41 protein-coding genes and 3 pseudogenes are annotated in these 40,544 nt (G+C 68.1%); 19 read left to right on the top strand and 25 right to left on the bottom strand.

Translation table 11 applies throughout. The annotated features are described in order from the left end of the window. Positions 1–228: pseudogene (locus QM569_RS05270) on the top strand (urease accessory protein UreD); the annotation flags it as partial. A gap of 4 nt (positions 229–232) precedes the next feature. On the opposite strand, the gene QM569_RS05275 reads toward QM569_RS05270, so the two are convergent. The 6 genes from QM569_RS05275 to urtA all read right to left on the bottom strand — a co-directional run bounded on the left by QM569_RS05275 (position 233) and on the right by urtA (position 7,145). After that, entirely contained in the window at positions 233–1,444 is a 1,212-nt protein-coding gene (locus tag QM569_RS05275) for an MFS transporter (protein ID WP_414986181.1), read from the bottom strand. A gap of 83 nt (positions 1,445–1,527) precedes the next feature. Next, a complete protein-coding gene (urtE, locus tag QM569_RS05280; protein WP_414986182.1) occupies positions 1,528–2,217 on the bottom strand; it encodes an urea ABC transporter ATP-binding subunit UrtE in 690 nt (229 codons plus the stop codon). 54 nt (positions 2,218–2,271) lie between these two features. Beyond that, a complete protein-coding gene (gene urtD, locus QM569_RS05285) occupies positions 2,272–3,144 on the bottom strand; it encodes an urea ABC transporter ATP-binding protein UrtD (RefSeq protein WP_414986183.1) in 873 nt (290 codons plus the stop codon). Next, positions 3,141–4,256 carry an urea ABC transporter permease subunit UrtC gene (urtC, locus tag QM569_RS05290; RefSeq protein WP_414986184.1) on the bottom strand — a complete coding sequence of 372 codons (1,116 nt, stop codon included), beginning with the start codon at positions 4,254–4,256 and terminating at the stop codon, positions 3,141–3,143. Before urtC ends, urtD begins: the two co-directional genes overlap by 4 nt. Before the next feature lie 7 nt (positions 4,257–4,263). Next, on the bottom strand, positions 4,264–5,832 hold the full coding sequence (gene urtB, locus QM569_RS05295) for an urea ABC transporter permease subunit UrtB (RefSeq protein ID WP_414986185.1): 1,569 nt from the start codon (positions 5,830–5,832) through the stop codon (positions 4,264–4,266). Positions 5,833–5,882: 50 nt separating this feature from the next. Further along, positions 5,883–7,145, bottom strand: coding sequence for an urea ABC transporter substrate-binding protein (gene urtA, locus QM569_RS05300; protein ID WP_414986186.1), 1,263 nt, complete (start codon positions 7,143–7,145; stop codon positions 5,883–5,885). Between the two features lie 261 nt (positions 7,146–7,406). Here urtA and rpoH point away from each other — a divergent pair, with 261 nt between their 5' ends. Both rpoH and QM569_RS05310 read left to right on the top strand, forming a co-directional pair. Next, the gene (gene rpoH / locus QM569_RS05305) at positions 7,407–8,342 is read left to right on the top strand and encodes an RNA polymerase sigma factor RpoH (RefSeq protein WP_414986187.1); all 936 of its coding nucleotides are present in this window, start codon (positions 7,407–7,409) and stop codon (positions 8,340–8,342) included. Positions 8,343–8,414: 72 nt separating this feature from the next. Next, a complete protein-coding gene (locus QM569_RS05310) occupies positions 8,415–9,398 on the top strand; it encodes a Bug family tripartite tricarboxylate transporter substrate binding protein (protein ID WP_414986188.1) in 984 nt (327 codons plus the stop codon). A gap of 69 nt (positions 9,399–9,467) precedes the next feature. On the opposite strand, the gene QM569_RS05315 is transcribed toward QM569_RS05310, so the two are convergent. Further along, entirely contained in the window at positions 9,468–10,406 is a 939-nt protein-coding gene (locus QM569_RS05315; protein ID WP_414986189.1) for a DUF2279 domain-containing protein, read from the bottom strand. Positions 10,407–10,543: 137 nt separating this feature from the next. Here QM569_RS05315 and QM569_RS05320 point away from each other — a divergent pair. Then, positions 10,544–10,654: pseudogene (locus QM569_RS05320) on the top strand (tripartite tricarboxylate transporter substrate binding protein); the annotation flags it as partial. A gap of 7 nt (positions 10,655–10,661) precedes the next feature. Here QM569_RS05320 and QM569_RS05325 read toward each other — a convergent pair. The 5 genes from QM569_RS05325 to QM569_RS05345 are packed head-to-tail and all read right to left on the bottom strand — an operon-like array spanning position 10,662 to position 14,790. Next, positions 10,662–11,276: an SCO family protein gene (locus QM569_RS05325; RefSeq protein WP_414986190.1), complete on the bottom strand. Its 615-nt coding sequence runs from the start codon at positions 11,274–11,276 to the stop codon at positions 10,662–10,664. Positions 11,277–11,278: 2 nt separating this feature from the next. Then, a complete protein-coding gene (cyoE, locus tag QM569_RS05330; protein ID WP_414986191.1) occupies positions 11,279–12,172 on the bottom strand; it encodes a heme o synthase in 894 nt (297 codons plus the stop codon). After that, positions 12,169–13,317, bottom strand: a complete 1,149-nt coding sequence (locus tag QM569_RS05335) for a COX15/CtaA family protein (protein WP_414986192.1) — start codon at positions 13,315–13,317, stop codon at positions 12,169–12,171. The genes cyoE and QM569_RS05335 overlap by 4 nt, the downstream gene beginning before the upstream one ends. A 2-nt stretch (positions 13,318–13,319) precedes the next feature. Next, the gene (locus tag QM569_RS05340) at positions 13,320–14,075 is read right to left on the bottom strand and encodes a hypothetical protein (protein ID WP_414986193.1); all 756 of its coding nucleotides are present in this window, start codon (positions 14,073–14,075) and stop codon (positions 13,320–13,322) included. Next, complete coding sequence (locus QM569_RS05345; protein WP_414986194.1) at positions 14,017–14,790, bottom strand: SURF1 family protein; 774 nt, start codon at positions 14,788–14,790, stop codon at positions 14,017–14,019. The genes QM569_RS05340 and QM569_RS05345 overlap by 59 nt, the downstream gene beginning before the upstream one ends. Before the next feature lie 15 nt (positions 14,791–14,805). On the opposite strand from QM569_RS05345, the gene QM569_RS05350 reads away from it, so the two are divergent. Next, entirely contained in the window at positions 14,806–15,030 is a 225-nt protein-coding gene (locus QM569_RS05350; RefSeq protein ID WP_414986195.1) for a twin transmembrane helix small protein, read from the top strand. A gap of 60 nt (positions 15,031–15,090) precedes the next feature. Here the strand turns inward: QM569_RS05350 and QM569_RS05355 are convergent, their stop codons facing one another. From QM569_RS05355 to QM569_RS05385, 7 genes are all read right to left on the bottom strand, one after another. Beyond that, positions 15,091–15,972 (bottom strand): cytochrome c oxidase subunit 3, encoded by an 882-nt coding sequence (locus tag QM569_RS05355; RefSeq protein ID WP_414986196.1) that lies wholly within the window; start codon positions 15,970–15,972, stop codon positions 15,091–15,093. A gap of 57 nt (positions 15,973–16,029) precedes the next feature. Continuing rightward, positions 16,030–16,227, bottom strand: a complete 198-nt coding sequence (locus QM569_RS05360) for a DUF2970 domain-containing protein (protein ID WP_414986197.1) — start codon at positions 16,225–16,227, stop codon at positions 16,030–16,032. Beyond that, positions 16,224–16,823: a cytochrome c oxidase assembly protein gene (locus QM569_RS05365; RefSeq protein ID WP_414986198.1), complete on the bottom strand. Its 600-nt coding sequence runs from the start codon at positions 16,821–16,823 to the stop codon at positions 16,224–16,226. The genes QM569_RS05360 and QM569_RS05365 overlap by 4 nt, the downstream gene beginning before the upstream one ends. 14 nt (positions 16,824–16,837) lie before the next feature. Then, a complete protein-coding gene (locus tag QM569_RS05370; protein WP_414986220.1) occupies positions 16,838–16,948 on the bottom strand; it encodes a cytochrome oxidase small assembly protein in 111 nt (36 codons plus the stop codon). An 11-nt stretch (positions 16,949–16,959) separates the two neighbouring features. Then, complete coding sequence (gene ctaD, locus QM569_RS05375) at positions 16,960–18,603, bottom strand: cytochrome c oxidase subunit I (protein WP_414986199.1); 1,644 nt, start codon at positions 18,601–18,603, stop codon at positions 16,960–16,962. Positions 18,604–18,637: 34 nt separating this feature from the next. After that, on the bottom strand, positions 18,638–19,807 hold the full coding sequence (coxB, locus tag QM569_RS05380) for a cytochrome c oxidase subunit II (RefSeq protein WP_414986200.1): 1,170 nt from the start codon (positions 19,805–19,807) through the stop codon (positions 18,638–18,640). 222 nt (positions 19,808–20,029) lie between these two features. Next, positions 20,030–20,920 carry a class I SAM-dependent methyltransferase gene (locus QM569_RS05385; protein WP_414986201.1) on the bottom strand — a complete coding sequence of 297 codons (891 nt, stop codon included), beginning with the start codon at positions 20,918–20,920 and terminating at the stop codon, positions 20,030–20,032. Positions 20,921–20,943: 23 nt separating this feature from the next. Between QM569_RS05385 and QM569_RS05390 the strand changes: the two genes are divergently transcribed. Together QM569_RS05390 and QM569_RS05395 are read left to right on the top strand one after the other, a co-directional pair. Next, positions 20,944–21,669, top strand: coding sequence for a ComF family protein (locus QM569_RS05390; protein WP_414986202.1), 726 nt, complete (start codon positions 20,944–20,946; stop codon positions 21,667–21,669). A gap of 55 nt (positions 21,670–21,724) precedes the next feature. Beyond that, complete coding sequence (locus QM569_RS05395; RefSeq protein ID WP_414986203.1) at positions 21,725–22,255, top strand: tRNA (cytidine(34)-2'-O)-methyltransferase; 531 nt, start codon at positions 21,725–21,727, stop codon at positions 22,253–22,255. On the opposite strand, the gene QM569_RS05400 is transcribed toward QM569_RS05395, so the two are convergent. The 3 genes from QM569_RS05400 to QM569_RS05410 all read right to left on the bottom strand — a co-directional run bounded on the left by QM569_RS05400 (position 22,248) and on the right by QM569_RS05410 (position 24,353). Then, positions 22,248–23,186, bottom strand: a complete 939-nt coding sequence (locus tag QM569_RS05400) for a LysR family transcriptional regulator (protein ID WP_414986204.1) — start codon at positions 23,184–23,186, stop codon at positions 22,248–22,250. The two genes, QM569_RS05395 and QM569_RS05400, sit on opposite strands and share 8 nt — an antisense overlap. A gap of 20 nt (positions 23,187–23,206) precedes the next feature. Then, entirely contained in the window at positions 23,207–23,671 is a 465-nt protein-coding gene (locus QM569_RS05405) for a MaoC family dehydratase (RefSeq protein ID WP_414986221.1), read from the bottom strand. 64 nt (positions 23,672–23,735) lie between these two features. Further along, the gene (locus tag QM569_RS05410) at positions 23,736–24,353 is read right to left on the bottom strand and encodes an AAA family ATPase (RefSeq protein ID WP_414986205.1); all 618 of its coding nucleotides are present in this window, start codon (positions 24,351–24,353) and stop codon (positions 23,736–23,738) included. A 238-nt stretch (positions 24,354–24,591) separates the two neighbouring features. Here QM569_RS05410 and QM569_RS05415 point away from each other — a divergent pair, with 238 nt between their 5' ends. The 5 genes from QM569_RS05415 to QM569_RS05435 all read left to right on the top strand — a co-directional run bounded on the left by QM569_RS05415 (position 24,592) and on the right by QM569_RS05435 (position 29,452). After that, a complete protein-coding gene (locus QM569_RS05415; RefSeq protein ID WP_414986206.1) occupies positions 24,592–25,137 on the top strand; it encodes a sigma-70 family RNA polymerase sigma factor in 546 nt (181 codons plus the stop codon). Continuing rightward, positions 25,134–26,120: a FecR domain-containing protein gene (locus tag QM569_RS05420; RefSeq protein ID WP_414986207.1), complete on the top strand. Its 987-nt coding sequence runs from the start codon at positions 25,134–25,136 to the stop codon at positions 26,118–26,120. The genes QM569_RS05415 and QM569_RS05420 overlap by 4 nt, the downstream gene beginning before the upstream one ends. Positions 26,121–26,177: 57 nt before the next feature. Next, positions 26,178–26,390: an AbrB/MazE/SpoVT family DNA-binding domain-containing protein gene (locus QM569_RS05425; RefSeq protein ID WP_414986208.1), complete on the top strand. Its 213-nt coding sequence runs from the start codon at positions 26,178–26,180 to the stop codon at positions 26,388–26,390. Beyond that, the gene (locus QM569_RS05430; protein WP_414986209.1) at positions 26,390–26,788 is read left to right on the top strand and encodes a type II toxin-antitoxin system VapC family toxin; all 399 of its coding nucleotides are present in this window, start codon (positions 26,390–26,392) and stop codon (positions 26,786–26,788) included. The genes QM569_RS05425 and QM569_RS05430 overlap by 1 nt, the downstream gene beginning before the upstream one ends. A 159-nt stretch (positions 26,789–26,947) precedes the next feature. After that, entirely contained in the window at positions 26,948–29,452 is a 2,505-nt protein-coding gene (locus tag QM569_RS05435; protein ID WP_414986210.1) for a TonB-dependent siderophore receptor, read from the top strand. Between the two features lie 525 nt (positions 29,453–29,977). On the opposite strand, the gene QM569_RS05440 is transcribed toward QM569_RS05435, so the two are convergent. Next, positions 29,978–30,181, bottom strand: coding sequence for an addiction module protein (locus QM569_RS05440; RefSeq protein WP_414986211.1), 204 nt, complete (start codon positions 30,179–30,181; stop codon positions 29,978–29,980). Positions 30,182–30,283: 102 nt separating this feature from the next. On the opposite strand from QM569_RS05440, the gene QM569_RS05445 reads away from it, so the two are divergent. After that, on the top strand, positions 30,284–30,592 hold the full coding sequence (locus QM569_RS05445; protein WP_414986212.1) for a hypothetical protein: 309 nt from the start codon (positions 30,284–30,286) through the stop codon (positions 30,590–30,592). On the opposite strand, the gene pcaF is transcribed toward QM569_RS05445, so the two are convergent. Then, entirely contained in the window at positions 30,526–31,737 is a 1,212-nt protein-coding gene (gene pcaF / locus QM569_RS05450) for a 3-oxoadipyl-CoA thiolase (RefSeq protein WP_414986213.1), read from the bottom strand. The genes QM569_RS05445 and pcaF overlap by 67 nt on opposite strands. Positions 31,738–31,833: 96 nt before the next feature. On the opposite strand from pcaF, the gene QM569_RS05455 reads away from it, so the two are divergent. After that, positions 31,834–32,268, top strand: a complete 435-nt coding sequence (locus QM569_RS05455; protein WP_414986214.1) for a DUF1841 family protein — start codon at positions 31,834–31,836, stop codon at positions 32,266–32,268. A gap of 52 nt (positions 32,269–32,320) precedes the next feature. On the opposite strand, the gene QM569_RS05460 is transcribed toward QM569_RS05455, so the two are convergent. Beyond that, the gene (locus QM569_RS05460; protein ID WP_414986215.1) at positions 32,321–32,995 is read right to left on the bottom strand and encodes a c-type cytochrome; all 675 of its coding nucleotides are present in this window, start codon (positions 32,993–32,995) and stop codon (positions 32,321–32,323) included. Positions 32,996–33,102: 107 nt separating this feature from the next. Between QM569_RS05460 and QM569_RS05465 the strand changes: the two genes are divergently transcribed. The 5 genes and pseudogenes from QM569_RS05465 to QM569_RS05485 all read left to right on the top strand — a co-directional run. Continuing rightward, positions 33,103–33,957: an AAA family ATPase gene (locus QM569_RS05465; protein WP_414986216.1), complete on the top strand. Its 855-nt coding sequence runs from the start codon at positions 33,103–33,105 to the stop codon at positions 33,955–33,957. A gap of 1 nt (position 33,958) precedes the next feature. Further along, positions 33,959–34,561: a GNAT family N-acetyltransferase gene (locus tag QM569_RS05470; protein ID WP_414986217.1), complete on the top strand. Its 603-nt coding sequence runs from the start codon at positions 33,959–33,961 to the stop codon at positions 34,559–34,561. 18 nt (positions 34,562–34,579) lie between these two features. Then, positions 34,580–35,767: a vWA domain-containing protein gene (locus tag QM569_RS05475; RefSeq protein ID WP_414986218.1), complete on the top strand. Its 1,188-nt coding sequence runs from the start codon at positions 34,580–34,582 to the stop codon at positions 35,765–35,767. Between the two features lie 168 nt (positions 35,768–35,935). Beyond that, on the top strand, positions 35,936–37,822 hold the full coding sequence (locus QM569_RS05480; protein ID WP_414986219.1) for an autotransporter assembly complex protein TamA: 1,887 nt from the start codon (positions 35,936–35,938) through the stop codon (positions 37,820–37,822). Next, positions 37,822–40,544 (top strand): annotated as a pseudogene (locus QM569_RS05485) (DUF490 domain-containing protein); the annotation flags it as partial. The gene QM569_RS05480 and the pseudogene QM569_RS05485, both read left to right, overlap by 1 nt.

The raw sequence follows: 40,544 nt of genomic DNA on the forward strand, positions 1-40,544 counted from the left end.
CACCGCGCGCGGCGCGACGCCGCGCTGGACGCCGCCCGCGCCCTGCTGGACGCACACGCGCTGCGGCCCACCGCAGGCGCCACCAGCCCCAACGCCCAGGTGGTGGTGGTGCGCGTGCTGTCGGCCCAGGTGGAGCCCGCCATGCAGCTGCTGCGGCAGGTGTGGGCCGCGTGGCGCGCCAGCCTGTGGCAGATGCGGGCCGAGCCACCGCGCATCTGGGCCATGTAGCCGTTCAGGTCGGGCGTTGGTTGGCCCGCTCGCTCGCCAGCGCCCAGGCGAAGATGGCGACGCCGCCCAGCCCCAGCACCGCGCCCACCCAGCCGGTGGAGGTCCAGCCCCAGCCCGCCGCGATGGCCGCGCCGCCCAGCCACGCGCCCAGCGCGTTGGCCGCGTTGAACGCGGAATGGTTGAGCGCGGCGGCCAGCGTCTGCGCGTCGCCCGCCACGTCCATCAAGCGGATCTGCAGCGCCGGGCCGATGGCGACCAGCGTGCCCAGCACGAAGGTGGCCACAGCGGCCGAGACGGGGTGGCGCGCGGCGGGCACGAACAGCACCATCACCGCGATGGACCACAGCAGCACCTTGCCCACCGTGGGCATCAGCGCCCGGTCGGCCATGCGCGAGCCAACCACGTTGCCCGCCACCATGCCCAGGCCGAACAGCGACAGCACGAAGGGCACCAGCGCGGACGGCAGGCCCGCCACCTCGGTCAACGTGGGCTTGATGTAGCTGAACACCGCGAACATGCCGCCGAAGCCGATGGCGCCGATGCCCAGCGTGAACCACACCTGCTTGCGCGCGAGCGCCCCCAGCTCGCGCAGCGGGCTGGCGCCCTGGGGCGCGGGCATGTCGGGCACCCACTGGCGCACCAGGGCCACGGCCGCCACCGCGATCAGGCCCACGAAGACGAAGGCCGCGCGCCAGCCGAAGTGCGCGCCCAGGGCGGCGGCAATGGGTACGCCCACCAGCGTGGCGCTGGTCAGCCCCAGCATCACCCAGCCCACGGCGCGCGCGCGGCGCCCCGGCGGCGCCAGCGCAGCCGCCACCAGCGCCGCCACGCCGAAGTAGGTGCCGTGCGGCAGCCCGGTACACAGCCGCATGGCGGCGAGCGAGGCATAGCCCGGCGCCAGCGCCGAGGCGAAGTTGCCCAGCGCATAGACGGCCATCAGTGCCATGAGCAGCGCGCGCCGCCCCCAGTGGGCGCACAGCACGGCCAGCACCGGCGCGCCCACCACCACGCCCAGGGCGTAGGCGCTGATCACGTGGCCCGCCTGCGGAATGCTCACGCCGATGTCGCGCGCCACCTCGGGCAGCAGGCCCATGATGACGAACTCGCCCGTGCCGATGGAAAAGCCGCCCAGGCCCAGCGCGAGCACGGCGCGCACCAGCGTGCGGTCGTCGGTGGGGGCGGCAGGGGTGGAAGCAGAGGACAGGGGCGCGGTCATGGAAAAAAAGACAGGGGCGTGAAACGCCCCGGCGCAGCGAACATAGCACGGCCCGCCAGTGATCGGGCAAGCGCAAGCAGCTATCAAATGGCGACCAGCTGGCGGATGCCCTTGGCCTGCATCTCGCTGCCCGGGCCGCGCGCGATGACCTCGCCGCGCTCCATCACCAGGTACTCGTCGGCCAGTTCCTCGGCGAAGTCGTAATACTGCTCGCACAGCAGCACGGCCATGCCGCCGTCGGCCAGTTGGCGGATCACGCGGCCTATGTCCTTGATGATGCTGGGCTGTATGCCTTCGGTGGGCTCGTCGAGCACCAGCAGGCGCGGGCCGGGCGCCAGGGCGCGGGCGATGGCAAGCTGCTGCTGCTGCCCGCCCGAGAGGTCGCCGCCGCGCCGGTGCAGCATTTGCTTCAAGACCGGGAACAGCTCGTACAGGTGCGGCGGCACGGGCGTGGAGCCGCTTCGGTAGGCCAGGCCCATGCGCAGGTTCTCCTGCACCGTGAGGCGACCGAAGATCTCGCGCCCCTGCGGCACGAAGCCGATGCCCGCACGGGCCCGGTCGTAGGGTGCGGCCTTGTCGATGGACTGGCCGTCCAACGTGATGGTGCCGCTGCGTATGGGCACCAGGCCCATCAGGCTCTTGAGCAGCGTGGTCTTGCCCACGCCGTTGCGGCCCAGCAGCACGGTGACCTGGCCGGGCGCGGCGGTCAGGCTCACGTCGCGCAGGATGTGGGAGCCGCCGTAGTACTGGTTGATGTTCTGGACTTTGAGCATTTTTGGCCTCTAGCGCTTGCTGGACAAGCGCCAGCAGCTATCAAATTTATAGTTTCAGCGCCCCAGATAAACCTCGATCACGCACTCGTCGGCCTGCACCTGGTCGAGTGTGCCCTCGGCCAGCACGGCGCCGTCGCACAGCACCGTCACCTTCTCGCTGATGGTGCGGATGAAGGACATGTCGTGCTCCACCACCATCAGCGAGTGCTTGCCTTTCAGGGTGAGGAACAGCTCGGCCGTGCGCGCCGTCTCCTCGTCGGTCATGCCCGCCACGGGCTCGTCGAGCAGCAGCAGCTTCGGCTGCTGCATGAGCAGCATGCCGATCTCCAGCCACTGCTTCTGCCCATGGCTCAGGTTGCCCGCCTGGCGTGTCACGCCGTCGGCCAGGTGGATGGTGTGCAGCACCTCGGCCAGGCGGTCGGACTGCGCGGAGTCGAGGCGAAAGAACATGCTGGACTTCACGCCCTTGTGGGTCTTGAGCGCGAGTTCGAGGTTCTCGAACACGGTGAGCTGCTCGAACACCGTGGGCTTCTGGAACTTGCGGCCTATGCCCAGACTGGCGATCTCGGGCTCGTTGTGGCGCAGCAGGTCGATGGTGGAGCCGAAATAGACCGTGCCTGTGTCGGGCCGCGTCTTGCCGGTGATGATGTCCATCATCGTCGTCTTGCCCGCGCCGTTGGGGCCGATGATGCAGCGCAGCTCGCCGGGCGCGATGTCCAGGTTCAGGCCGTTGATGGCCTTGAAGCCGTCGAAGCTCACGTGTACGTCTTCCAGGTACAGGATGCGGCCATGCGTCACGTCCACCGCGCCGGGCGTGGCGATGCGCGCAAAGCCCGCCGCCCGGCCGCCCGATTCCGTCTGGCCCGTCACGGGCGCCTGCACGCGGGCGATGCGCTGCGCGCCTTCTTCCATCAGGTCGGGCGTCATTGCGCGGCCCCCTTCTTCATGAGCTTCTTCACCAGCCCGACCACGCCGTCCGGCAGGAACAGCGTGACGGCGATGAACAGCGCGCCCAGGAAGTACAGCCAGAACTCCGGCGCGGTGACCGTGAGCCAGCTCTTGGCGCCGTTGACGATGAACGCGCCAGCGATGGGCCCGACGAGCGTGGCGCGCCCACCCACGGCCGCCCACACTGCTATCTCGATGGAGTTGGCCGGGCTCATCTCGCCGGGGTTGATGATGCCGACCTGCGGCACGTACAGCGCGCCCGCCACGCCGCACATCATGGCGCTGATGGTCCAGATGGTGAGCTTGTAGGGCAGCGGCGCGTAGCCCGAGAACATGACGCGGCTTTCCGCATCGCGCACGGCCTGCAGCACGCGGCCGAATTTGCTGCGCACCAGCCAGCGCGCGAGCAGAAAGAACGCGAGCAACGTACACCCGGTGAGCACGAACAGCAGCATGCGCATGTTTTGCGTGGCGATCGGCGTGCCCAGGATGCGCTTGAAGTCGGTGAACCCGTTGTTGCCGCCAAACCCCGTCTCGTTGCGGAAGAACAGCAGCATGGCCGCATACGTCATGGCCTGCGTGATGATGGAGAAATAGACGCCCTTGATGCGCGAGCGGAACGCGAACCAGCCGAACACGAAGGCCACCAGTCCCGGCACGGCCACGATGAGGATCAGCGTGGCGGCAAAGCTGTCGGACAGCGCCCAATGCCAGGGCAGCTCCTTCCAGTCCAGGAAGACCATGAAGTCCGGCAGGTCGCTCTGGTAGTTGCCGTCGCGCCCGATCTGGCGCATGAGGTACATGCCCATCACGTAGCCGCCCAGGGCGAAGAAAAGGCCGTGGCCCAGGCTCAGGATGCCGGTGTAGCCCCAGATCAGGTCCATGGCGAGCGCGCAGATGGCGTAGCACATGATCTTGCCGAGCAAGGCCACGGCGTAGTCGGACAGGTGGAAGGCGCTGCCCGGCGGCACCCACAGGTTGAGCACGGGCGCGATGGCGCACACCACGATGAGCGCGACGAAGAAGGCGGACCAGCCGCCGCGCGTGAGCAGCGGCGCGGGTGCGGGAAGTTGAATGGCAGAGGTGGTCATAGCGGTTTCAATCTGCCGTGCGGCCTTTCACCGCGAAGATGCCCTGGGGACGCTTCTGGATGAAGATGATGATGAACACCAGCACGGCGATCTTGGCGAGCACCGCGCCCGCCCAGCCCTCGATGAATTTGTTGAGCACGCCCAGTCCCAGCGCCGCATACACGGTGCCCGCGAGCTGCCCCACGCCGCCGAGCACCACGACCATGAAGGCATCGACGATGTAGCTCTGGCCCAGGTCGGGCCCCACGTTGCCCACCTGGCTCAGGGCGCAGCCCGCCAGCCCGGCGATGCCACTGCCCAAAGCGAAGGCCAGGGTGTCGGTGCGCGCGGTATTCACGCCCATGCAGGACGCAATGGGCCGGTTCTGCGTGACGCCGCGCACGAACAGGCCCAGCCGCGTGCGGCCAATCAGGTAGCCCATGCCCAGCAGCACGGCAGCGGCAAAGCCGATGATGACGAGGCGGTTGTACGGCAGCGTGAGGTTGGAGAGCACCTGCACGCCGCCGCTCATCCACGCGGGGTTTTCCACGCCCACGTTCTGCGCGCCGAACACGCTGCGCACCAGTTGCTGCAGCACCAGGCTGATGCCCCAGGTGGCGAGCAGTGTCTCCAGCGGGCGGCCATACAGAAAGCGCAGCACGCCGCGCTCCAGCACTGCACCCACGGCGGCGGACGCGCCAAAGGCCAGCGGCACGGCCGCCACCAGGTACCAGTCGAACGCGCCGGGCAGGTATTTCTGGAACAGGCCCTGCACCACGTAGGTGGCGTAGGCGCCGATCATCATCAGCTCGCCGTGGGCCATGTTGATGACCCCCATCAGCCCGTAGGTGATGGCCAGGCCCAGCGCCACGAGCAGCAGGATGGAGCCCAGGCTGATGCCCGTAAAGGCCGCGCCCAGGCGCTCGCCCCAGGCCAGGCTGTCGTCCACCTGGGCCAGCGAGCGCTGCAGTTGCGCCTTGACGCCCGTATCCTCCTCCGTCGCAATGCGTTCGTTGAGCAGCAGGCGCGTGTCGGGCGTGGGGTGGTGCGCCAGCGCCTCGGCGGCGCGCTTGCGCGCGTCGGCTTCGTCGCTGCCGAGCTGCGTGGCGGCCAGCGCCAGGGCGATCTGGTCCTTGACGCGGCGGCTGGACTCTTGCGCCAGCGCCTTTTCCAGCAGGGGCAGGCGGGCGGGGTCGGGCTCCTTCATCAGCGCCTGCGCGGCGGCCAGGCGCTGCGGCTCGTCGCCGCCCAGAAGCTGCATGGCGGCCAGGGCGGTGTCGATCTCGCCGCGCATGCGGTTGTTGTTGATGATGTCCTCGGCGTCCTCCGGCACGTGTACGCTCGCGCCCGTTACGGGATCGCTGCCCTGGCCGTTGCGCACGATGACGGCGCGGCCCGCCGCCACCTTGACTTCATCGTCCAGCAGGGCCTTGAGGAAATCCGCCGTGCGCTCGCCCGGCTCCATGGCCGCCTGCCGCACGGCGGCCACGCGGTCGTCGGTGTCGCCCGCGGCCATCGCCAGGGCCTGCGCGGCGGTGAGGGCGTGCGCGGCACCGAGCCACAGGGTCAGGCACAGGGCCAGAAAACATCGCAACATAAGTCAAACAGTTCAGTCAAAAAAAGGGAGGGCTGGCCCTCCCTGTTCGATCACTTCTTTTCAGGCTCGTCCTTCTTCTTGTCGTTGCCCTCGATGTAGGGCGACCACGGCTTGGCCTTGACGGGGCCGGGCGTCTTCCACACCACGTTGAACTGCCCGTCGGCCTTGATCTCGCCGATGAACACGCTCTTGTGCAGGTGGTGGTTCTTCTCGTCCATCTTGCTCACGATGCCGCTGGGCGCCTTGAAGGTCTGGCCCGCCATGGCGGCGATCACCTTGTCCACGTCGGTGCTCTTGGCCTTCTCGACCGCCTGCTTCCACATGTTGATGCCGATGTAGGTGGCTTCCATGGGGTCGTTGGTGAGCGGCTTGTCCTTGTGGCTCGCGATGTTCTTGGCCTTGGCGTAGTCGCTCCACTTCTTGATGAAGGCGGTGTTCTCGGGGCTCTTGATGGATTGGAAGTAGTTCCACGCCGCCAGGTGGCCGACCAGGGGCTTGGTGTCCACGCCGCGCAGCTCTTCCTCGCCGACCGAGAAGGCGACCACGGGCACGTCCTTGGCCTTCAGGCCGGCGTTGCCCAGCTCCTTGTAGAAGGGCACGTTGGAGTCGCCGTTGATGGTGGAGACCACGGCCGTCTTGCCGCCCTGGCTGAACTTCTTGATGTCCGCCACGATGGTCTGGTAGTCCGAATGGCCGAAGGGCGTGTACTTCTCGTCGATGTCGGCATCCTTCACGCCCTTGCTCTTGAGGTAGGCGCGCAGGATCTTGTTGGTGGTGCGGGGGTACACGTAGTCCGTGCCCAGCAGCACCCAGCGCTTGGCGCCGCCACCGTCCTTGCTCATGAGGTAGTCCACGGCGGGAATGGCCTGCTGGTTGGGCGCGGCGCCGGTGTAGAACACGTTCTTGGACAGTTCCTCGCCCTCGTACTGCACGGGGTAGAACAAGAGGCCGTTCAGCTCCTCGACCACGGGCAGCACCGACTTGCGCGACACGCTGGTCCAGCAGCCGAAGATGACGGCCACCTTGTCCTGCGTGAGCAGTTGCTTGGTCTTTTCGGCGAACAGCGGCCAGTTGGACGCCGGGTCCACCACCACGGGTTCGAGCTTCTTGCCCAGCACGCCACCCTTGGCGTTGATCTCGTCAATCGCCATGAGCACGGTGTCTTTGAGCACCGTCTCGGAAATGGCCATGGTGCCGGACAGGCTGTGCAGGATGCCGACCTTGATCGTGTCCTGCGCATGCGCGGGCAGCGCGGAAAGACCGGCGAGCGCGGCGGCTGCGGCAAGGGCTTTGAGGGAATGGCGACGTTGCATTTGGGCTTCTCCAGGGGTTGGGGTTGAGGCCGATTCTGGAGAGCCGGGGGTGCGCTGGATATACGCCGGGTGGCGTACGGCGGTGGTTGTTTTGCTACTTAATCAATAGCTGCTTGTGCTTTCAGGATAAGCGCTAGAGTCCAATTTGACCCATAAAACCGACTCTCCATGAAAATGGGAACAGCCGCACGGGAACTCCGGCTTTAGCACTCGATCACACCGAGTGCTAATATTCACGCCTTAGAGGAAAGGATTCCCGGAATGAACCTTCAATCTGGAACCGCGACCACGACGCTGGCCCCCGCCAGCCCCTGGGCGCTCGTGCCTCCCCTGGGCAACCTCGACGCCTACATCTCGGCGGTCAATCGCCTGCCCCTGCTCACCCCCGACGAGGAGCAGACCTACGCCCGCCAGCTGCGCGACCACAACGACGTGGACGCCGCTGGGCGCCTGGTGATGTCGCACCTGCGCCTGGTGGTGTCCATCGCGCGCCAGTACCTGGGCTACGGCCTGCCGCACGGCGACCTGATCCAGGAAGGCAACGTGGGCCTGATGAAGGCCGTCAAGCGCTTCGACCCCGACCAGGGCGTGCGCCTGGTGAGCTACGCCATGCACTGGATCAAGGCCGAGATCCACGAATACATCCTGAAGAACTGGCGCATGGTGAAGGTGGCCACCACCAAGGCCCAGCGCAAGCTGTTCTTCAACCTGCGGTCGATTAAGCAGGGTTTCAAGGCCGATGCGCTGGACGCCGACACGCACCGCGAGACGCTGTCCGACCGCGAGATCGACGCCGTGGCGGCGCAGCTCAACGTCAAGCGCGAGGAAGTCATCGAGATGGAAACGCGCATGGCGGGCGGCGACGTGCTGCTGGACCCCGCGCCCGCGCATGACGACGACCAGGCGTTCGGCCCCATCGCCTACCTGGCCGACGCCTCGCACGAGCCCACGGCCATGATCGAGTCGCGCCAGCGCGACGCCCTGGCCACCGACGGCATCGCCGCCGCGCTGGAGAGCCTGGACGAGCGCAGCCGCCGCATCGTGGAGGAGCGCTGGCTCAAGGTCAACGACGACGGCTCGGGCGGCATGACGCTGCACGAGCTGGCCGCAGAGTACGGCGTGAGCGCCGAGCGCATCCGCCAGATCGAGGTGGCCGCGATGAAGAAGATGAAGAAGGCGCTGGCGGAGTACGCTTAATATCCGACCTGCTGACCCACGAACAAGGCCCCGCAACGGGGCCTTGTTGCATTCACCCCCCAAGGAGACTCCATGCACGCTCTTTCCCGCCGCGCCGCGCTGCTGGCCGCACTGGCCGCCACCGCCTCGCCCTGGGTTGCCGCCCAGCCCTGGCCCACCAAGCCCCTGAAAATCATCGTGGGCTTCCCGCCCGGCTCTTCGCCGGACATCACGGCCCGTACCTTCTCGGAGCCCTTGTCCAAGGCCCTGGGCCAGCCGGTGATCGTGGAGAACAAGGTGGGCGCGGGCGGCAACATCGGCGCGGACGCGGTCGCCAAGGCCACGGACGACCACACCATCGGCCTGATGATCAACGGCAACATGACCATCGCCAAGTTGCTGAACCCGACCGTGCCGTTCGACCCGCTCAAGGACTTTGCGCCGCTCAGTCTCGTCGGCACCTCGCCGCTGGTGCTGACGGCCCCCGTGAGCCAGCCGGACGTACCCGCCACCGCCAGTGCCAAGGAGTTCTTCGAGGCCGCGCGCAAGGCGGGCGACAAGTGGAGCTACGGCACGCCCGGCGTGGGCACGGTGGGCCACATCGGCACCGAGCTGCTCAAGGCGCGCAGCCACATCAACCCCGTACACGTGCCCTACCCCGGCTACCCCCAGGTGGCCACGGCCATGCTGGGCGGCCAGTTGCAGATGGCGATGATTCCCCCCGCGCTGGCGCAGGCCCAGGCACGCGCGGGCAAGCTGCGCATGATCGGCGTGACCTCGTCGGGCCGCAGCTCGCTGGCGCCCGACGTGCCCAGCCTGGCCGAAGCGGGCATCCAGGACTTCAGCCTGGAGATCTGGAACGCCTTCGCCGCCCCCGCCAGCATGCCCGCCGCCATCCAGGCCAGGCTGTCGGCGCTGATCAGCGACATCACGCGCAGCGAGGAAGTGCGCGGCAAGCTGTTCCAGCAGGGCTGGAATACCGTGGGCTCGTCCGCCGAGGGCCTCGCCAACCGCATCAAGGCCGACACCCGCGCCTTGGGCCGGGTGATTGCCGAGCGTGGGATCAAGGTGGAATAAGCGCCTGTTTGCGGCTATTTCATGGTGTAGCTGGTGGGCGTCTTGGTCAGGACGGCTGCGGCGCCCAACTCAGCGGTGATGGCTCTCGATAGCCCGATAGCTGGTGTAAGGTAGCTGCACGTGCTCCAGGAAGGCCCGTCCGAGGTGATCCATCGAATACAAATCCCTAGAGGCGGGGCGCCCGCCGAAGATCAATTCGCCCAGGTTGACCCCTACACCCAGGAAGGTGGTGCGCTCCCGCTGGCTGCGGTCCGCAGACTTGAAGCCACGCGCGTAATAGCCGCCCTGCAGTTCCACATAGCGCAGCGGGCCTGTGCGGAAGGCGTCGAACCCGCTCAATTTCAGGCTGAACACGTAGCGCTGCCCCATGTAGTCCGAGAGCGGACGAAAGTCGGAGTTGGAGGACTTCTGGTACTCCAGCCTGAAGTCAAGCTTGTCCCTCAACCCGGGCACCACGCTGCGCAGGTAGGAAAGCCCGATGCCGGAGAGGTTCATCACCATGTCTTCTTTCGAAAATCCATGGTCCACCGAATAGCCGTCGAAGAGTTCGACGTAACTCATCAGGCCGAACGAAATCATGGCGGCTGCGAGAGCCGCGTCTTCCCGACTGCCGCCGCGGAAGTACATCGCATCGGTCAACAGGTTGCTGATCGAATAGCTGCTGAACGCATGCCCGAGCTTGTCCGCACCGCCGCTGCCGGTCCCACGCCCGAACCAGCCCTCGGAGTTGAACTTGAACGAGTGGCTGCTCCCCCAGTTCCAGCTCTTCGCGCCGAGCAGCGTGATGCCTGCCAGCAGGGCGGCGGTCTCGTACTTCGCACGTGAGGCGTTCTCGAGGAAGCTGAAGTCCCCCTCCCGGGGCACTCTTTCCGGAAAATAGGGCGTGTTGCCGGACAGGCCCGAGCCGACTGACTCCGTCCCGTTAGCGGGGCCGACCTGGGCGTGGGCCATCTTCTGCCCTGAAAATGCTCCTGCAGCCAGCAGTATGAACACGACAGCACTTTTCATGTGACCTCTTTTTAGAGCGTGTTAATGATCTTTTCATGGTACCCGCTAAGCAGCGTTTGCGGCGCTGCCATCTTGGTACAAGGCTATCGAGTCCGCCCTGAACAATGCCGTTCTCAGCCGCAGGCAGGTCGGCGGTCATCACGCGCAGCGAGGAAGTGCGCGGCAAGCTGTTCCAGCAAGGCTGGAACGCCGTGGGCTCGTCCGCCGAGGGCCGGGTGATTGCCGAGCGCGGGATCAGGGTCGAGTAACCAGCAATCAACCCGCTTCGTTCAGCAGCGCGCGCACGTCCTGGGCCAGGGCTTGCGCGCCGCTGCCATAGCGGGTGTAGATGCGCAGGCGGCCCGCCGGGTCATAGACGTAGCTGCCTGCGGAGTGGTCCATGGTGTAGCTGGTGGGCGTCTTGCCGTCCACCTTCTTGTAATAGACCTTGAAGTCACGGGCGACTGTCGCCAGTTGCTCGGGCGTGCCGCGCAGGGCCAGGAAGCCGGGGTCGAAGTTCTGCATGTACGCCTTGAGCACCTCGGGCGTGTCGCGCTCCGGGTCCACGGTGATGAAGATGCCCTGCAGGCGGTCGCCATCCTTGCCCAGCAGGGCCTTGGCCTCGGCCAATTCCTGCATCGAGGTGGGGCACACGTCCGGGCACTGCGTGTAGCCGAAGAACACGACCACCACCTTGCCCGCGAAGTCCTGGATGTGGCGCGGCTGGCCGTTGTGGTCGGTCAGCGGGAAGTCGCGCGCATAGTCCGCGCCCGTCACGTCGATGCCGCGGAACTCTGTCTTCTTCTTGTCGGAACATGCACCAAAAAGGCTCGCAGCGCTTATGGGATAAGCACAAGCAGCTATCACTTTAAGAGCATGTCGTTTGTTCATGGTCACAACACGTAGTGGTCCACCAGCAGGGCGGCGAACAGCGCGCTCAGGTGGATAAGGGAGAAACGGAAGGTCTTGCGCGCAAGCTGGTCCGAATAGCTGCGCCACAGCGCGAAGCCATAGCCGCAGAAGCCCACGCTCAACACCACGGCGGCAGCCAGGTAGATCCACGAGCTCATGCCATAGATGAAGGGCATGAGGCAGCCCGCGAACAGGATCAGCGTGTACAGGAACACCTGCAGCCGCGTGAACTCGTTGCCGTGCGTGACGGGCAGCATGGGCAGGCCGGACTTGCGGTAGTCCTCGACGCGGTACAGCGCCAGCGCCCAGAAGTGCGGCGGCGTCCACAGGAAGATGATGAGGAACAGGATCAGCGCCTCGGGGCCCACGTCGCCCGTCATCGCGGCCCAGCCCAGCACCGGGGGCATGGCGCCCGAGGCGCCGCCGATCACGATGTTCTGCGGCGTGAGCGGCTTCAGGATGACGGTGTAGATGACCGCATAGCCCACGAAGGTGGCGAAGGTGAGCCACATGGTCAGCGGGTTCACCCAGAAGTACAGCAGGGCCGAGCCCACGGTACACAGCACGGCGGAGAACAGCAGCGTCTCGCGGTTGGACAGCTCGCCCTTGGCCGTGGGGCGCCAGGCGGTGCGCTTCATCTTGGCGTCGATGCCCTGCTCCACGATGCAGTTGAAGGCGGCAGCGGCCCCCGCCACCAGCCACACGCCCAGGCAGGCCAGCGCCATCTGCCCGCACTGCGCGGCCGAGGGGAGCCCGGGCACGGCCAGCACCATGCCGATGAGCGCGCAGAACACGATGAGCTGCACCACGCGCGGCTTGGTCAGCGCGTAGAACTGCGCCAGGCGCGATGGCGGGGGAACGAGGGCAGCGGTCATGCAAAGACTCGAGAGGCGAATGGATGGGGAACAGGGGCCGCGCGGCTGGACGCCAGCGCCCAGGTCAGCACCACCACCAGCGCCGCGGCGCCGCCGGTGTGCAGCACGGCGGCCAGCAGCGGCCAGCCCAGCACCACGTTGGACAGGCCGGTGGCGAACTGCAGCAGCGCCAGCCAGCCCAGCCAGCGCGCCTGCGCGGGCAATGCGGGCCGCAGCCGCCAGGCGAGCACGGCCAGCGCCAGCAGCACGGCATAGGCCGCGAGGCGATGGACGTAGTGGATGGCGGTCAGAGCCGCAAAGCTGACGTGGCTGCCGTCCTGCAGCAAGCCCAGGGGCCGCCAGACCTGGAAGCCCTGGGCAAAGTCCATCGCGGGCCACCAGCTGCCCTGGCAAGTGGGGAAGGTGGTGCAGGCCAGCACCGCGTAGTTGGTACTGACCCAGCCGCCCAGCACCACCTGCAGGGCGAGCAGGATGGCGGTGGCGACGAGGCCCCTGCGCAGCCCGCGCGTCAGGGCTGTGGGCGCCACGCCCTGCGCGCCGTGGGTGTGCCGCACCGCCTGCACGCACAGCAGCGCCAGCAGCACCAGCCCACCGATGAGGTGCAGCGTGACGATGGCGGGGAACAGTTTCATGGTCACGGTCAGCGCCCCGAACGCCCCCTGCAGGCACACCCAGAACAGCGTGAAAGTGGGCCACCAGGGGCTGAGCGGAGACCGCTGCGCGCCGCCCCGGCGCTGCTGCACCCAGGCCGCGACGGTGAGCACGATGATGAGCACGCCCACACTGGTGGCGAGGTAGCGGTGGATCATCTCCACCCACGCCTTGCCATGGGTGACGGGGCCGGTGGGCATGGCCTGCTGGGCGGCGGCGATCTCGCCGTGCGCGCCCACGGGGCTGGCGTTGCCGTAGCAGCCGGGCCAGTCTGGGCAGCCCAGGCCGGAATCCGTGAGGCGCGTGAAGGCCCCGAACAGCACCAGGTCGAAGGTCAGGAACAGCGTGAGCACCGTCAGCGCCTGCAGGCGGCGCAGCGGGGTGCTGCCCCGGTTGCGCAGCGCCACCCAGGCCAATGGGCCGAGAGCGATCACCACGCCCAGCAGCATGAGCCGGGCCAGGGGCGCGAGGTCGTACAGGGGCTGCGCGTCCATGCTCATGGCTTGGCGGGGCGGCCCGCTTCGTCCCAGGAGGACGAGGCGCGCAGCAGGCGATCGAGGTCGCGCTTGGCCTTGGCGGCGCCCGCCGTGTCCATGGCGGCGGGGAAGCGCATCATCCAGTTGCCCATGGGGTCCACCACGTACAGGTGCTCGGCCACCGTGTGGCCCAGCGCGGGGGCGAGCCAGGCGTGCAGCGCGGCGCCGTCCACGCGCAGCACTGTGGCCTTCTGCAAGGCGGGCACCAGTTCCGCCGGGACCGGGGCGGCATCGTCCACCAGCCACACCCAGTCCATGCGGTCTTTTTCTTTGCCCAGGCTTTCGCGCAGTTGCCGCTGCAGGTACAGGTGCTTCTGGCAGCCCGCATCGCAGCCGCCGCCGGAGACGCTGACGAGCAGCCATTGCCCTTTCAGGGACGCGAGCGGCACCGCCGTGCCATCAAGCGCTGTACCTGTCAGCTCGGGCACGGTGCGCTGCGGGTCGATCAGCTCGCCGTAGTTGCGCCGCCCTTCGGGGCGGATCACGTAGTAGGTGAAATACGAGGCGACGACCGGGGCCGCGCAGATCAGCAGCACGCCCAGCATCTTCCAGCGCCCATGGCGCGTCCGCTGCGCCAGGGCCACGGCCTCGCCCGCCTTGGGGAGCGTGTGTACGGTGAGGCCCAGAGGCGAACCCGGGGGCTGGCCTGCGGAGCGCTCAGGCGGCAGGCTGGCGGCGCGGGCGAATGAACCGTCGGACGATTTGGAACCAGACATAGAGAAGTGCAATCAGGCCGCAGAGCCCGAACCATTGAAATGCGTAACCGTAGTGCTTTTCGACACCCGTGGCGGCCACGGGCCAGTCGCGCAACAGGCCCTCGCCCGCGCCGTCGCCCGTCTGCAGCACCGTGAAGCTGGCAAGCGCGAGACCTGTTTCGGTGCGAAACGCCGCCAGGTCGAGATTTTGCCGGATGCGGGAAGCCCCTTCGGCCGCGCTGCCCGCGCCCGCAAACTCGTACAGGCGCGAAGGCCACGCGGCCACGCGGCCTTGCACGCGCACGGCGGCGTCGAGCGGCGTGTGTACCTGCGGCAGTTGCGCACGGTCCTGGAAGTTGCGCGGCACCCAGCCGCGCTGCACCAGCACCACCGCACCGCCCTGCGGGCCCGTGAGTTGCAGGGGTGTCAGCACGAAGAAACCGGGACGGCCCTGCATCTGGCGGTTGTCGAGGTACACGGTGTGCTGCGCCAGCCAGCGGCCTTCCAGCACCACCGCGCGTTGCAGCAGCGCTTGCAGGTCGGCGGCGGAGAGCAGCGCCCCGGCATCGACCGGGGGCAGGCGACCGCGCTCGTCCATCTGGGCCTGCAGCGCCTCTTTCTGCGCGGCGCGCGACAGCTGCCAGCGCCCCAGCGAGGCCGTGACCAGCATGCCTACGACGGCGGCGGTCGCGATCAGCCAGAAGCGGAGGCCCAGGGACGGGCGGGAAGGGGTCACGGGATAATGCGCTCCATGAAATACCTCATCGTGGTGGCGTTCCTCGCCATTCTCGCCAGCCTGGGATCGGCCCTGTTCTTCATGATGCGCAACGGCGGCGAGGGCGACAAGGCCAAGGGCAGCCGCATGGCCTGGGCGCTGGCGCTGCGCGTGGGGCTGTCCGTCGTGCTGTTCCTGTGCATCCTGGCGGCGTGGCAGTTGGGTTACATCCAGCCGACCGGGCTCCCGGCGTCCCGCTGACGACGACTGAACCCATGAAAAAAGCGCCTTACGGCGCTTTTTTGCGGAGGCGCGTGCGCCTTACATCCAGTACACGAGGATGTACAGGCCCAGCCACACCACGTCCACGAAGTGCCAGTACCAGGCGGCGCCCTCGAAGCCGAAGTGCTTGTCGGCGGTGAAGTGGCCTTTTTGCAGGCGCAGCGTGATCACGAGCAGCATCAACATGCCCAGGAACACGTGGAAGCCGTGGAAGCCCGTCAGCATGAAGAAGGTAGAGCCGAACACACCCGAGCTGAGCTTGAGGTTCAGGTCGGTGTACAGGTGGTAGTACTCATAGCCCTGCACGCACAGGAAGATGAAGCCCAGCAGCACCGTGGCCCACATGAAGGCGACGGTCTTGCCGCGCTGGTTCTCGCGCAGCGCATGGTGGGCAATGGTCAGCGTCACGCCCGAGGTCAGCAGCAGCGCCGTGTTGATGGTCGGCAGCCAGAAGGGGCCGACGGTCTGGAAGGGCTCCACGATGCCCGCGGGCGAGGCGGTGGCGCCAGCGGCAAGGCTGGGCCACACGGCCTTGAAGTCGGGCCACAGCAGCGCATTGTCCAGGCTGCCCAGCGCGGGCACGGAATGCACGCGCGCCCACCACAGGGCCGTGAAGAAGGCGCCGAAGAACATCACTTCCGAGAAGATGAACCAGCTCATGCTCCAGCGGTAGGACAGGTCGATCTTGCGGCTGTACAGGCCGCCCTCGCTCTCGCGGATGGCATCTCCGAACCATTGGTACAGCGTGAACAGCCACCACACCAGGCCGAGCAGCAGGGAGTACTTGCCCCAGTCGTGGCCATTGATCCACTGGCCCGCGCCCAGGATGACGAAGAACAGGCCGATGGCGGCCATCACCGGGTGGCGCGACTCGGCTGGCACGTAGTAGTAGGGGGTTCCGCCGTGGGTAGATGCACTCATTTCAGCTCCTGATTCTCTCGATCTATCTTTGTTTGTTCGTTTCCGTGGCGTCCGCGCTCACACGATCCAGTTCACCAGCGCGATCAGGCCGACCACCAGCAGGAAGACCGCCGCCAGCCCCACGGCAATGATGTGCAGCGGGTTGAGCCGGGCCACGTCCTGCTCGTAATCGCTGCCCTTGCGCAGGCCAATCAGCGACCAGGCCACAGCGCGCACGGTGCGTGGCAGCGAGCCCTTGTGTTCGGCGCCGCTCATGAACCGACTCCCGTGGCATGGCCTGCCAACGCGGCGGGGGTCTTGCCGCCCACCTCGAAGAAGGTGTAGGACAGCGTGATGGTCGTCACGTCCTTGGACAGGCGCGGGTCGATGACGAAGGCCACGGGCCATTCCTTTTTCTCGCCCGGCTCCAGCGTGTACTGGTTGAAGCAGAAGCACTCCAGCTTGTTGAAGTGTGCGGCGGCCTGGTGCGGCGCGTAGCTCGGAATGGCCTGCGCGGACATGCGGCGGTTCTGCACGTTCTGGAACTCGTACATCACCGTCGTCAGCTCGCCCGGGTGGACCTTCACCGATCGCTGCGCGGGCTTGAAGTCCCAGGGGCCGCGCGCGTTCGCATCGAACTCCACAGTGATGGTGCGGCTGGTGTCCACCTGCGTGTTCGCGGGCAGCTTCACATTCTTGCCCGCTGCGCCGTTGCCGGGCACCTGGCGCTCGGACAGCGACAGGATGTTGATGCCCGTCACCTCGCAGATGTGCTTGTAGATGGGCACCAGCACGTAGCCGAAGGCGAACATGCCAGCCGCTATCACGGCCAGCTTGCCGACCATCTTGGCGTTTTCGCGGCGCAGGCTCATGGAAGGTGGCCCGTTCAGTGGGACAGCAACACCATCTTGGCCATGAACCCGACGAAGAACGCCGCCGCCACGGACGCCAGGATCAGCGCCAGCCGCAGGTTGCTCTTCTTCTGCTCGGGTGTCATGGGCATGGCGTTCAGCCGATCACGCGGGTTGCGGTGGCGTCCAGCTTGGGCGGGTTCTCGAAGGTGTGGAACGGTGCGGGCGAAGGCACTTCCCATTCCAGGCCCTCGGCGCCGTCCCAGGGCTTCTGCGGGGCCTTGGGGCCCTTGCCGCACATGGCGGGCAGCACGACTGCCAGGAAGAAATAGACCTGCATCAGCCCGAAACCGAAGGCACCGATGGACGCGATCATGTTGAAGTCGGCGAACTGCATGGGGTAGTCGGCATAGCGGCGGGGCATGCCGGCCAGGCCCAGGAAGTGCATCGGGAAGAAGGTGATGTTGAAGGTGATCAGCGAACCCCAGAAGTGGATCTGACCGCGGGTCTCGGAGTACATGTGGCCCGTCCACTTGGGCAGCCAGTAGTACACGCCCGCGAACATGGAGAACAGCGAGCCCGCCACCAGCACGTAGTGGAAGTGCGCCACCACGTAGTAGGTGTCCTGCAACTGGATGTCGATGGGCGCCATGGCCAGGATCAGGCCGGTGAAGCCGCCCATGGTGAACACGAAGATGAAGCCCACGGCGAACAGCATGGGGGTCTCGAACGTCATGGAGCCACGCCACATGGTGGCGACCCAGTTGAAGATCTTCACGGCCGTGGGCACCGAGATCAGCATGGTGGCGTACATGAAGAACAGCTGACCGGTCACGGGCATGCCGGTCGTGAACATGTGGTGGGCCCACACGATGAACGACAGGATGGCGATGGACGAGGTGGCATACACCATGGAGGCATAGCCGAACAGCTTCTTGCGCGCGAAGGCGGGCACGATCTGGCTGATGATGCCGAAGGCCGGCAAGATCATGATGTACACCTCGGGGTGGCCGAAGAACCAGAAGATATGCTGGTACATCACCGGGTCACCGCCGCCTGCGGGGTTGAAGAAGCTGGTACCGAAGTGGCGGTCCGTCAGCGTCATGGTGATGGCACCGGCCAGCACGGGCATCACGGCAATCAGCAGGTAGGCCGTGATGAGCCAGGTCCAGGCGAACATGGGCATCTTCATCAGCGTCATCCCGGGGGCCCGCATGTTGAGGATGGTCACGATGATGTTGATCGAGCCCATGATCGACGAGGCGCCCAGGATGTGCATGGCGAAGATGCCAGCGTCCATGGAAGGGCCCATCTGCAGCGTGAGCGGCGCATACAGCGTCCAGCCCGCGGCGGGCGCGCCGCCGGGCATGAAGAACGAGGCGACGAGCATGATGGCTGCCGGGATCATCAGCCAGAAGCTGAAGTTGTTCATGCGCGCGAAGGCCATGTCGGACGCGCCGATCTGCAGCGGCAGCATCCAGTTCGCGAAGCCCACGAAGGCCGGCATGATGGCGCCGAACACCATGATGAGGCCGTGCATGGTGGTGAGCTGGTTGAACAACTCGGGGTTGACCAGTTGCAGGCCGGGCTGGAACAGCTCGGCGCGAATCAGCAGGGCCAGGACGCCGCCGATCATCAGCATGGTGAACGAGAACAGCAGGTACAGCGTACCGATGTCCTTGTGGTTGGTGGCAAACACCCAGCGGCGCCAGCCGGTGGGGCCGTGGTGGCCGTGGCTATGGTCGTGGTCACCGTGGCCGTGATCGCCCGCGTGCCCGTGGTTGTCGAGAACTGCGCTCATTTTCTATTCCTCAATTCGATGGGGCGATGGTCGATTACTTGCCGCGCTGGGCCACGACTTCGGCGGGTTGCACCAGCTGGCCGGTCTTGTTGGACCAGGCGTTCTTGGTGTAGCTCACCACCGCAGCGATGTCGGTGTCGCTCAGTTGCGCCCAGGAGGGCATGGCGCCATTGGCAGCGCCCTTGAGCACGATCTGGAGTTGTTTGGCGTGGTCCGCATCCAGCACGATGGCCGAGCCGTCCAGCGGCTTGATGGGCCCCGCGCCCTTGCCGTTGGCCTGGTGGCAGGCGGCGCAGTTGGCGGCATAGACCTTCTCGCCGCGCTTCACGATGTCGTCCAGCGTCCAGACCTTGCTGGGGTCATCGGCCTTGGCGGCGGCCTTCTTTTTCTCGGCAGCCACCCAGGCGGTGTAGTCCTCGGCGGAGACCACCTTCACGTGGATGGGCATGTAGGCATGCTCCTTGCCGCACAGTTCGGCACACTGGCCGTAGTAGTCGCCCACCTTCTCGGCGCGGAACCAGGTGTCGCGCACAAAGCCGGGAATCGCGTCCTGCTTGATGCCGAAGGCAGGCACCATGAAGGCGTGGATCACATCGTTGGCGGTGGTGATGATGCGGATCTTCTTGCCCACGGGCACAACCATGGGGTTGTCCACCTTCAGCAGGTAGTCAGCGGGAGCCTCTTTGACGTTGCCGCTGTCGGACATCACGCGGTGGCTGCTGTCCAGCGTGGAGATGAACGCCAGCCCCTCGCCCTCGCCGGTGAGGTAGTCATAGCCCCACTTCCACTGGTACCCCGTGGTCTTGATGGTGATATCGGCGTTGGTCGTGTCCTTCTGGGCCACCAACACCTTGGTGGCAGGCAGGGCCATCAGGATCACGATGATGAAGGGGATCACGGTCCATACCACCTCGACGGTGACGGACTCATGGAAGTTGGCCGATTGGGCTCCCTTGGAGCGGCGGTGCTTCCAGATCGAGTAGAACATCACGGAGAACACTGCAACAAAGATCACCGTGCAGATGATGAGCATCATCCAGTGCAGGAAATGCTGCTCTTGCGCGATCTTGGTGACGGGGGGCGCCAGGTTCAGCTGGTTGACTGCGGGGCCACCAGGCAGGTCCTGGACGGCATGGGCCGCAGAGCCCACCCATGCACCGGCGACCAGCAGCAGAGAAGCCAGCTTGTTGGTAATGCTCTTCATAGTTCTCACTTCTAAGCCTCAATTGAACCAATCCCTTGCGCCCACCCGCGTGGGGTCAGGTGGCGCGCAAGGTCGCGCAGGAAGATGCCTGCCGCCTGCTCGAAATCTCAATAACCTTGAATTGTAGCGTGCCTTGTTCCACGTCATTGACAGACGGATACAGGCTAACCCTGTGTTGGAACGCCCTGATTTCAGGGGCTGCGGACGCGTTCCTGACGCCCGTCAACCCTTGCGCAGCATGGCGCGCATGTCCTCTAGCGAAACGGCGCTGCTGGCGCTTACGCGCATGCGCGGGGCGGGCTTGAAGGCATGTCCATAGATGATCTCGAAAGTCAGCGCCAACTGGCCGCCGTGGGCCGGGTCGGCCAGCCGGTCGGCCAGCGCCTGGTGCAGCCGTTCGCGCCAGCGCCGCCCGCGCAGCGCTGGAAAGCGCGCGGGGTGCAGGTTGCAGCCCAGCTCGCGCAGTTCCAGCAGCAGCCGCTCGGGCGTGGCGAAGGTCAGCGTGATGCGCTCCATGTCCATCACCGGCTCGGCGAAACCGGCATGCACCAGCATGTCGCCCCAGTCGTGCATGTCGGTGAACGCATGGCCTGCGGGCGGCCAGCCCAGAGCGGCATAGACAGCGTGCAACTCGCGCAGCGTGTCCGGCCCCAGGCACGAGAACATGAGGTAGCCGTCCACGGCCAGCGCGCGGTGCCATTGCGCGATCAGGCCCTGCGGGTCGGCTGCCGTGTGCAGCGCCATGTTGGCCCACAGCATCTGCACGCTGGCATCGGCGGGCGCGCCCCACTGCGGGCTGGCCGCGCCCCAGCGGGCCGGGCTCCACCAGGGCCTGGACAACGCCCGCTGCGCCACGAGCAGACAGTGCGGAGCGCTTTCATGGATTTGGCAGCGGGACTGCGGATAGCGGGTACTCACCAGCGCATGCGCCTGCAGGCCGCCGCGCACGGCGTCCCAATGGCACCATGCCTGCGGCGCCTGGCGGATCCACTGCAGGCGGTCCTCCATGCGGCGCGCCACTTCCTCGTGCAGCCAGGGCGACAGCGCGGGGGCGGCGGCGTGCCAGCGGGCGGCGGCCACGGGGTCGATGGTGGGAGGGCGCTCGGACGACATGGGACGCGGGAGTATATTGACTCATGCTTTTCAAAGGTGTGCCGTGGATTACGCAGCGCCTGCACGCCTTTGCGGACCGCGTGCCCAGCCAATGCGCCGTGTGCCGCAACTGGCCCGCGCGGCGTGTGTGCGACGGCTGCTCGGCGCGTTTCGCCCGGCCCGCCGCGCGCTGCCAGCGCTGCGCCCTGCGGGTGCCCGAGGGCGTCGCGGTCTGCGGCGCCTGCCTGCGGGAGCCGCCGCTGTTCGACGCCTGTCTGGCGGCGGTGGACTACGGCTACCCCTGGGCCGCCGCCCTGGCGCAGTTCAAGTTCCAGGGCGACCCCGGCTGGGCGGGCACGCTCGCCACGCTGATGCGCAGCGCGCCCTGGGTGGAGCCCGCGCTGGATGCGGCGGACCGCGTGCTGCCCGTGCCCCTGTCGATGGAGCGCCTGCGCGAGCGCGGCTACAACCAGGCGGCCTTGCTGGCACGGCACCTGGCGGGCGCGAAGGCCGACACCCAAAGCCTGCTGCGCCTGCACGCCACTGAGGCGCAAAGCAGCCTGCCGCGCGCCCAGCGGCTGCGCAACCTGCGCCATGCCTTCGCGCTGGAGCCCGCGCGCGCCACGGCGCTGCGCGGCCAGCGGCTGGTGCTGGTGGACGACGTGATGACCACCGGCGCCACCCTGCACGCCGCCACCCAGGCGCTGCGCGAGGCTGGCGCGGGCCACGTCACCGCCCTGGTGTTCGCGCGCACGCCGATCAATGAATGAAGCGGATACTTTTGATTACATAATGCACGCACTGGATGCAGACAATCACATTCCTATGTTCCACATCGTCCTCGTCGAACCCGAGATCCCGCCCAACACTGGCAACGTGATCCGCCTGGCCGCCAACACGGGCTGCACGCTGCACCTGGTCGAGCCGCTGGGCTTCTCGATGGACGACAAGCAGATGCGCCGCGCGGGCCTGGACTACCACGAATACGCCCAGGTGCTGCGCCACCCCGGCTGGACCGCGTTCCTGCGCGATGCCCAGCCCGACCCGGCCCGCATGTTTGCCATGACCACCCATGGATCGCAGCCCGCGCATTCGTGCTGCTTTTTGCCGGGCGACTGGCTGGTGTTCGGCGCCGAGACGCGGGGCCTGCCGCCCGAGTTGCGCGACAGCTTCCCGCCCGCCCAGCGCCTGCGCCTGCCCATGGTGCCGGGCCAGCGCAGCCTGAACCTGTCCAACGCGGTGGCGGTGACGGTGTTCGAGGCGTGGCGGCAGAACAGCTTCGCCATGCCCGACGGCGCCATTGAAACCGAGCCCGAAGAGGGCACGATCATCAGCGGCTTCGCGCAACTCAACTAGGGCCGCGCTTCTCCGCCACCGCGCGGGGTACCTGCTGCGTCAAAAAATCCAGGAACACCTTGGTGCGCGCGGGCAGCATGCGGCCCGAGGGCAGCGCCGCGTAGATGGTGTAGCGCGAGAACACCCAGTCCGGCAGCACATGCACCAGCTCGCCGCGGGCCAGGTGCTCCTCGGCCAGAAGGCGCGAGGTGACGACCACGCCCACCCCGTCCAGCGCGGCGCGCAGCAGCAGCTCGGTGCTCACGGACTGGAGCACGGCGGGCATGTCCACCTCTTGCGCGGGCCCGTCGCCGCTGGCGGGCTGCAGCCGCAGCTTGCGGCCCGGCCCCATTTGCGAGCGCGCGGCCACGCCGGAGTCGCGCAGCAGGTCGTGCTGCGCCAGGTCCTGCGGCTCGCGCGGCGTACCCCGGCGCTTCAGGTACGCGGGCGATGCCACCACGATGGCCTCGCCGTGCTGCAGCGGGCGCGCCACGACGTTGGCGTCGAAGTCCTCGCCCGCGACCATGATGGTCACGTCGAACTCGTCCACGCGGGCCGAGGCGAAGGCGTCGAGGCTGATGTCGAGCAGCAGCCTGGGGAACTGCGCATGCCACGGCGCCACCAGGGGCGCCAGGAAATGGGTGACCAGCACCGGCGCGGCCACGATGCGGATGGTGCCGCGCAGGTCGCGCGTGCTGGCCACGGCGGCTGCCTCGGCGTCGTCGATCTCGTGCAGGATGGCGCGCACGCGCTGAAGGTAAGCGTCCCCAGCGTCGGTCAGCGCCAGCTTGCGGGTCGTGCGCTGCAACAGGCGGGTGCCCAGGTGCCGCTCCAGGTCGGCCACCATGCGGGTGACCACCGGGGGCGACATGTCCATGGCACGGGCGGCGGCGGCGAAACCGCCCTCTTCCACCACGCGCGCGAAGACCTTCATGGCCTGCAGACGGTCCATGGCGCAAGCCGCTCAGAAGATCAGGCCGGTGCGCCGAAGCTGCGGGCCAGCGACTCGGCCACGCACACCGGTTTGTCGCTGCCCTCGCGCTCCACCGTGACCAGCCAGGTCATCTGCAGGCCGTCCGGCGCGACCGGCTCGGTGGCCTGCAGCGTGAGGCGCGCGCGCAGGCGGCTGCCCACCGGCACCGGCGCGGTGAAGCGCACGCGGTTGAGACCGTAGTTGACGCCCATGCGCGTGCCTTCGATGGTGAAGGCCGTCTCGAAAAAGCGCGGGAGCAGCGACAGCGTGAGGAACCCGTGCGCGATGGGCGCGCCGAACGGCCCGGCCTTGGCGCGCTCCGGGTCCACGTGGATCCACTGGTGGTCGCCTGTGGCGTCGGCGAACTGGTTGACCTGCTCCTGCGTGATGGTGATCCAGTCGGTCACGACGACCTCTTGCCCCACGCAGGCGCTGACTTCGGAATAGGAATGGAAGGTTTTCATCATGAATGCAATGTAGCGCTGCGCAGCGGCGGGGCTTGTCTGGCAGGAGACTGGGAACCCGCTCTCAGGCGTCCAGCCAGGCGCAGATGCCCTGCCACTGCTCCAGGTCGCGCGCCACGCGGCCCGGGGCCACGTCGAACAGCGTCAGGCCGTGGGCGGCCAGGTGTACGTAGTTCTGCGTGTCACGCAGGTAGCCCAGCACCGGCAGGCCCAGCCCGTCCACGAAGTGGTGCAGTTGCTCGGCGGCCTTGGTGCGCGCGTCCACGCGCATGCCGACGATGCCCACCTGCGCGCCCGCCGCGTGGCGGCGCTCGGCCAACTGGTCCAGAAAGGCGCGCGTGGCGAAGATGTCGAACACGCTGGGCTGCAGCGGCACGATGACCTTGTCGGCCAGCCGGAGCGCGTCGTTCAGGCGCCAGCCGTGCAAACCGGCGGGGGTGTCCAGCACCGCGTGCGTGGCGCTCCTGGGCGGGCGGCTGACCACGTCCGAGCTGGCGTCCCACAGGCCGATGGCGCGCGCGGCGGCCGGGCGCAGGCCCAGCCACAGCCGGGCGGACTGCTGGCGGTCGGTGTCGCCCAGCACCACGTCCCGCCCCTGGCTCGCCAGGTAGCCCGCGATGTTGGTGGACAGCGTGGACTTGCCCACGCCCCCCTTGGGGTTGGCGACGACGATCACTGGCATGACGATCTCCTCGGAATTACAAGCCAAATAGGGCTCTAGCGCTTTCTGGACAAGCACCAGAAGCTATCAAAATTGAAGCATGCTGCGTGCCGCGCCTGACGCCAGGCACCCCCGCCCCGGGAAAACCGATGGGGACCTGCATCTTACTGAAACAGGCAGCGTGCGACGCGAATAGAATGCGACCAATTCTCATCATCATCCTCCCTGCGGCCACGCCACGGGGCACAGAGAAAGCATCGTGGGCGCCGCAGAGTTCGCACTTCAGCAGCAACAGGTCAACACCCTCTACACCGACCACCACGGCTGGCTGCAGGGCTGGCTGCGCTATCGCCTGGGCAGCGCCACCGACGCCGCCGACCTGGCGCACGACACCTTTCTGCGCCTGATCACCCGGCCCCGCAGCTTCGCCAGCGGCGGCGAGGCCCGGGCCTACCTGCGCACCATTGCCAACGGCCTGTGCATCGACCTGTGGCGCCACCGCGAAATCGAGCGCGCCTGGCTGGAAACCCTGGCCGCGCAGCCCGAAGCCCACGCCCCTTCCGCCGAAGCGCAGGCATCCGTGCTCCAGGCGCTGCATGCGATCGACGCCATGCTGCGCGGCCTGCCGCCCAAGGCCGCCCGCGCCTTCGTGCTCGCCACCGCCTGCGGCATGACCCACCAGGAAGTCGCGCGCGAGCTGGGCGTCTCCTCGCGCATGGTCGGCCACTACATCACCCGCGCCATGCTGCACTGCATGCAGCTCGAAGCGCGCCACGTGGCGCTGACCGGCCAGCCCACCGCATGAAGGCAGCGCTGCCCCCGCACGAGGCCATGGAGCAGGCCGCCGCCTGGTTCTCGCTGCTGCAATCCGGCACCGCCACCGAGGCCGACCGCGCGCGCTGGCACGACTGGCTCGCCGCCAGCGAAGACAGCAGCGCCGCCTGGGCCTTCGTGGAGCGCATCGGCCAGCGCTTCCAGCCCTTGCAGGCCGACACCTCGCCACGCCTGGCCGCCGACGCGTTGCACGCCGCCAGCAGCCGCCTCGCCCGCCGCCGTACCGTGCTCGGCGTGGCCGCCATGGCCGGGGCGGGCGGCATGCTCGGCTGGGCCGCCTGGCAGCGGCCCGGCGCGCTCGGCGCCCTCATGGCTTGGACCGCCGACCACCGCACCGCCACCGGCGAGCGGCGCGACCTGCGCCTGGCCGACGGCACCCGGCTCTGGCTCGCCAGCGCCAGCGCCGTCGATGAGCAATACAGCGCCAGCCAGCGCCGCCTGCGCCTGCGCACCGGCGAAATCCTCATCCAGACCGCCGCCGACGCACAGCGCCCCTTCGTCGTCGAGACCGCCCACGGTCGCATGCGCGCGCTGGGCACACGCTTCAGCGTGCGCCTGGATGAAGAAGGCGGCACCCAGCTCGCCGTCTATGAAGGCGCCGTGCAGATCACCCTGGCCGCCAGCGCCGAGACCGCCACGCTGGCTGCGGGCCAGCAGGCGCGCTTCACCGCAGGGCACCTGCTGGCCGCCACCCCGGCCGACCCGGCGCGCGAAGCCTGGGCGCGCGGCGTACTGCTCGCGCAGGACATCCCGCTGCGCGAGGTCATCGCCGAACTGGCCCGCTACCAGCGCGGCCACATCGCCGTCGCGCCCGAGGTGGCCGGGCTCGCCGTGCTCGGCAGCTACCCGCTGGACGACGTGGACGGCGCGCTCGCCATGCTCCAGCGCGCCCTGCCCATCCAGGTGCGGCGCCCGCTGCCGTGGTGGACGACCGTGCAGGCGCGTGCGCGGTAGCGGCCTTGGATCGATATACTCTTACCAATACCCCATCGATACGCCAAGGGTACGAACATGACCACAACCGCCACCCTGTCGAGCAAATTCCAGATTTCCATCCCCAAGGCCGTGCGCGAAGAACAGCACTGGCAGGCCGGGCAGGAGTTCGTGTTCATTCCCAAGGGCAAAGGCGTGCTGGTCATGCCGGTTCCCACGCTGGAGCAACTGGCAGGCATTGCCCAGGGTGCCCGCACCGATGGCTACCGCGACCGGGAAGACCGCTACTGATGGCCTCGCCACCGCTGCGCGTGATCGACACCTCCGCCTGGATCGAATGGCTCACAGGCAGCGCACTCGGCAAGCAACTGGGCCAGGAATTCCCAGAAAAATCGCGCTGCATCGTGCCCACCATCGTTCAACTCGAACTGTCGAAGTGGCTGGTACGCGAACTAGGCGAGGAAAAGGCCGACCAGGTGATTGCATACACGCACAAATGCATCGTCCTACCCCTGGACACCGCCATCGCCCTGCGGGCAGCTGACCTCCACCGCGAATACAAGCTGGCTACCGCAGATGCCATCGTCTATGCAACGGCACGCCACCAGGGCGCGGAACTGCTCACCTGCGATGCGCACTTCAGGGATCTGCCAAGCGTGGCCTTGTTCGCCAAAGGCCGCCTGAACTGACCATCTGCCGCCGCGCGGCCACAGGGTTCGGCAAATTTCTCCGAAATTCGCCCCATCTATTTCCACTTTTCCCCCGCTCATCCGGTTCACCTGCCAGGGCCAACGCAACGGCCCGCAGCTTTCTTTGAACCAGCAAACCAACCGGAGAGGAGGGATCACATGTCTCGTCACGCAACACACCACCCAACCCCTGCCGCGCAACCAGCGCGCTTCGCCCTGCGCCCCATGGTGCTGGCCGTGCAACTGGCGGTTGTCGGCGCAGCCGCCAGCGGCTGGGCCGACCCTGCGCACGCGCAGGCGGCACCGGCGAGCCAGGCCAGCGCACGCAGCTACGACATTCCTGCCGGGCCGCTGAGTACGGTGCTGGTGCGCTTTTTGTCCGAATCGGGCGTGCTGCTGTCGGGCAGCACCGAACTCGCCAAGGGCAAGGACAGCCCCGGCGTGAAAGGCAACCGCACGCCCGGCGAGGCGCTGGCCGCCTTGCTGGCGGGCACGGGGCTGGAGGCGGTGCCTGACGGGCAGGGCCGGTACGTGCTGCGGCCCGCAGCGGCCAGGACGGAAAGCAGTGCTGCCAGCAGTTCTGCCGGGAGCCAGGCCACGGCCACGCTGACCGAGGTGCAGGTCACGGCGCAGGCGCTGGGTGACGGCACCACCGAAGGCACCGGTTCGTACACCACGCGCAGCACCAGCGCGGCCACCGGGCTGAACCTGTCGCTGCGCGACACGCCGCAGTCGGTGACGGTGGTCACGCGCCAGCGCATGGATGACCAGGCCATTGAGCGGGTGCAGGACGCCCTGGAAACCACGGCGGGCGTGTCGGTGGTTGCGGACGACGGGGCTCGCAACATGGTCTTTTCGCGCGGTTTCAGCGTCAGCAACTACCAGATCGACGGCGTGCCTGCGCAGAGCGGGTGGGTCGGGCTGGAAACCACCAGCACGGTGCTCTACGACCGTGTGGAAATGGTGCGTGGGCCGAGCGGCCTGCTCAACGGCATGGGGGATCCGTCAGCCAGCATCAACCTCGTGCGCAAGCGGGCCGACAGCGACCGGTTCACCGGCTCCGTGCAGGCCGAGCTGGGCTCCTGGAACCACCGCGCCGCCACCGCCGACCTGTCCACACCGCTGAATGCCAGCGGCACGGTGCGCGGGCGGCTGGTGGCCCACGCCGTGAACGAGAACTCCTACGTGGACCTGGAAGGCAAGAAGGCCACCGTGCTCTACGGCGTGGTGGAGGCCGACCTGACACCCCACACGCGCTTGAGCGTCGGCGCCAGCGGGCAGAGCGACAAGCGCTCCGGCGTGTCATGGAACGGACTGAACTATTGGTATGCCGACGGCACGCGCACGGACTGGCAGCGCTCGAAAACAGCCGCCGCCCGCTGGAATCGCTGGGACACCGGAGACCGCGCGGCTTTCGCCACGCTGGACCATGCACTGAGCAGCGGCTGGAAGCTGCGCGCCGACCTGAGTTACCGCAAGCACCACGAAGACTGGAAGCTGCTCTGGCTGGAGGGCTTGTCCGACCGTGCGACGGGCCTCGGGATGGAGCCGTGGGGCCGCATCTACAAATACGACCAGGCGCAGACGCAACTGAGCTTTTCGGCCAGCGGCCCCTTCCAGCTTTGGGGCCGCACGCATGAGTTGATGGTGGGATTGACCCACAACCGCGTGAAGTACGTAGCCTCGGCTGCGGATGCACCGGACTTTGCACCTGTCGGCAATTTCAACCTTTGGAATGGAATCTACCCAGAGCCCCTTTGGGGAGAGCTTTTTGTTGAGGGGACAATCGCAGAGCGGCAGACTGCTGCCTACGCGGCCACGCGTTTGCAATTGAGCGATGCGCTCAAACTGGTTCTGGGGGCACGGCTGGCCAACTGGACGTATGACTACGTGGCGGATTGGACGACTTTCAAAGACCGCCGCAACAACGTGCTGATTCCGTATGGCGGACTGGTGTATGACCTGAACAAGCAGGTCTCGGCCTACGCCTCGTACACCAAGATCTTCAAGCCGCAGTCATTCTCCCAGGATCGCAATGGCAACCGGCTGGAGCCCGTGGACGGAAGCGGCCTCGAAGTCGGCGTGAAGGGGGCGTTTCTGGATGGCCGGCTCAACGCGAGCGCGGCGGTGTTCCGCATCGAGCAGGACAAGCTGGCGGTGCCCGACGAGGGCTATCTCGTGCCGGGAACGGTCTTCCAGGCGATGCGGCCCGCGAAGGGGGCCAAGTCGCAAGGCGTTGAGCTGGAGGTGGCGGGCGAGGTGATACCGGGCTGGCACCTCGGCGCCGCATGGACCAAGTTCAGTGCGCGGGACGCGCAGGGCGAGAACGTCAATCCCGCACAGCCGCGCCAGCAATTCAAGCTCTTCACCAAGGTCCGGCTCGGCGGTGCGCTGGCGGGCCTGACCTTGGGAGGCGGCCTGGCTTGGCAGAGCACGGTGCCCTACTACCTGACCAACCCCGTCACCGGCCTGTCGGAGCACGTGGGGCAGCGCGCATATTCCGTGGTGGATTTGATGGCGCACTACCAGATCACCCCGAAGACCAGCGTGCAGTTCAACGTGAAGAACCTGTTCGACAAGAAGTACTACGGGTCATCGTCGTACGGCGTGCTGGTTTACGGCGCGCCGCGCAGCTTCAACGCCGCGCTGAAGTACCAGTTCTGACGCCGCGCGTCTGTCCGCCCGCAAGTGTTGGCCGGGGCCGCTGCGCATCGCCGCCGCCCTGCTGGGCGGCCTGTACGCGCTGGGCCTGCCGTTCCACGACGCCGAGCACCTGGCCGCCCTGCTGGGCCTGCTGCTGTACCTGGCGGCTTTTCTGTGGGCCTTTGCGGAGCGCAGCCTGTGGCGCGTTTGGGCTGTGCTGTGCGGCGGCGGGGCGCTGATGGCAGGGGCTGCCTCGCTGCTGCAGTCGCGGCTGGTGGGCTGAGGGCAGCGGCTTGATTACTACTGTATTGATAGCTTCAAGTGCTTACTGCATAAGCGCTGGAGGCCCATTTGATGCTTAAAACCGACCCACCCCCCAGCCTGCGTCAGTCCATGGCCTGGTCACACACCTGGTTCGGCCTGGTGCTGGGCTATGTGCTGATGGCCTGCTCAGAAAATAGTCGCCAATGCCCGGTTGCTGTTGCTCGTAGAAGGCGCGACCGTGCCGCAGGTCGTTCAGCGCCAGGCTCAGGACACGGATTCGCCTCATTCGCCGCGTAGCGTGTGCTTGGCCTGCGTCCAGTCGATGAATTGGGCCTGGCCGCAGGCCAGCGCTTCCTGCGCCGCATCCAGCGCCTGCCGATGCCAGGCGGGGGAGGGCAGCGCGTCGGCGTCTGCACTGAGGTCGTCCCACAGGGCTTCCATCAACTGCAGCTTTTCGGTGCGTGTGAGTTTGTCCAGGGTCAACATGGGCGGGCTCCCGTTTGGCCTATCGCGGTGCGGATGGCGGGCCACTCTAGCATGGCGGCGCGCGGTAGCGGTGCTGCCCCGGATCGAGGCCGCGCATGCGTGATGCCCTGCTGCTGGCGGCGCTGCTGGCCTGCACCCTGGGCCTGGCTGGCGCTGGCGATGGAGGCGCACTGGACGCAGGTGCGGCCCAGGACGCGGCTGGAACCCGGCCTGGAGCTGTTCCACGAGAGCGATGCGGGCCTGCGCACCACGGCGGCGCTGAACATCGACTTCGGCGAAACCGAGGCGGACGAGCGCAGCGTCACGCGCGATGGTGAAGCTGGTGTGGAACCTGGAGCACTAGCTCACACCCGCTCCAGGATGGCGGCGATGCCCTGCCCCACGCCAATGCACATGCTGCACAGCGCATAGCGCCCGCCCAGCGCGTGGAGCTGGTTCACCGCCGTGGTGGCCAGGCGAGCACCCGATGCGCCCAGCGGGTGGCCCAGGGCGATGGCGCCGCCCCACTGGTTCACGCGGCGGTCGTCGTCGGCCAGGCCCAGGTCGCGCAGCACGGCCAGGCCCTGGGCGGCGAAGGCTTCGTTGAGTTCGATCACGTCCATCTGGTCGAGCGTGAGGCCCGTGAGCGCCAGCACCTTGCGCACGGCGGGCGCGGGGCCAAAGCCCATGATGCGCGGGGCCACGCCCGCCACGGCCATGCCGACCACGCGGGCGCGGGGGGTGAGGCCGTACCGGGCGGCGCTCGCCTCGTCGGCCAGCAGCAGCGCGCAGGCGCCGTCGTTCACGCCGCTGGCGTTGCCTGCCGTCACGGTGCCGTCGGGGCGCACCACGCCCTTGAGCTTGGCCAGGGCTTCGAGGCTGGTCTCGCGCGGGTGCTCGTCCTGGTCCACGACGAGGGGGTCGCCCTTCTTCTGCGGGACGGTCACGGGCACGATCTCGCGCGCCAGGTGGCCCGCCTGCTGCGCGGCCACGGCCTTGCGCTGGCTCGCCAGGGCCATGCGGTCCTGCGCCTCGCGCTCGATCCTGAAATCGCCCGCCACGTTCTCGGCCGTCTCGGGCATGGAGTCCACGCCGTACTGCGCCTTCATGAGCTTGTTGACGAAGCGCCAGCCGATGGTGGTGTCATAGACCGCGTTGGCGCGGCTGAAGGCGCTTTCGGCTTTGGGCATGACGAAGGGGGCGCGGCTCATGCTCTCCACACCGCCCGCGATCATCAGGCCCGCCTCGCCTGCCTTGATCGCGCGCGCCGCAGATCCCACGGCGTCCAGCCCCGAGCCGCACAGGCGGTTGATGGTGGCGCCGGGCACGTCCATCGGCAGGCCCGCCAGCAAGGCCGACATGCGCGCCACGTTGCGATTGTCCTCGCCCGCCTGGTTGGCGCAGCCGTAGAGCACGTCGGCCACCGCCGCCCAATCCACGCCGGGGTTGCGCTCCATCAGCGCCCGGATGGGGATGGCGCCCAGGTCGTCGGTGCGCACGCTGGACAGGGCGCCGCCATAGCGGCCAAAGGGCGTGCGGATGGCGTCGCAGATGAAGGCATGGCGGCGGCTGGTCATGGCGGCGTCTCTCTGGATGAATGGCGGCGGGCATCTTAGGCGCACGGGCCGCGCGCAGCACGCTCTTTTGCGACACCGTGCTAGGCTTCGCGCCCTATGTTCAACCCCACCCAAGCCGACGTGCGCCGCTTTCTGTGCGGCGTGCATGCCAAGACGCAGAGCGGTGCGCCCATGGAAGCCATCGAGACCTTGGCAAGCCTGTGGATCGCCGAGCACCCCGAGTACCACGCCGACCTGTCCGACGCGGACGCGGCGGTGGCCCGCAACTACGAGGAGACGCCGGGCCGTACCAACCCCTTCCTGCACCTGTCCATGCACCTGTCGATCAGCGAGCAGTGCAGCATCGACCAGCCGCGCGGCATCCGCCAGGCGGTGGAGCTGCTGACCGCGCGCCTCGACTCGCTGCACGACGCGCACCACGCCGCCATGGACTGCCTGGGCCAGATGCTGTGGGAAAGCCAGCGCGCGGGCCGCCCACCCGACGGCGAGGCGTACATCGCCTGCGTGCAAAGACGGGCCACGCAGGATTGAGCAGGCGTAAAAAAACCCGCTGACTGCGGGTTTTTTGTTGGAGCCCCGCTCCTTACTTGGAGGCGGAACGGAAGCGCGATTGCGGCACCACGTGCAGGTCGCCATCCAGGCTGCTGATGTACCCCGCCAGGGCCTTCAGTTCGGCGTTGGTGAATTGCTTGGCCACGCCGCCCATGACGGCGTTGCTGCGGCCCACGTTGGCGTTCTTCTCGGCCTTGTAGGACTTCAGGGCCACGAACAGGTAGTCGGCGTGCTGGCCCGCGATCTTGGGGTAGGACGGGTCGATGGGCTTGGCGAAGTTGTCGCCGTGGCAGGACACGCAAGCGCCCTTTTGCAGCAGCGCGGCCACTTGCGCGCTGGGCTCGCGGGTGGGCTTGGGCGGCAGTTCGGCGCCGGTCTTGCCGTGCTGCTCGTAGTAGGCCGACACGTCGGCGATGTCCTGCTCGGTCAGCGACGCGGCGATGCCGCGCATGGTGGGGTGCTTGCGCTCGCCCTTCTGGTAGGCGGTGAGGGCGGCGGCGATGTACTTGGCGCTCTGCCCCGAGATCATGGGCACCTTGTGGACTTCCGGAAAGCTGGCCTGGTAGCCCGGAATGCCGTGGCAGCCGATGCACATGGCGATCTTTTGCTTGCCTGCTTCCACGTCGCCCTTGGCTTCCTGGGCATGGGAGACGGCGGTCACGGAAGCGACAGCCAGGGCAAATAGCGTGGTCAGCGTTTTAGTCATTTTGCGCGCACAATCTCGTGGAAGTTGTTCAGCTCTGGGCTCTGATTAACCGTCAATTATAGCCAGCGCCTGTCAAGCCCCCTTCTCCAACGATCCGTGATTTCCCCATGAAATTCCAAGGTTCCCAGAACTACGTCGCCACCCAGGACCTCATGCTCGCGGTGAACGCCGCCATCACGCTGCAGCGCCCGCTGCTCATCAAGGGCGAGCCCGGCACGGGCAAGACCATGCTGGCCGAGGAGGTCGCGCAGGCGCTCTCCATGCCGCTTTTGCAGTGGCACATCAAGAGCACCACCAAGGCGCAGCAGGGCCTGTACGAATACGACGCGGTGAGCCGCCTGCGCGACAGCCAGCTCAATGATGGCGACAGCGCCGAGCGCGTGAAGAACATCCGCAACTACATCGTGCAGGGCGTGCTGTGGCAGGCTTTCACGGCGGACCAGCCGGTGGCGCTGCTGATCGACGAGATCGACAAGGCCGACATCGAGTTCCCGAACGACCTGCTGCGCGAGATCGACCGCATGGAGTTCTACTGCTACGAGACGCGCGAACTGATCCGCGCCAAGCACCGCCCTCTCGTGTTCATCACCTCCAACAACGAGAAGGAGCTGCCCGACGCCTTCCTGCGCCGCTGCTTCTTCCACTTCATCAAGTTCCCCGATGCCGACACCATGCGGCAGATCGTGGGCGTTCACTTCCCCACGCTCAAGAGCGAGTTGCTCACGGTGGCGATGAAGACCTTCTACGACGTGCGCAACCTGCCCGGCCTCAAGAAGAAGCCCTCGACCAGCGAGTTGCTCGACTGGCTCAAGCTGCTGGTGGCCGAGGACATCCCCCTCGAAGCCCTGCAAAGCGCCGACAACAAGGTGGCCGTGCCGCCGCTGGTGGGCGCGCTGCTCAAGAACGAGCAGGACGTGAGCCTGTTCGAAAAGCTCGTCTTCATGAATCAGCGCAACCGCTGACATGGCCTTCACCCTGCCCGTCACACTGCGCGATCGCGGCGTGCGCCTGGAGCCGCTGGCGCTGGTACACGAGGCGGGTCTGCGCGAGGCCGCCGCCGATGGCGAGCTGTGGAAGATCCGCGTCACCTCCGTGCCCGAGCCGCAGGACACGCGCGCCTACATCGAGACTGCGCTGAAGATGCGCGATGAAGGCTCGCGCCTGGCCTTCGCCGTGGTTGATGACGCCAGCGGCGCCGTGCTGGGCACGACCAGCTACCACGACATCCTGCCCGCCGTGCGCCGCGTGGAGATCGGCTGGACGTGGTACGCAAAAAGCGTGCAGCGCACCCACGTCAACACCACGTGCAAACTGCTGATGATGGGCCACGCCTTCGACACGCTGCAGTGCCACGTGGTGGGCTGGCGCACGGACAACTTCAACTTTGCCAGCCAGCGCGCCATCGAGCGCCTGGGCGCGAAGAAGGACGGCGTGCTGCGCGGCCACGCGCTGCGCCGCGACGGCACGATCCGCGACACGGTGATGTACAGCATGCGCGCGGGCGAATGGCCCGAAGCCAAAGCGCATTTGCTATATCTTCAGGAGCTACATGCGCAGACTGCATAAGCGCTAGAGGCCAAAAACATGCTGATCGACTTCTTCTACGCCCTGCGCGCGGGCAAGCTGCCCGTGTCGGTGAAGGAATACCTCACGCTGCTCGAAGCGCTGCAGGCGGGCGTGGTCGGCCCGCGCTCCGACGATGCCTGGAGTCTGGACGACTTCTACAACCTCGCGCGCCTCACGCTGGTGAAGGACGAGAAGCACTACGACAAGTTCGACCGGGCCTTCGGCGCCTACTTCAAGGGCGTGGAGATGGTGGCCGACTTCACCAAGGAAATCCCTGCCGACTGGCTGCGCAAGATCCTGGAGAACGAGCTCACGCCCGAGCAGAAGGCCGCCATCGAGAAGATGGGCTGGGACGAGCTGATGGAGACGCTCAAAAAACGCCTGGAGGAGCAGAAGGAGCGCCACGAGGGCGGCAGCAAGTGGATCGGCACGGGCGGCACCAGCCCGTTCGGCCACGGCGGCTACAACCCGCAGGGCGTGCGCATCGGCGGGCAGGGCAAGAACAAGAGCGCCGTGAAGGTGTGGGAGCAGCGCGCCTACAAGGACTACGACGACCAGCAGGAGCTGGGCACGCGCAACATCAAGGTGGCGCTGCGCCGCCTGCGCAAGTTCGCGCGCGAGGGGCACGAGCTGGAGCTGGACCTGCCCGACACCATCCGCAGCACGGCCGCCAACGCGGGCTACCTGGACATCAAGATGGTGCCCGAGCGCCACAACAACGTGAAGGTGCTGCTGCTGATGGACGTGGGCGGCACGATGGACGAGCACATCCAGCGCGTCGAGGAGCTGTTCAGCGCCGTCAAGAGCGAGTTCAAGCACCTGGAGTTCTATTACTTCCACAACTGCGTCTATGACTTCATGTGGAAGAACAACCGCCGCCGCTTCGCCGAGAAGTTCCCGACCTGGGACATCATCCGCAAGTACAACAAGGACTACAAGCTGATCTTCGTGGGCGACGCGACCATGAGCCCCTACGAGATCCTGCAGCCCGGCGGCAGCGTGGAATACAACAACGAGGAGCCGGGCGCCGAATGGCTGCAGCGCCTCACGCACGCCTTCCCCAAGTTCGCGTGGATCAACCCCGAGCCCCAGGGCGTGTGGCAGTACCGCCAGAGCATCAGCATCATCCAGCAGATCATGGGCAACCGCATGTACCCGCTGTCGCTCAAGGGGCTGGAAGAAACCATGCGGCTGCTGTCCAAGTGAGCAAGTGAAGGCTGCTCCTGTTTCAGTAGCTGCCTGTGCCCGACTTATATGACTTTCATAGTGTTTTTTATCTGAAAGCATTGATCAGAGGGCGCTGTCAGCTATCGTTTTTGAAACACGAAACTGTCTGACACAAAAGAGGGTTCTTTTCGGGGCATAGTGGCGCCCGTGTTTTTCCGCACCTGCCCCGCATCCCCAACGCCGACACCGTGGTCGGCGTTGCTGCTTTTCGGCGCCGCCTGCCTTGTACAAGGGTGCAGCCTGCTGCCGCAGGCCAGCGCCGACAAGAGCGACGGCGAACAGCCCGCCGCCGAAGCCCGCGCCGCCCCATCGTTCGCCGTCGAGGTGCGCGCCCCCGACGCCGTGCGCGCCACGCTGGAGCGCCACCTGGAGCTGCAGCGCTTTCGCACCCTGCCCGACCTGAACGCCAGCGAGTTGCAGCGCCTGCTGGGCGCCGCCGACGCCAATGCGCGCGAGCTGCTGTGTACGCTGGGCTACTTCGCGCCCACCATCACGGTCGAGCTGACCGAGCCCCCCGCCGCCCTGCGCACCGTCGTCGTCACCGTGCAGCCCGGGCCGCAGACGCGGGTGGACAGCGTGGGCATCGGCTTCGCCACAGGCGCAGGCACAGCCCCCGCAGCCGAGGCCAGCGCCCAACAGCAGCAGCAAGTGCAAAGCGGCTGGACCCTCAGGCCCGGCCAGCCGTTCACCCAGTCGGCCTGGGACGCCGCCAAGTCCGGCGGACTGCGTGCGCTGCAGGCACACCGCCACCCCACGGCCCGCATCGCCAGCAGCCGTGCCGAGGTGGACGCCGACACGCACCAGGCCCGCCTGAGCGTCACCTACGAACCCGGCCCGGCCTACCATTTCGGGCCGCTGCGCGTGGTGGGCAGCGAGCGCTACGACGAGGGCGGCGCGCGGCGCCTCGCGCAGCTGCCCACCGGGGCCGTCTATGACGAGGCCGAGCTGCTCGACGCGCAGCTGCGCCTGGCCAGCAGCGGCTACTACGACGCGGTGTTCCTCACGCTCGACACCGAGGGCACGGACCCCGAGGCCGCGCCCGTGGTGGCCCAGGTGCGCGAGGCGCGGCTGCAAAAGCTGGTGTTCGGCCCGGGCTTTTCCACCGACAGCGGCGCGCGCCTGTCGCTGGAGCACATCCACAACCAGATACCGGGCCTGGGGTGGCGTGCGGTCAGCAAGCTGTCGCTGGACCGGGAGGCCAAGACCGCCAGCACCGAATGGACCGCCCTGCCCGACGACGGCGGCTGGCGCTGGTTCTCAGGCGGCCTGGTGCAGCGCGAATCCACGGGCGACTACGAGGTCCACAGCGGCCGCCTGCGCTGGGGCCGCAGCAAAAGTACCAAGCGCATCGACCGCAGCTACTTCCTGCAGTACGACTACGCCCACAGCCAGGGGCCCAGCGCCCCGCCGTCGAGCACGGCCCTGAGCGTGAACTACGGCTGGACGGGCCGCTACTTCGACAACCCCACCGCCCCCACGCGCGGCCACGGCCTGGCCGTGGAGCTGGGCCTGGGCACCACGCTGCGCCCCGCGCGCGACCCGTTCGTGCGCACGCTGGTGCGGTGGCAGACCTTCGTGCCCGCGGGCCGGGTGCAGGACGACGCAGGCCAGTCCCGCGGCGCCCGCGTGGCCATCCGCACCGAGGCGGGCGCGGTGTTCGCGCGCGACGGCGCCGATGTGCCGGTGACCCAGCTTTTCATCACCGGCGGCGACACCACCGTGCGCGGCTACGGCTACCGCAGCATCGGCGCGCGCACCCGCAACGGCCTGCTCTACGGCGGTCGCTATCTGGCCGTGGGCAGCGTCGAATGGCAGCGCCCCATCGTTTACAACGGCGCCATGACCGATTGGGAAAGCGCCCTGTTCATCGACGCGGGCGCCGTGGCCGACCGCGCGGGCGACCTCGACCCCCGCGTGGGCGTGGGCGCCGGGGTGCGCTGGCGCAGCCCCGTGGGGCCGCTGCAAGCCGACCTGGCCTATGGCGTGAAGACCCAAGAGGTGCGGCTGCACCTGCGGCTGGGGTTCAGCTTCTGATGCGCACAAGCCCCCGCGCCACGCGCCCCCCGTCGCCGGACTTCAGCGCCGGGGCATCGCCTCCCCAGCGCCCGCCCCGCCGCCGCCGCGCCCTGCGGGCGCTGGGCTGGCTGCTGGCCGCGCTGATCGTGCTGCTGGTCGCCGCTGCGACCGCCGCATGGTGGTGGGCGGGCGGCCAGACCTCGCTGGCCACGGCGCTGGCACGCGCGGCGCAGCACCTGCCCGCAGGGCAGCAGCTCGACAGCCGCGATGTCAGCGGCTCGCTGCGCGACGGCGGGCGCATAGGCTGGCTGCGCTGGAGCAGCCCGGCCCTGGTGGTGGAAGCACACGACATCACCCTGGGCTGGCAGCTCGCGCCCCTGCTGCGGCAGCGGCTGGAGCTGGGCGAGGTCCACGCCGCCCGCGTCCGCATCACGCCGCTGGACGCCGCGCCCAGCACGGGCCCCGCGATGCCGCCCACGCAACTGGCGCTGCCGCTGCAGGTGGGCGTGCCCTTCCGCGTGGACGAGATCGTGTGGGCAGGCGCCCCCGCCGTGCAAGCGCAGGGCCTGGCGGGCGACTACCGCTTCGACGGCCAGGTACACCGCCTGAACATCACCCGCCTGGCGCTGGCCCAGGGCCGCTACACGGCCCGCGCCACGCTGCAGGCGCAGCCGCCCCTGGCCCTGGATGCCACGTTGGACGGCGCCTTGGACGCCGCCGTCCCCGGCGGCGGCGCCAGCCTGCCCCTGAGCGCGCAGGCCACGCTGCAAGGCACGCTCGCCACCGCCGCCGCCCGGCTGCAGTTGCAGGCGCGGGTACACGCGGGCGACGCGGCCATGCAGTCCGACGTGCAGGCCACGCTCGCGCCCTGGGCGCCCCAGCCGCTCGAAGCCGCCAGCGCCGCATTGCGCGCCGTCAACCTGGCCGCGCTGTGGCCCCAGGCGCCCGCGACGCGGCTGCACGGCACGGTGCAGGCCGGGCCGGACGGCACGGGCTGGGCGCTGCAGGCCAACCTGCGCAACGAACTGGCCGGGCCGTGGGACAAGAACCGCCTGCCGCTGACCACCCTGCAGGCCCAGGCCCGCTACGACGGCGCGCGCTGGACCGTACACCAGGCCCAGGCCGCCACCAACAGCGGCGCGGCGACGCTGCAGGGCAGCTACACCCCTGCCACCGGCGCGCTGCAAGGCCAGGCCGATCTGCGCAACCTGCAGCCCGGCAGCCTGCACACCGCGCTGGCCGCCGCCCCGCTGGCGGGCCGCATCCACGCGCGCACGCAGGGGGATGCCGTGCGCTTCGATGCCGACATCCGCGCGGTCGCCGCCCCCACCCGCAACGCACCGCTGCGCATCAACGCCTTCATGGCGCAAGGCCAGTGGCAGCCAGCGCACCGCACCGTGCGGCTGGAGCGCCTGCTGCTGGACGCACTACAGGCCCGCGCCGAAGCCAGCGATGTGAACGTGGCGCTGGCCGACGGCGCCGTGCAGGGCCGGGTGGCGCTGTCCGTGCCGGGCGCCACCGCCCGCGCCCAGGGCAGCGCCGCGCCCGAGGCTGGTGCGGGCGACCTGCAGGTGCAATGGGCCGACGCCGCGGCCACCCAGCGCTGGCTGACCGGCCTGCCCTGGGTGGGCCGCGCCGCGCAGGACGCGCTGCAGGGCGCCGCCGCCACGGGCTCCGCGCAATTGAGCGCGCGCTGGAAGGGCGGCTGGCAGGCGCTGGCGCACCAGTTGAAAACCGCCAGCGCGGGCAAGAACGCCTTCGAGCTGCAGGCCACGCTGAACACCCCGCAGCTGGACCTGGCGCTGCCCGCGCCCCAGGCCGGGGGCAACCGGGGCACGGCGCTGCAACTGCGCGCGCTGAAGGCCGAGCTGTCCGGCACCGCCCAGCAGGCCGCGCTGTCGCTGGACGGCGAGCTGCGCCTGAACGCAGGCCAGCCGCAGCAGATGCAGCGGCTCGCCCTGCAAACCCGCGTGGGCGGCGGGCTGGCCGGGGCCGGGCAGTGGCAGGCGCAGATCCGCGAACTGCGCCTGCAGGCGCATGACGCCCAGCGGCCCGGCCCCTGGACGCTGCAACTGGCCGAGCCCGTGAGCGTCACGGCCCGCCGCAGCAGCGCCGAGGCGATCACGGTGCAGGCATCCGCTGGCCAGGCGCGCCTGACCGGCCCCGCGCCCGGCACCGTGGCGCTGCGCTGGCAGCCCGTGCGCGTGGTCACCGGCCCGGCGCTGCAGGTGCAGACCCAGGGCAGCCTGACCGGCCTGCCCATGGCCTGGGTCGATGCCCTGGGCATCGGCGGCACGCAAGGCCAGCCCCTGCTGGCGCGCATGGGCCTGGCCACCAGCATCGTGCTGGACGGCCAATGGAACGTGGACACCGCCAGCACGCCCGCGCGCGCCAGCGCCAGCCTGCGGCGCGCCAGCGGCGACCTGCGCATCCTGGCGGGCGACCCCACCGCCGTCACCGCCGTGCAAAGCAGCGGCCAGGGCGTGGGCGCGGGCGCCACGGCCCCCATCGCCACCGAAGCATCCGCCAGCCCATCCCTCGCGGGCGCACCGGCCGGCGTGCGGCAGGCCGAGGCCGCGCTGGAGCTGGAGGGCGAGGCCCTGCGCGCCCGTCTGGCGTGGGCCAGCGAACGCGCGGGTGAGATCGACGCCAGCGCCAGCACCCGGCTCGCGCTGGCGGGCCGCAGCCTGTCCGGCGCCGCCTGGCCCGCCGATGCGCCGCTGGCGGGCAGCCTCCGCGC

The organism is Acidovorax sp., from assembly GCF_047607405.1.
Taxonomy (GTDB): Bacteria; Pseudomonadota; Gammaproteobacteria; order Burkholderiales; family Burkholderiaceae_C; genus Acidovorax.

Excerpts from the sequence above, each read along its gene's own strand:
- QM569_RS05275 (WP_414986181.1), bottom strand. The coding sequence starts at position 1,444 with ATGACCGCGCCCCTGTCCTCTGCTTCCACCCCTGCCGCCCCCACCGAC.
- urtE (WP_414986182.1), bottom strand. The coding sequence starts at position 2,217 with ATGCTCAAAGTCCAGAACATCAACCAGTACTACGGCGGCTCCCACATC.
- urtD (WP_414986183.1), bottom strand. The coding sequence starts at position 3,144 with ATGACGCCCGACCTGATGGAAGAAGGCGCGCAGCGCATCGCCCGCGTG.
- urtC (WP_414986184.1), bottom strand. The coding sequence starts at position 4,256 with ATGACCACCTCTGCCATTCAACTTCCCGCACCCGCGCCGCTGCTCACG.
- urtB (WP_414986185.1), bottom strand. The coding sequence starts at position 5,832 with ATGTTGCGATGTTTTCTGGCCCTGTGCCTGACCCTGTGGCTCGGTGCC.
- urtA (WP_414986186.1), bottom strand. The coding sequence starts at position 7,145 with ATGCAACGTCGCCATTCCCTCAAAGCCCTTGCCGCAGCCGCCGCGCTC.
- rpoH (WP_414986187.1), top strand. The coding sequence starts at position 7,407 with ATGAACCTTCAATCTGGAACCGCGACCACGACGCTGGCCCCCGCCAGC.
- QM569_RS05310 (WP_414986188.1), top strand. The coding sequence starts at position 8,415 with ATGCACGCTCTTTCCCGCCGCGCCGCGCTGCTGGCCGCACTGGCCGCC.
- QM569_RS05315 (WP_414986189.1), bottom strand. The coding sequence starts at position 10,406 with ATGAAAAGTGCTGTCGTGTTCATACTGCTGGCTGCAGGAGCATTTTCA.
- QM569_RS05325 (WP_414986190.1), bottom strand. The coding sequence starts at position 11,276 with ATGAACAAACGACATGCTCTTAAAGTGATAGCTGCTTGTGCTTATCCC.
- cyoE (WP_414986191.1), bottom strand. The coding sequence starts at position 12,172 with ATGACCGCTGCCCTCGTTCCCCCGCCATCGCGCCTGGCGCAGTTCTAC.
- QM569_RS05335 (WP_414986192.1), bottom strand. The coding sequence starts at position 13,317 with ATGGACGCGCAGCCCCTGTACGACCTCGCGCCCCTGGCCCGGCTCATG.
- QM569_RS05340 (WP_414986193.1), bottom strand. The coding sequence starts at position 14,075 with ATGTCTGGTTCCAAATCGTCCGACGGTTCATTCGCCCGCGCCGCCAGC.
- QM569_RS05350 (WP_414986195.1), top strand. The coding sequence starts at position 14,806 with ATGAAATACCTCATCGTGGTGGCGTTCCTCGCCATTCTCGCCAGCCTG.
- QM569_RS05355 (WP_414986196.1), bottom strand. The coding sequence starts at position 15,972 with ATGAGTGCATCTACCCACGGCGGAACCCCCTACTACTACGTGCCAGCC.
- QM569_RS05360 (WP_414986197.1), bottom strand. The coding sequence starts at position 16,227 with ATGAGCGGCGCCGAACACAAGGGCTCGCTGCCACGCACCGTGCGCGCT.
- QM569_RS05365 (WP_414986198.1), bottom strand. The coding sequence starts at position 16,823 with ATGAGCCTGCGCCGCGAAAACGCCAAGATGGTCGGCAAGCTGGCCGTG.
- QM569_RS05370 (WP_414986220.1), bottom strand. The coding sequence starts at position 16,948 with ATGACACCCGAGCAGAAGAAGAGCAACCTGCGGCTGGCGCTGATCCTG.
- ctaD (WP_414986199.1), bottom strand. The coding sequence starts at position 18,603 with ATGAGCGCAGTTCTCGACAACCACGGGCACGCGGGCGATCACGGCCAC.
- coxB (WP_414986200.1), bottom strand. The coding sequence starts at position 19,807 with ATGAAGAGCATTACCAACAAGCTGGCTTCTCTGCTGCTGGTCGCCGGT.
- QM569_RS05385 (WP_414986201.1), bottom strand. The coding sequence starts at position 20,920 with ATGTCGTCCGAGCGCCCTCCCACCATCGACCCCGTGGCCGCCGCCCGC.
- QM569_RS05390 (WP_414986202.1), top strand. The coding sequence starts at position 20,944 with ATGCTTTTCAAAGGTGTGCCGTGGATTACGCAGCGCCTGCACGCCTTT.
- QM569_RS05395 (WP_414986203.1), top strand. The coding sequence starts at position 21,725 with ATGTTCCACATCGTCCTCGTCGAACCCGAGATCCCGCCCAACACTGGC.
- QM569_RS05400 (WP_414986204.1), bottom strand. The coding sequence starts at position 23,186 with ATGGACCGTCTGCAGGCCATGAAGGTCTTCGCGCGCGTGGTGGAAGAG.
- QM569_RS05405 (WP_414986221.1), bottom strand. The coding sequence starts at position 23,671 with ATGAAAACCTTCCATTCCTATTCCGAAGTCAGCGCCTGCGTGGGGCAA.
- QM569_RS05410 (WP_414986205.1), bottom strand. The coding sequence starts at position 24,353 with ATGCCAGTGATCGTCGTCGCCAACCCCAAGGGGGGCGTGGGCAAGTCC.
- QM569_RS05420 (WP_414986207.1), top strand. The coding sequence starts at position 25,134 with ATGAAGGCAGCGCTGCCCCCGCACGAGGCCATGGAGCAGGCCGCCGCC.
- QM569_RS05425 (WP_414986208.1), top strand. The coding sequence starts at position 26,178 with ATGACCACAACCGCCACCCTGTCGAGCAAATTCCAGATTTCCATCCCC.
- QM569_RS05430 (WP_414986209.1), top strand. The coding sequence starts at position 26,390 with ATGGCCTCGCCACCGCTGCGCGTGATCGACACCTCCGCCTGGATCGAA.
- QM569_RS05435 (WP_414986210.1), top strand. The coding sequence starts at position 26,948 with ATGTCTCGTCACGCAACACACCACCCAACCCCTGCCGCGCAACCAGCG.
- QM569_RS05440 (WP_414986211.1), bottom strand. The coding sequence starts at position 30,181 with ATGTTGACCCTGGACAAACTCACACGCACCGAAAAGCTGCAGTTGATG.
- QM569_RS05445 (WP_414986212.1), top strand. The coding sequence starts at position 30,284 with ATGCCCTGCTGCTGGCGGCGCTGCTGGCCTGCACCCTGGGCCTGGCTG.
- pcaF (WP_414986213.1), bottom strand. The coding sequence starts at position 31,737 with ATGACCAGCCGCCGCCATGCCTTCATCTGCGACGCCATCCGCACGCCC.
- QM569_RS05455 (WP_414986214.1), top strand. The coding sequence starts at position 31,834 with ATGTTCAACCCCACCCAAGCCGACGTGCGCCGCTTTCTGTGCGGCGTG.
- QM569_RS05460 (WP_414986215.1), bottom strand. The coding sequence starts at position 32,995 with ATGACTAAAACGCTGACCACGCTATTTGCCCTGGCTGTCGCTTCCGTG.
- QM569_RS05465 (WP_414986216.1), top strand. The coding sequence starts at position 33,103 with ATGAAATTCCAAGGTTCCCAGAACTACGTCGCCACCCAGGACCTCATG.
- QM569_RS05470 (WP_414986217.1), top strand. The coding sequence starts at position 33,959 with ATGGCCTTCACCCTGCCCGTCACACTGCGCGATCGCGGCGTGCGCCTG.
- QM569_RS05475 (WP_414986218.1), top strand. The coding sequence starts at position 34,580 with ATGCTGATCGACTTCTTCTACGCCCTGCGCGCGGGCAAGCTGCCCGTG.